Source organism: Xanthobacter sp. NM-59 (genome assembly GCF_021401125.1).
GTDB lineage: Bacteria > Pseudomonadota > Alphaproteobacteria > Rhizobiales > Xanthobacteraceae > Xanthobacter.
The window spans coordinates 1-47,908 of record NZ_JACBFQ010000013.1 but is presented as its reverse complement, the minus strand read 5'-3'; the positions used below and the strand labels follow the sequence as shown (position 1 = coordinate 47,908).

The 47,908-nt window shown below is 64.3% G+C and carries 91 protein-coding genes (1 of these 91 cut by a window edge); 55 read left to right on the top strand and 36 right to left on the bottom strand.

Going from position 1 to position 47,908, the window contains the following annotated elements:
- The 7 genes in view from L0966_RS19490 to L0966_RS19460 are tightly spaced (at most 58 nt apart) and all read left to right on the top strand, a layout consistent with a single transcriptional unit that may run on beyond the window.
- Positions 1 to 65, top strand: the end of a protein-coding gene (locus tag L0966_RS19490) for a hypothetical protein (protein ID WP_234053709.1). It extends 106 nt beyond the left edge of the window; 65 of the gene's 171 nt are visible here — the last part of the coding sequence; its start codon lies off the left edge, out of view; its stop codon occupies positions 63 to 65.
- Positions 66 to 123: 58 nt separating this feature from the next.
- Positions 124 to 531: a hypothetical protein gene (locus tag L0966_RS19485; protein ID WP_234053708.1), complete on the top strand. Its 408-nt coding sequence runs from the start codon at positions 124 to 126 to the stop codon at positions 529 to 531.
- A gap of 20 nt (positions 532 to 551) precedes the next feature.
- Positions 552 to 1,055 carry a hypothetical protein gene (locus L0966_RS19480; RefSeq protein ID WP_234053707.1) on the top strand — a complete coding sequence of 168 codons (504 nt, stop codon included), beginning with the start codon at positions 552 to 554 and terminating at the stop codon, positions 1,053 to 1,055.
- Positions 1,056 to 1,078: 23 nt separating this feature from the next.
- Entirely contained in the window at positions 1,079 to 1,501 is a 423-nt protein-coding gene (locus L0966_RS19475; protein ID WP_234053706.1) for a hypothetical protein, read from the top strand.
- A 2-nt stretch (positions 1,502 to 1,503) separates the two neighbouring features.
- The gene (locus L0966_RS19470; RefSeq protein WP_234053705.1) at positions 1,504 to 2,148 is read left to right on the top strand and encodes a hypothetical protein; all 645 of its coding nucleotides are present in this window, start codon (positions 1,504 to 1,506) and stop codon (positions 2,146 to 2,148) included.
- A gap of 13 nt (positions 2,149 to 2,161) precedes the next feature.
- Positions 2,162 to 2,488, top strand: a complete 327-nt coding sequence (locus L0966_RS19465) for a hypothetical protein (protein WP_234053704.1) — start codon at positions 2,162 to 2,164, stop codon at positions 2,486 to 2,488.
- Entirely contained in the window at positions 2,485 to 2,979 is a 495-nt protein-coding gene (locus L0966_RS19460) for a thermonuclease family protein (protein ID WP_234053703.1), read from the top strand. Before L0966_RS19465 ends, L0966_RS19460 begins: the two co-directional genes overlap by 4 nt.
- Positions 2,980 to 3,044: 65 nt before the next feature.
- Here L0966_RS19460 and L0966_RS19455 read toward each other — a convergent pair whose 3' ends face one another.
- From L0966_RS19455 to L0966_RS19425, 7 genes are read right to left on the bottom strand one after another with little or no spacing between them, the layout of a single operon-like run.
- On the bottom strand, positions 3,045 to 4,007 hold the full coding sequence (locus L0966_RS19455; protein WP_234053702.1) for a 3'-5' exonuclease: 963 nt from the start codon (positions 4,005 to 4,007) through the stop codon (positions 3,045 to 3,047).
- Between the two features lie 17 nt (positions 4,008 to 4,024).
- The gene (locus L0966_RS19450; protein ID WP_234053701.1) at positions 4,025 to 4,432 is read right to left on the bottom strand and encodes a hypothetical protein; all 408 of its coding nucleotides are present in this window, start codon (positions 4,430 to 4,432) and stop codon (positions 4,025 to 4,027) included.
- Between the two features lie 16 nt (positions 4,433 to 4,448).
- Complete coding sequence (locus L0966_RS19445; RefSeq protein WP_234053700.1) at positions 4,449 to 4,661, bottom strand: hypothetical protein; 213 nt, start codon at positions 4,659 to 4,661, stop codon at positions 4,449 to 4,451.
- 11 nt (positions 4,662 to 4,672) lie between these two features.
- Positions 4,673 to 4,948, bottom strand: a complete 276-nt coding sequence (locus L0966_RS19440; protein ID WP_234053699.1) for a hypothetical protein — start codon at positions 4,946 to 4,948, stop codon at positions 4,673 to 4,675.
- Entirely contained in the window at positions 4,938 to 5,417 is a 480-nt protein-coding gene (locus L0966_RS22590) for a helix-turn-helix transcriptional regulator (protein ID WP_234053698.1), read from the bottom strand. The genes L0966_RS19440 and L0966_RS22590 overlap by 11 nt, the downstream gene beginning before the upstream one ends.
- Positions 5,414 to 5,671, bottom strand: coding sequence for a ribbon-helix-helix domain-containing protein (locus L0966_RS19430; RefSeq protein ID WP_234053697.1), 258 nt, complete (start codon positions 5,669 to 5,671; stop codon positions 5,414 to 5,416). Before L0966_RS19430 ends, L0966_RS22590 begins: the two co-directional genes overlap by 4 nt.
- A gap of 6 nt (positions 5,672 to 5,677) precedes the next feature.
- Complete coding sequence (locus tag L0966_RS19425) at positions 5,678 to 5,821, bottom strand: hypothetical protein (RefSeq protein WP_234053696.1); 144 nt, start codon at positions 5,819 to 5,821, stop codon at positions 5,678 to 5,680.
- A gap of 244 nt (positions 5,822 to 6,065) precedes the next feature.
- On the opposite strand from L0966_RS19425, the gene L0966_RS19420 reads away from it, so the two are divergent.
- The 9 genes from L0966_RS19420 (at position 6,066) to L0966_RS19380 (ending at position 13,456) form a co-directional block, all read left to right on the top strand.
- Positions 6,066 to 6,332, top strand: coding sequence for a helix-turn-helix transcriptional regulator (locus L0966_RS19420; protein ID WP_370640937.1), 267 nt, complete (start codon positions 6,066 to 6,068; stop codon positions 6,330 to 6,332).
- Positions 6,333 to 6,731: 399 nt separating this feature from the next.
- A complete protein-coding gene (locus L0966_RS19415) occupies positions 6,732 to 8,969 on the top strand; it encodes a DotA/TraY family protein (protein ID WP_234053694.1) in 2,238 nt (745 codons plus the stop codon).
- Positions 8,970 to 9,069: 100 nt separating this feature from the next.
- The gene (locus L0966_RS19410) at positions 9,070 to 9,669 is read left to right on the top strand and encodes a hypothetical protein (RefSeq protein ID WP_234053693.1); all 600 of its coding nucleotides are present in this window, start codon (positions 9,070 to 9,072) and stop codon (positions 9,667 to 9,669) included.
- Positions 9,670 to 9,767: 98 nt separating this feature from the next.
- Positions 9,768 to 10,205 carry an antitoxin Xre-like helix-turn-helix domain-containing protein gene (locus L0966_RS19405; RefSeq protein ID WP_234053692.1) on the top strand — a complete coding sequence of 146 codons (438 nt, stop codon included), beginning with the start codon at positions 9,768 to 9,770 and terminating at the stop codon, positions 10,203 to 10,205.
- A gap of 86 nt (positions 10,206 to 10,291) precedes the next feature.
- Positions 10,292 to 10,897, top strand: coding sequence for an RES family NAD+ phosphorylase (locus L0966_RS19400; RefSeq protein WP_234053691.1), 606 nt, complete (start codon positions 10,292 to 10,294; stop codon positions 10,895 to 10,897).
- 310 nt (positions 10,898 to 11,207) lie between these two features.
- Complete coding sequence (locus L0966_RS19395) at positions 11,208 to 12,182, top strand: M23 family metallopeptidase (RefSeq protein WP_234053690.1); 975 nt, start codon at positions 11,208 to 11,210, stop codon at positions 12,180 to 12,182.
- Positions 12,182 to 12,496 (top strand): hypothetical protein, encoded by a 315-nt coding sequence (locus L0966_RS19390; RefSeq protein WP_234053689.1) that lies wholly within the window; start codon positions 12,182 to 12,184, stop codon positions 12,494 to 12,496. The genes L0966_RS19395 and L0966_RS19390 overlap by 1 nt, the downstream gene beginning before the upstream one ends.
- Before the next feature lie 13 nt (positions 12,497 to 12,509).
- Positions 12,510 to 12,884 carry a MucR family transcriptional regulator gene (locus L0966_RS19385; protein WP_234053688.1) on the top strand — a complete coding sequence of 125 codons (375 nt, stop codon included), beginning with the start codon at positions 12,510 to 12,512 and terminating at the stop codon, positions 12,882 to 12,884.
- Positions 12,885 to 12,895: 11 nt separating this feature from the next.
- The gene (locus L0966_RS19380; protein ID WP_234053687.1) at positions 12,896 to 13,456 is read left to right on the top strand and encodes a hypothetical protein; all 561 of its coding nucleotides are present in this window, start codon (positions 12,896 to 12,898) and stop codon (positions 13,454 to 13,456) included.
- Positions 13,457 to 13,492: 36 nt separating this feature from the next.
- On the opposite strand, the gene L0966_RS19375 is transcribed toward L0966_RS19380, so the two are convergent.
- Positions 13,493 to 13,861 (bottom strand): hypothetical protein, encoded by a 369-nt coding sequence (locus L0966_RS19375; RefSeq protein ID WP_234053686.1) that lies wholly within the window; start codon positions 13,859 to 13,861, stop codon positions 13,493 to 13,495.
- 115 nt (positions 13,862 to 13,976) lie between these two features.
- Between L0966_RS19375 and L0966_RS19370 the strand changes: the two genes are divergently transcribed.
- On the top strand, positions 13,977 to 15,623 hold the full coding sequence (locus L0966_RS19370) for a hypothetical protein (RefSeq protein WP_234053685.1): 1,647 nt from the start codon (positions 13,977 to 13,979) through the stop codon (positions 15,621 to 15,623).
- Between the two features lie 78 nt (positions 15,624 to 15,701).
- Here the strand turns inward: L0966_RS19370 and L0966_RS19365 are convergent, their stop codons facing one another.
- Positions 15,702 to 15,926, bottom strand: coding sequence for a hypothetical protein (locus L0966_RS19365; protein ID WP_234053684.1), 225 nt, complete (start codon positions 15,924 to 15,926; stop codon positions 15,702 to 15,704).
- A 26-nt stretch (positions 15,927 to 15,952) separates the two neighbouring features.
- Entirely contained in the window at positions 15,953 to 16,525 is a 573-nt protein-coding gene (locus tag L0966_RS19360) for a hypothetical protein (RefSeq protein ID WP_234053683.1), read from the bottom strand.
- A 117-nt stretch (positions 16,526 to 16,642) separates the two neighbouring features.
- On the opposite strand from L0966_RS19360, the gene L0966_RS19355 reads away from it, so the two are divergent.
- Complete coding sequence (locus L0966_RS19355; RefSeq protein WP_234053682.1) at positions 16,643 to 16,879, top strand: hypothetical protein; 237 nt, start codon at positions 16,643 to 16,645, stop codon at positions 16,877 to 16,879.
- A 240-nt stretch (positions 16,880 to 17,119) separates the two neighbouring features.
- Here the strand turns inward: L0966_RS19355 and L0966_RS19350 are convergent, their stop codons facing one another.
- The 9 genes from L0966_RS19350 to L0966_RS19310 form a co-directional block, all read right to left on the bottom strand.
- Complete coding sequence (locus L0966_RS19350) at positions 17,120 to 18,913, bottom strand: protelomerase family protein (protein WP_234053681.1); 1,794 nt, start codon at positions 18,911 to 18,913, stop codon at positions 17,120 to 17,122.
- Positions 18,914 to 19,036: 123 nt separating this feature from the next.
- Complete coding sequence (locus L0966_RS19345; protein ID WP_234053680.1) at positions 19,037 to 19,342, bottom strand: GIY-YIG nuclease family protein; 306 nt, start codon at positions 19,340 to 19,342, stop codon at positions 19,037 to 19,039.
- Positions 19,343 to 19,453: 111 nt separating this feature from the next.
- Positions 19,454 to 19,843: a DUF551 domain-containing protein gene (locus tag L0966_RS19340; RefSeq protein WP_234053679.1), complete on the bottom strand. Its 390-nt coding sequence runs from the start codon at positions 19,841 to 19,843 to the stop codon at positions 19,454 to 19,456.
- Positions 19,844 to 19,854: 11 nt separating this feature from the next.
- Entirely contained in the window at positions 19,855 to 20,373 is a 519-nt protein-coding gene (locus L0966_RS19335; RefSeq protein ID WP_234053678.1) for a hypothetical protein, read from the bottom strand.
- Positions 20,374 to 20,384: 11 nt separating this feature from the next.
- Positions 20,385 to 20,627 carry a hypothetical protein gene (locus tag L0966_RS19330; protein ID WP_234053677.1) on the bottom strand — a complete coding sequence of 81 codons (243 nt, stop codon included), beginning with the start codon at positions 20,625 to 20,627 and terminating at the stop codon, positions 20,385 to 20,387.
- A 9-nt stretch (positions 20,628 to 20,636) separates the two neighbouring features.
- A complete protein-coding gene (locus tag L0966_RS19325) occupies positions 20,637 to 20,924 on the bottom strand; it encodes a hypothetical protein (protein WP_234053676.1) in 288 nt (95 codons plus the stop codon).
- 27 nt (positions 20,925 to 20,951) lie between these two features.
- Positions 20,952 to 21,161, bottom strand: a complete 210-nt coding sequence (locus tag L0966_RS19320; protein ID WP_234053675.1) for a hypothetical protein — start codon at positions 21,159 to 21,161, stop codon at positions 20,952 to 20,954.
- Positions 21,162 to 21,193: 32 nt separating this feature from the next.
- Positions 21,194 to 21,451, bottom strand: coding sequence for a hypothetical protein (locus L0966_RS19315; RefSeq protein ID WP_234053674.1), 258 nt, complete (start codon positions 21,449 to 21,451; stop codon positions 21,194 to 21,196).
- A gap of 11 nt (positions 21,452 to 21,462) precedes the next feature.
- Positions 21,463 to 21,867: a hypothetical protein gene (locus L0966_RS19310; protein WP_234053673.1), complete on the bottom strand. Its 405-nt coding sequence runs from the start codon at positions 21,865 to 21,867 to the stop codon at positions 21,463 to 21,465.
- A 288-nt stretch (positions 21,868 to 22,155) separates the two neighbouring features.
- Between L0966_RS19310 and L0966_RS19305 the strand changes: the two genes are divergently transcribed.
- Positions 22,156 to 22,362 carry a YlcI/YnfO family protein gene (locus tag L0966_RS19305; protein WP_234053672.1) on the top strand — a complete coding sequence of 69 codons (207 nt, stop codon included), beginning with the start codon at positions 22,156 to 22,158 and terminating at the stop codon, positions 22,360 to 22,362.
- A gap of 322 nt (positions 22,363 to 22,684) precedes the next feature.
- Here the strand turns inward: L0966_RS19305 and L0966_RS19300 are convergent, their stop codons facing one another.
- The 6 genes from L0966_RS19300 to L0966_RS19275 form a co-directional block, all read right to left on the bottom strand.
- Entirely contained in the window at positions 22,685 to 23,089 is a 405-nt protein-coding gene (locus L0966_RS19300) for an ASCH domain-containing protein (RefSeq protein ID WP_234053671.1), read from the bottom strand.
- A gap of 9 nt (positions 23,090 to 23,098) precedes the next feature.
- Positions 23,099 to 23,344, bottom strand: a complete 246-nt coding sequence (locus tag L0966_RS19295; protein WP_234053670.1) for a hypothetical protein — start codon at positions 23,342 to 23,344, stop codon at positions 23,099 to 23,101.
- Positions 23,345 to 23,428: 84 nt separating this feature from the next.
- On the bottom strand, positions 23,429 to 23,758 hold the full coding sequence (locus L0966_RS19290) for a hypothetical protein (protein WP_234053669.1): 330 nt from the start codon (positions 23,756 to 23,758) through the stop codon (positions 23,429 to 23,431).
- A gap of 21 nt (positions 23,759 to 23,779) precedes the next feature.
- Complete coding sequence (locus L0966_RS19285) at positions 23,780 to 23,989, bottom strand: hypothetical protein (protein ID WP_234053668.1); 210 nt, start codon at positions 23,987 to 23,989, stop codon at positions 23,780 to 23,782.
- Positions 23,990 to 24,000: 11 nt separating this feature from the next.
- Positions 24,001 to 24,219 (bottom strand): hypothetical protein, encoded by a 219-nt coding sequence (locus tag L0966_RS19280; RefSeq protein ID WP_234053667.1) that lies wholly within the window; start codon positions 24,217 to 24,219, stop codon positions 24,001 to 24,003.
- A gap of 12 nt (positions 24,220 to 24,231) precedes the next feature.
- Positions 24,232 to 24,462: a hypothetical protein gene (locus L0966_RS19275; RefSeq protein ID WP_234053666.1), complete on the bottom strand. Its 231-nt coding sequence runs from the start codon at positions 24,460 to 24,462 to the stop codon at positions 24,232 to 24,234.
- Between the two features lie 136 nt (positions 24,463 to 24,598).
- On the opposite strand from L0966_RS19275, the gene L0966_RS19270 reads away from it, so the two are divergent.
- Positions 24,599 to 24,793, top strand: a complete 195-nt coding sequence (locus L0966_RS19270; protein ID WP_234053665.1) for a YlcI/YnfO family protein — start codon at positions 24,599 to 24,601, stop codon at positions 24,791 to 24,793.
- A gap of 63 nt (positions 24,794 to 24,856) precedes the next feature.
- On the opposite strand, the gene L0966_RS19265 is transcribed toward L0966_RS19270, so the two are convergent.
- The 6 genes from L0966_RS19265 to L0966_RS19240 all read right to left on the bottom strand — a co-directional run bounded on the left by L0966_RS19265 (position 24,857) and on the right by L0966_RS19240 (position 27,288).
- Positions 24,857 to 25,174 carry a hypothetical protein gene (locus L0966_RS19265; protein ID WP_234053664.1) on the bottom strand — a complete coding sequence of 106 codons (318 nt, stop codon included), beginning with the start codon at positions 25,172 to 25,174 and terminating at the stop codon, positions 24,857 to 24,859.
- Positions 25,159 to 25,383 (bottom strand): hypothetical protein, encoded by a 225-nt coding sequence (locus L0966_RS19260; protein ID WP_234053663.1) that lies wholly within the window; start codon positions 25,381 to 25,383, stop codon positions 25,159 to 25,161. The genes L0966_RS19265 and L0966_RS19260 overlap by 16 nt, the downstream gene beginning before the upstream one ends.
- A 393-nt stretch (positions 25,384 to 25,776) precedes the next feature.
- Positions 25,777 to 26,043: a hypothetical protein gene (locus L0966_RS19255; protein WP_234053662.1), complete on the bottom strand. Its 267-nt coding sequence runs from the start codon at positions 26,041 to 26,043 to the stop codon at positions 25,777 to 25,779.
- 335 nt (positions 26,044 to 26,378) lie between these two features.
- Positions 26,379 to 26,528, bottom strand: coding sequence for a hypothetical protein (locus L0966_RS19250; protein WP_234053661.1), 150 nt, complete (start codon positions 26,526 to 26,528; stop codon positions 26,379 to 26,381).
- Between the two features lie 51 nt (positions 26,529 to 26,579).
- Entirely contained in the window at positions 26,580 to 26,993 is a 414-nt protein-coding gene (locus L0966_RS19245; protein ID WP_234053660.1) for a hypothetical protein, read from the bottom strand.
- Positions 26,994 to 27,003: 10 nt separating this feature from the next.
- On the bottom strand, positions 27,004 to 27,288 hold the full coding sequence (locus L0966_RS19240) for a hypothetical protein (RefSeq protein WP_234053659.1): 285 nt from the start codon (positions 27,286 to 27,288) through the stop codon (positions 27,004 to 27,006).
- Positions 27,289 to 27,430: 142 nt separating this feature from the next.
- Between L0966_RS19240 and L0966_RS19235 the strand changes: the two genes are divergently transcribed.
- From L0966_RS19235 to L0966_RS19160, 16 genes are all read left to right on the top strand, one after another.
- A complete protein-coding gene (locus L0966_RS19235; RefSeq protein WP_234053658.1) occupies positions 27,431 to 28,051 on the top strand; it encodes a recombinase family protein in 621 nt (206 codons plus the stop codon).
- A gap of 23 nt (positions 28,052 to 28,074) precedes the next feature.
- A complete protein-coding gene (locus L0966_RS19230; protein ID WP_234053657.1) occupies positions 28,075 to 28,302 on the top strand; it encodes a hypothetical protein in 228 nt (75 codons plus the stop codon).
- A gap of 12 nt (positions 28,303 to 28,314) precedes the next feature.
- Entirely contained in the window at positions 28,315 to 28,584 is a 270-nt protein-coding gene (locus L0966_RS19225; protein WP_234053656.1) for a hypothetical protein, read from the top strand.
- Between the two features lie 172 nt (positions 28,585 to 28,756).
- The gene (locus tag L0966_RS19220; RefSeq protein WP_234053655.1) at positions 28,757 to 29,227 is read left to right on the top strand and encodes a hypothetical protein; all 471 of its coding nucleotides are present in this window, start codon (positions 28,757 to 28,759) and stop codon (positions 29,225 to 29,227) included.
- Positions 29,228 to 29,237: 10 nt separating this feature from the next.
- Positions 29,238 to 29,441, top strand: coding sequence for a hypothetical protein (locus tag L0966_RS19215; protein WP_234053654.1), 204 nt, complete (start codon positions 29,238 to 29,240; stop codon positions 29,439 to 29,441).
- A 9-nt stretch (positions 29,442 to 29,450) separates the two neighbouring features.
- On the top strand, positions 29,451 to 30,410 hold the full coding sequence (locus tag L0966_RS19210) for a hypothetical protein (protein WP_234053653.1): 960 nt from the start codon (positions 29,451 to 29,453) through the stop codon (positions 30,408 to 30,410).
- Between the two features lie 315 nt (positions 30,411 to 30,725).
- The gene (locus L0966_RS19205) at positions 30,726 to 30,995 is read left to right on the top strand and encodes a hypothetical protein (protein ID WP_234053652.1); all 270 of its coding nucleotides are present in this window, start codon (positions 30,726 to 30,728) and stop codon (positions 30,993 to 30,995) included.
- Between the two features lie 35 nt (positions 30,996 to 31,030).
- Positions 31,031 to 31,390 carry a hypothetical protein gene (locus L0966_RS19200; RefSeq protein WP_234053651.1) on the top strand — a complete coding sequence of 120 codons (360 nt, stop codon included), beginning with the start codon at positions 31,031 to 31,033 and terminating at the stop codon, positions 31,388 to 31,390.
- Positions 31,391 to 31,436: 46 nt separating this feature from the next.
- The gene (locus L0966_RS19195) at positions 31,437 to 31,607 is read left to right on the top strand and encodes a hypothetical protein (protein WP_234053650.1); all 171 of its coding nucleotides are present in this window, start codon (positions 31,437 to 31,439) and stop codon (positions 31,605 to 31,607) included.
- 44 nt (positions 31,608 to 31,651) lie between these two features.
- A complete protein-coding gene (locus L0966_RS19190; protein ID WP_234053649.1) occupies positions 31,652 to 32,821 on the top strand; it encodes an abortive infection family protein in 1,170 nt (389 codons plus the stop codon).
- A 10-nt stretch (positions 32,822 to 32,831) separates the two neighbouring features.
- Positions 32,832 to 33,104, top strand: a complete 273-nt coding sequence (locus tag L0966_RS19185; protein ID WP_234053648.1) for a hypothetical protein — start codon at positions 32,832 to 32,834, stop codon at positions 33,102 to 33,104.
- 12 nt (positions 33,105 to 33,116) lie between these two features.
- Positions 33,117 to 34,010, top strand: coding sequence for a Fic family protein (locus L0966_RS19180; RefSeq protein WP_234053647.1), 894 nt, complete (start codon positions 33,117 to 33,119; stop codon positions 34,008 to 34,010).
- A gap of 10 nt (positions 34,011 to 34,020) precedes the next feature.
- Positions 34,021 to 34,326 (top strand): hypothetical protein, encoded by a 306-nt coding sequence (locus L0966_RS19175; RefSeq protein WP_234053646.1) that lies wholly within the window; start codon positions 34,021 to 34,023, stop codon positions 34,324 to 34,326.
- 12 nt (positions 34,327 to 34,338) lie between these two features.
- On the top strand, positions 34,339 to 34,629 hold the full coding sequence (locus L0966_RS19170) for a hypothetical protein (RefSeq protein ID WP_234053645.1): 291 nt from the start codon (positions 34,339 to 34,341) through the stop codon (positions 34,627 to 34,629).
- 11 nt (positions 34,630 to 34,640) lie between these two features.
- Positions 34,641 to 35,096, top strand: coding sequence for a hypothetical protein (locus L0966_RS19165; RefSeq protein ID WP_234053644.1), 456 nt, complete (start codon positions 34,641 to 34,643; stop codon positions 35,094 to 35,096).
- A gap of 53 nt (positions 35,097 to 35,149) precedes the next feature.
- On the top strand, positions 35,150 to 35,713 hold the full coding sequence (locus L0966_RS19160) for an HD domain-containing protein (protein WP_234053643.1): 564 nt from the start codon (positions 35,150 to 35,152) through the stop codon (positions 35,711 to 35,713).
- Positions 35,714 to 35,829: 116 nt separating this feature from the next.
- On the opposite strand, the gene L0966_RS19155 is transcribed toward L0966_RS19160, so the two are convergent.
- Positions 35,830 to 36,015: a toxin-antitoxin system HicB family antitoxin gene (locus L0966_RS19155; protein WP_234053642.1), complete on the bottom strand. Its 186-nt coding sequence runs from the start codon at positions 36,013 to 36,015 to the stop codon at positions 35,830 to 35,832.
- Between the two features lie 119 nt (positions 36,016 to 36,134).
- Between L0966_RS19155 and L0966_RS19150 the strand changes: the two genes are divergently transcribed.
- From L0966_RS19150 to L0966_RS19060, 19 genes are all read left to right on the top strand, one after another.
- Positions 36,135 to 36,407, top strand: coding sequence for a hypothetical protein (locus L0966_RS19150; protein ID WP_234053641.1), 273 nt, complete (start codon positions 36,135 to 36,137; stop codon positions 36,405 to 36,407).
- Between the two features lie 99 nt (positions 36,408 to 36,506).
- A complete protein-coding gene (locus L0966_RS19145) occupies positions 36,507 to 37,250 on the top strand; it encodes a hypothetical protein (RefSeq protein ID WP_234053640.1) in 744 nt (247 codons plus the stop codon).
- 75 nt (positions 37,251 to 37,325) lie between these two features.
- The gene (locus L0966_RS19140) at positions 37,326 to 37,577 is read left to right on the top strand and encodes a hypothetical protein (protein WP_234053639.1); all 252 of its coding nucleotides are present in this window, start codon (positions 37,326 to 37,328) and stop codon (positions 37,575 to 37,577) included.
- Between the two features lie 57 nt (positions 37,578 to 37,634).
- Positions 37,635 to 38,021: a hypothetical protein gene (locus L0966_RS19135; RefSeq protein ID WP_234053638.1), complete on the top strand. Its 387-nt coding sequence runs from the start codon at positions 37,635 to 37,637 to the stop codon at positions 38,019 to 38,021.
- An 18-nt stretch (positions 38,022 to 38,039) separates the two neighbouring features.
- On the top strand, positions 38,040 to 38,252 hold the full coding sequence (locus tag L0966_RS19130; RefSeq protein ID WP_234053637.1) for a hypothetical protein: 213 nt from the start codon (positions 38,040 to 38,042) through the stop codon (positions 38,250 to 38,252).
- Between the two features lie 137 nt (positions 38,253 to 38,389).
- Complete coding sequence (locus L0966_RS19125) at positions 38,390 to 38,965, top strand: hypothetical protein (protein WP_234053636.1); 576 nt, start codon at positions 38,390 to 38,392, stop codon at positions 38,963 to 38,965.
- A 124-nt stretch (positions 38,966 to 39,089) separates the two neighbouring features.
- Positions 39,090 to 39,284 carry a hypothetical protein gene (locus tag L0966_RS19120; protein ID WP_234053635.1) on the top strand — a complete coding sequence of 65 codons (195 nt, stop codon included), beginning with the start codon at positions 39,090 to 39,092 and terminating at the stop codon, positions 39,282 to 39,284.
- A 12-nt stretch (positions 39,285 to 39,296) separates the two neighbouring features.
- Positions 39,297 to 40,184, top strand: a complete 888-nt coding sequence (locus tag L0966_RS19115) for a Fic family protein (RefSeq protein WP_234053634.1) — start codon at positions 39,297 to 39,299, stop codon at positions 40,182 to 40,184.
- Positions 40,185 to 40,194: 10 nt separating this feature from the next.
- Complete coding sequence (locus L0966_RS19110) at positions 40,195 to 40,428, top strand: hypothetical protein (RefSeq protein ID WP_234053633.1); 234 nt, start codon at positions 40,195 to 40,197, stop codon at positions 40,426 to 40,428.
- 206 nt (positions 40,429 to 40,634) lie between these two features.
- Entirely contained in the window at positions 40,635 to 41,504 is an 870-nt protein-coding gene (locus L0966_RS19105) for a Fic family protein (protein ID WP_234053632.1), read from the top strand.
- Positions 41,505 to 41,535: 31 nt separating this feature from the next.
- The gene (locus L0966_RS19100) at positions 41,536 to 42,072 is read left to right on the top strand and encodes a hypothetical protein (protein ID WP_234053631.1); all 537 of its coding nucleotides are present in this window, start codon (positions 41,536 to 41,538) and stop codon (positions 42,070 to 42,072) included.
- 11 nt (positions 42,073 to 42,083) lie between these two features.
- On the top strand, positions 42,084 to 42,521 hold the full coding sequence (locus L0966_RS19095; RefSeq protein WP_234053630.1) for a hypothetical protein: 438 nt from the start codon (positions 42,084 to 42,086) through the stop codon (positions 42,519 to 42,521).
- 10 nt (positions 42,522 to 42,531) lie between these two features.
- On the top strand, positions 42,532 to 42,807 hold the full coding sequence (locus tag L0966_RS19090; protein ID WP_234053629.1) for a hypothetical protein: 276 nt from the start codon (positions 42,532 to 42,534) through the stop codon (positions 42,805 to 42,807).
- A complete protein-coding gene (locus L0966_RS19085) occupies positions 42,804 to 43,484 on the top strand; it encodes a hypothetical protein (protein ID WP_234053628.1) in 681 nt (226 codons plus the stop codon). The genes L0966_RS19090 and L0966_RS19085 overlap by 4 nt, the downstream gene beginning before the upstream one ends.
- Before the next feature lie 10 nt (positions 43,485 to 43,494).
- A complete protein-coding gene (locus L0966_RS19080) occupies positions 43,495 to 43,764 on the top strand; it encodes a hypothetical protein (protein ID WP_234053627.1) in 270 nt (89 codons plus the stop codon).
- A gap of 36 nt (positions 43,765 to 43,800) precedes the next feature.
- A complete protein-coding gene (locus L0966_RS19075) occupies positions 43,801 to 44,265 on the top strand; it encodes a hypothetical protein (protein ID WP_234053626.1) in 465 nt (154 codons plus the stop codon).
- Positions 44,266 to 44,277: 12 nt separating this feature from the next.
- Complete coding sequence (locus L0966_RS19070; RefSeq protein ID WP_234053625.1) at positions 44,278 to 44,553, top strand: hypothetical protein; 276 nt, start codon at positions 44,278 to 44,280, stop codon at positions 44,551 to 44,553.
- A gap of 388 nt (positions 44,554 to 44,941) precedes the next feature.
- Positions 44,942 to 45,157: a type II toxin-antitoxin system PrlF family antitoxin gene (locus L0966_RS19065; protein WP_234053624.1), complete on the top strand. Its 216-nt coding sequence runs from the start codon at positions 44,942 to 44,944 to the stop codon at positions 45,155 to 45,157.
- Between the two features lie 10 nt (positions 45,158 to 45,167).
- Complete coding sequence (locus L0966_RS19060) at positions 45,168 to 45,500, top strand: type II toxin-antitoxin system PemK/MazF family toxin (protein ID WP_234053623.1); 333 nt, start codon at positions 45,168 to 45,170, stop codon at positions 45,498 to 45,500.
- Positions 45,501 to 45,648: 148 nt separating this feature from the next.
- On the opposite strand, the gene L0966_RS19055 is transcribed toward L0966_RS19060, so the two are convergent.
- The 4 genes from L0966_RS19055 to L0966_RS19040 form a co-directional block, all read right to left on the bottom strand.
- Positions 45,649 to 45,909 (bottom strand): hypothetical protein, encoded by a 261-nt coding sequence (locus tag L0966_RS19055; RefSeq protein ID WP_234053622.1) that lies wholly within the window; start codon positions 45,907 to 45,909, stop codon positions 45,649 to 45,651.
- 53 nt (positions 45,910 to 45,962) lie between these two features.
- The gene (locus tag L0966_RS19050; RefSeq protein WP_234053621.1) at positions 45,963 to 46,466 is read right to left on the bottom strand and encodes a hypothetical protein; all 504 of its coding nucleotides are present in this window, start codon (positions 46,464 to 46,466) and stop codon (positions 45,963 to 45,965) included.
- A gap of 126 nt (positions 46,467 to 46,592) precedes the next feature.
- On the bottom strand, positions 46,593 to 47,327 hold the full coding sequence (locus L0966_RS19045; RefSeq protein ID WP_234053620.1) for a nodulation protein NolB: 735 nt from the start codon (positions 47,325 to 47,327) through the stop codon (positions 46,593 to 46,595).
- A gap of 259 nt (positions 47,328 to 47,586) precedes the next feature.
- A partial coding sequence (locus tag L0966_RS19040) for a hypothetical protein (protein ID WP_234053619.1) occupies positions 47,587 to 47,908 on the bottom strand: 322 nt, incomplete at its 5' end.

Below are 47,908 nucleotides of genomic sequence, written 5' to 3'. Positions count from 1 at the left end.
TGATGGCCTCGGTCCTGACCATCCTGGCGGCGTTCGCCGCGGCGGCCGACAAAACGGCAGCCTGAAGCAAGAGGGCGGCGGAGCAGATCCGCCACCCTCGCGAACCAAACGCAGGAGGACGCAATGAGCGACGATGAAATTCTGATTTGCGAGGGGCGTTTCCAGGTGTGGGATCGCGGTGACCGTATTGCCGAGGTCTCGACGGTGGGCGGGGTGGAGGTCACCACTGCGGAATTCGCCGAGGCGGTGCGAAGGCAGGATGCGATCTTCGATCGCGAGCACATTCCGCTGCAAGTGGGCAAGGCGGTCCCCTGCAACCCAATCGTCGCCATTGTGCAAGCGGTGCCGGCTCATACGAGCGACGGATATTCCGACAGCGATCTTGGCTCCGCCTTTCCAGGGATGCTGCAACTACGGGGTGGCGCGCTACTTGATGGCCGCGATGAACACCCTGTGGCCGACATGGAACAGCTCGCCGCGCTGCTAAGGAAGGTGACTTGGCCGACTCTGTCCGAGCGGGAACTCAACTGAACGCGAAACTAAGGGTGGCCATGATGAGCGGTGAGCTGAACCTGAAGGTGCTTAATTCCCAGGATGGCGAGCTCGTGCTCGCTTTCGCCGAAGGCCACATCGACTGCCAGGAGATCGCGGAAGAAGACATCCTGGATGCGATCAGGCGCGAGTGCCCCTGGCATGAGGATGAGGACGAGCAGCTGGAATTCTCCACCCTGCGCGTCCGGCACTTCCACGTGACTGAAGTGCCGCCGGAGGGAGAGGCGACCGAGGACCCCGAAACGCTGTGGCTCTGCGGCGCCTCGGCGCCGGGAGCGCGGCCGGTGACGGGTGTCACCTCCTTGCGCATTCCCGGGCTGGACACCTCCAGGACCGTTCCGTGCGCGCACATTGCGGACTGGTACGACGCGAGCTGGCAGGCGAACCCGTCGATCGGCGCCAACCTGCTACGCCACGGCTACCGCCAGTGGGCGGAAGGGCGGCCGACGGTGGAGGTGGCCGGTGTGGAGGCAAACACGCTCTACGACGCTCCGCGGTGGTGAGAGCAGGCCAGGGGAGCTTTGCCATGGCGATCGACGGCCGACGGCTGGAGCGGGACGTGCTGGACGCCCTCACGAAGAACAGCGTCCTGGTGACCTACGTGCTGCGCAACACCCTCGTCATGCCCTGTTATGGCTACGGCTGGATTCAGCATCTGGAGACGCACCAGGTCCTCGCCGCCTGCCGGCGCCTCGAGGCGCGGGGGCATGTGGAGGAGGCCCCGACCCACTATGCGACCTATAAGGCCTGGCAGATCACGCCGGCCGGCCGTGACATACATCAGCGCAAGGTGCAGGCGATCAGAGTGGTCGGCGACATCCTGGAGGACCCCGATCGGCCGGGCTGGTGGACCTATCGGTCGATTGGCGCCGACGGCACGACCGTGGGCGGTTTTCCCACGCCGGAAGCAGCCCGGCGGGCGGCGCGGCGCTCCGCGGAGGGCTGCTGATAATGGGCAGCATCCGGCTGAACACCTTCCTGGAGGCGCTGAAGGCCGCAGAGCCGGCCGGACCGCTCGTGAATCCCTATCGCGGCTGGGTGAAAGGCATCGATGCGGATCCCGAAGCACCGGCTGCGCGGGCCCGCCACCTCCAGGCCTATCTCGGTGAGCGCTTGTCCGATGCTGCCCTGATCCTCGTGGCAGAAGCCCCAGGCTACCAGGGCGCCAGGTTCTCCGGCATTGCGATGACGTGCGAGCGGACCCTGCTTGGCCACAAGCCGCAGGTGCCGGCAAGTGCGGTCATGCAGATGCGCGCCGTCCGCACCAGCGATCCGGCGGCCGCCAGGAACGATCCGGAGCGTTTGTCCGGGTTCGGGGAGCCCACGGCGACGATGGTGTGGGGTGAGGTGTCCGCCCACCTGGATCTGCTGGAGGCGCTCCTGGACCTGTTCCCCGGCCGACCCGTGGTTGCCGTCGGCGAGACGGCGAAACGCAACCTGGCTCGTCTCGGGATTGAGGCGGCCGGCGTGCGGCATCCCGCCAACGGCGGTTGCAGCGCTTTTGGGCGGGGCCTGGCGGCCAATTTCGATCAGCTGGGCTTCTTCAACGTGCCCTCCGACATCCGCGACGCGGTCACCGCCAACATCAGAACCTGAGGAGATCCTGCGCATGGCGCGCCAGTTCGTGATCACGCACCCGGAGTGGGGCGTTTACCTGGGTAATTGCCTCGGGCTGGGCTTCTGGACGCTAGTCGACTCCGCCGGCCAGCCGGCGGCCGTGCTGTTCGGGAGCGAGGCTCAGGCGGAGGCCCACATCCGCTCGTGGGACCAGAACAACGATCCGGCCGACTACACTCTCCACGCAGTGGAGGCGGCAGGGCAATGGGCCTCAGCCGCCGAGCTGCGCGCCGCGGGCCTTGGCGACATGCTGGGCGACATGGAGGAGAACGCGCTCCTGTGCGCAGCCGGCACGGCCGCGGGCGGAAGCGCGCTTTGAAGCGGACATTTCTGTGCGCCGGCTGGGTCGCGCTCGCACTTCTGGGCCTGGTGCCCGCATCGCTGGCGCAGGAGATCGCCGGGCGGGCCTCCGTGATTGACGCGGACACGCTCGACATTCACGGGCAGCGTGTCCGCCTTCTGGGGATCGATGCGCCTGAAAGCCAGCAGCTCTGCAGGAACCGGGCGACTGGCAGCCAAGTCCGCTGCGGCGGTGCGGCGGCCTTCTACCTGGCGGACCTCATCGGATCCGCCACGGTGACCTGTGAGGGCACCAACCGGGACCGCTACGGGCGCATGCTCGCTCACTGCCGCGTGCGCGGCGAGGACATTGGCAAAGCGCTTGTCCGCGCTGGATGGGCGCGGGCCTATGTGCAGTTCAGTCAGGAATATGTGACGCAAGAGGAGGAGGCCCGCGCCGCCGGCGTCGGTGTGTGGGCGACGGATTTTCAGGCGCCATGGGTTTGGCGGAGGCTGCGGGCGGGGCGTTGAAATACGATCTCTTGTGAGTGGCTATTCGGGGAGATCCCGCGCAGATCTCCGAATGCGATTTTTCTTCACTCCTCTCTATAAGCACCGCCGGCGCCCATTCTTTCCAACGGTGGCCAGAATTGGGATTCGGCCTCGATCCGGTCCGAAAACCGGTTGTAGGCCGTTAGCCTGGCAACAGGCAGGGCAAGGTCTTCGCGCCGGTAGATCTCCGACCGGAGGAAGCTCATCTCAGCCTCGAACGTATCTTCTGCCACATCAATGACCCACGCCCGGCGGCCGCCGTTGGCGCCGTCCGCCCAGCGGTATCCGCGGGCTTTCAACGTGTCCTTCAGCTCATACGGCGAGTTGGTGGCCCAGATCCTGGCGCCTGGCGCGCGCGCGGCCGCCAGCAGGTTCGACATGGCCGTGGTGCCGGACTTCGGCAGAGGCCGCGCCAGCAGCTCGATCGTCGCCCGGCAGTCGTCGCCGGCGCGGTGCGCATCGTGGAAGAAGCCGTAGGCGGCCAGCAGCTGGCCCAGCTTTGCGCTGCCGAACCCCTCCGCCTTCCATGGAACCTGCGTGAGGGAGCATGCCCAGGGCTTCTCCTTGAACACGGGGTAGGCCCGCTCCACCACCTTGCGGTCGAAGTCGGCGTTGTGCGCGACGATCAGATCCGCTCCCGCCACGAAGGCGGCGACTTCCTCTGGATCGATCGCCTGGCCGGCGACTGTCGCCGCATCGATCCCGGTGAGCTCAGTCACCTCGGGCGGAATCGGCCGGGAGGGTTCCCGCAGCCGCTCGAAGCCGTCCTGGATCGCATGGATCGTCCCGTCCCGGCTGTAGCTGAAGGAGATCATCGCCAGCTCGATGATCTCGTCCTCGACGGCAAGGCCTGTTGTCTCCGTGTCTAGCATCAAGCCCCGCCACGTCTTCGTGCCGGCCGGGATCGGCGCAAACCCGGCCCGGGGGCGAAGGCGGCGCAGCACGCGATAGTCGCCGGAGGACTCCAGCGTCGCGGCCATGGCCTCGAGATCGGCCGCCACATCCATTTGCTCGGGTCCCGCCGTCACACGATCGCCATCACGCTGCCCGCCGGTGTGCGGAACAGCGAGAGGGCGAGGCGGAGCCGTGCCAGGTGCTCACCATCGATCTCCACGCGATCCGGATCATATGTGTCCAGGAAGCCCAGAGGGTCAGGGGGCAGGCGGGGGTTGGTGCGTTGCACCGACACCTCGATGGCGCCGGCCGCCGTCTCGACCAGGCACAACCGCCGGAGCGCGGCCATGGCGTCGCACCGGCGCCGGACTGCGGTGTCGCCCGCGAACCGACTGCGCTCGCCCAGAACGGCCAGGAAGCCTTCAAGGAGCGGAAGCGATACCCGGGCCACGAAGCCCTTGAGCGGACCGGCGTCCGGTCCGCAGGCTAGCCGCATCCGCACGATGCGGCTGCTCTCTATGCTGTCGGTCATCTGCATCTTCTCCAAGTGGCCTTCAGGTGAATAATGCGCGCGTTGCGCCCAGTGCAGGAAGCGCGAGAGCCGACAGGACGGCGATCTCCCCAGCCCAGGCGGGGGCAAAAAACCCGCCGAGGGCGGCTCCCGCTACGCCGGCCAACGTGACGAAAGCGGCATAGCCCGTCAGCAGCAGAGCCGTCAGCAGCGCTTTCGACGCGCTGCGGAGGGGCAGGACCAGGATGTTGTCCATGGTGACACCACTTAGTGCTCGGCGGGCGGCTGCAGCCAGAGCACCGCGACAAGACCGCAGGAGGCGATCACTGCAAAGCCAGCCAACGCACAGGATAGAAGGCCAGCCCACGATAGGGTGGGGGAGGTGAGGATATCGCCGCCGCCGGCCGCCAGGACCGCCGCAACGGCGAGCCCGGTCCCGTGTGTCAGGAGAAGACTCACCAGCACGCTGATGATGAACAGGATGATGAGCATCATGAGCCCTGAGCCAGCCGAGGTGCCACCGGAAGACATGTCAGTGCGCATTGGCCGCTTCCTTTCCGGGTTCAACCTGCGTGGACGTCTCGCTGCTGTGGCCGCGGGGCTGCTGGAGGGCGAGAAACGTAGCGACGGGAACAGCGAAGATCGTCGCCAGGACGTCGGCGGTGACGAGCGAGATGCGGTTCGCACCGGACTCGTATTTTTGGATCTGCTGAAAGGTAACGCCGAGCCGGGCGCCCAGCCTCTGCTGGGAGATGCCGGCGCGGGTCCGCTCCGCTCGGAGGCGGGCACCGATCGCTGCGCCCGCCGGGCGGGTATCCAGGTCAAGCGTGAAGGACTCGTCGAGGAGCGTGGTGAGGATCTCGCCGGCCGCCGCCGGCGCGATTGCATAGGTGCCGTCGCCCACCGGAGCGCCCACGTCCAGGTCCACAGCCCACTGGCGGGCCCGAGAGCTGACCGGGCGGAAGATCCAGTTGTCGGAACCGGGGGTGTATTCCCAGTCGGTTTTGCTCATTTTTCGCTCCGCGCGGCTTGCTCGGCTTGCGCCGCAAGTCGCTGATAGTGCTTGAGGATGTTGACCCGCAGGTAAGACGACAGGTTCTGGTGGAGATCCGGCCGCATATCGTCGATGTCCGCCACGAGGGCGCTGATGCTGATGCCCCGTGCTCCTGCGATTTCGGTCAGCGCGTTCCAGAACGCGTCTTCGAGGGAAACCGAGGTCTTCCGACCCCGGATCACGACCCAGCGGCGGGAAGGGCGCACCGGCATGGCCCGTCACGCCCGGGTGTGCAGCGCACGTAGCAGCTTACGCTGCTTCACCTTCTGCTGGGCCTGGGCGGCCAGCGTGGACAGGGCCGCCAGCGCGATACTCAGCGCGACGGTCCCCAGGGCGGTGGTCAGGAGATGGATGGTGGTCATGGGAGCTCACTCGTGTGATCCAAAAGTGCGATGTTGCACATTTACTCCCAGCGGGCAGGCGTGTCAACAAAAAGTGCAACTATGATATAAAACGTCAATTCGGCACATTTCCGCGACGCGGCCGAGTTCGCGTGTTAGTGCACACAATCAGGGTGGCCAGGGGGGGCTGGAAAGCGCTTGCGCCAACGTTGCCCGGGGAGCGTATTGGCGCTATCTTGAAGCAAACCTGCAATGTGGGAGTTTTATGTCAATGCCGATAACCGGCGACCAGTGCCGGGCTGCGAGAGCCCTCGTCGAAATGGCCCAGGAAGACCTGATGGAGCGCGCGAAGCTGTCGCGGAACACCATTCTGCATTTTGAGAAGGGGCGACGGATCCCGAACCCAGCAAACCTTGATGCGATCCGCCGTGTCCTTGAAGAGGCCGGCGTGGAGTTCATACCGCAGGACGAGAAGGGGCCGGGGGTGCGGCTGCGGTGCCCCGTAAATGAGCGCACCCCGGACGCAATTTGACGTCCGACTAGGCCAAACTCTATCGCACGGTCAGCGAGATATTACTGCTGATGCGCTTGTTTCGGGTGTGCCATGTCAGAGCTAGGCATGGCCGTCCGTATTTTTGGTCCGGACGATGAGCTCGGTTGACAGCCGTCAACCGAGCTCATCGTCCCACTTGAATTCCTGTGGCGTGTCCACCACACGAATGTGCGGCATTGCCGTAGTATTGTTTAGAGGCGGAACCGGCCTGAAGGCGGTGAGTGCAGCATGGGCACGATGTGCGCATTCAATCCAGTTCCTGGATAAAATAGCAATAATCCGGCCATAACCGCTCGATTCTCCGTCGAGTTGCTCGACAAAATATCGCATCACTCCATATGATCGCTGCACGCTCGATAATCGCTCGATGAGGCGCTCGTGTCTGCGACATTCTCGGAAATCTTTAAGCCGGTCGACAGTGACTACGGCTTGATCTCGCTGCGCCGGGTCATCGGCTGCACTGTGGACGCTGTGTGGAAGGGCACGACCTGCGCCGACGCTGGTATGGTCGCCACAGCTGCCGGCGTCTTCAACGTCGCCACTAGCATCGTGGCGGCGCTCGCCCTGACCTACACGCTCTATGTGACGATTTGGGAGATGGCGGACGCCGAATACGATCGGGCGAAGAAGTTCACATTCGTGCGTATCGGCATTGGTGCGGGGATGCTCCTGCCGATCAAAAGCGGGTTTAGCTTCGCCCAGATCATCGTCCTCTATATCCTGGTCTGGGGCTCGGGTGGGGCCGATTATCTGTGGGCCAAGGTTGCGCCGAAGATGGCGGGCAACGGCTACGCCGACATCGCAACCCTGCCCGAGGATGACTACAAGATCCGCGCCGCGATCGCTGGCGCGATCCGCGCGCGGACCCAGGGCTATGTTTGCGCTGACCGGCTGAACGAAGTCGCCGTCGCCTACAGGGTCGAAATGGCCCCCGCCATCGTCAGTAAGACCCTTGGCGGGAAAAGCATGCCCTCCGCCGGCGGCGACATCCAGTCGCCGACACAGCAGACCTTCGTGGACAATTCGGGCTTCTTCAATGGCTCGACTAGCCTATGCGGCAATGTCCGTTACCTGGCGCCGCAGGCGGTGACCCTGCCTGAAAAGGACACGCCCACCAAGACCGCCGATGTTCCGACAATGACGTTGATGGACGCCATTGCCACCAGCGCGGTCACAAGTGGCTACACCGCAGCCTGGAGCATCATCGACGCCTACGCGAAGAACCTTGCAGACATGGTCAAAAACCCAGGATACACGGACGAACAGATCAAGGATTATATCGCCACCGCAACCTGGGCGGCGCAGGCGGCGCTGCGGAACGCGTTGAATGGCGCGCTCACGAGCCGCTCCGGTGACATCAAGACGGCGGCCGATAAGTACCTTGAGGACACTACGAATGCGGGCTGGGTGTTCGCAATCTCGTGGCAGCGCGCGAACGTTGCCATGGCGCAGCGCTTCCAGAGCCTCGTGAACAGCGTGACGTTTACGCCGAAGGCGCCCGACAATCTTGCCGCGGTCATCGATCCAGCGTCCATCGCAAGCCTGCTCTCGACGCCGCGGATCGCCGACGCCAGCACCGGGCAGATCTACGCGCTCTATCAGCACGACATGGGTCGTTTGAATAGTTTCGACGCGGTCTTCACGGATATGGCCTCGCCGTCGCCAACCCTGGCGGCCGAACAGGTCGGGACGCCGCCCACGAATTTGGGCGTCTCGTCGACCATGCGCTGGGTCTACGATAAACTGAAGGTGACTGGCACCGAGGGTACGACGCAATGGAGCGATCCCCTGCTGAACATGACCCAAATCGGCGTTGGCGTGGCCGATATGGGCCTCGCGGCGATGGGGGTGGCGGCAGGGGCATCTCTCGTCGGCAATTCCGTCCTGGGGAACATTCCGTTCATCGGCGGGATCGCGCAGATGACCTCGGCGGGCGCGAGCTCGCTCGGCATGATCTTCGCCGGCCTAGGCTTCTGGCTGGGTGGCGTGTTGCCGCTTTTGCCCATCCTCTACTTCTTCGGGGCGGTGCTGAGCTGGATCATCAATGGCCTCGAGGCGCTCATCGCTGTGCCGCTATGGCTGCTGAGCTTTTTCTATCCTGCGAAGGAACCCTCCTTGGTCGGCGCAAGCCGGCAGGGGTGGCTGCTGCTGTTCGGCCTGCTTGTACGGCCCATGCTCATCATCATGGGCCTGGTGGTGTCTCTACTTGCCATGTACGCGGCGTTCGCGATCCTGAACGCCCTGTTCTCCTCGGTTTTCGCCCTGATGATTCCGCTGGACGGCGGCGCGGTGACATCGGCCGTGGTCACGGCGGGAGCGGTCTTCCTGTACGTGATGGCGGCCACCATGGTGGTGACCAACTCCTGCGCGCTCATGACCGAGCTGGGCGACGCCGCGCTGCGTTGGATCGAGGTGGGTGTGCACTCCATCTGGGGCTCGCAGTTCGGCCAGCAAGTGTCCGCTCAGGCTGGCGTCGGCGGCGGCCTCGGCAGCGGCATGCAGAACCTCGGCAAGGGTGTGGCCGGTGGACTCGGGAAGGTCACGGGCAATTTGCGGATGCCGAAATTCAACCGGAAGGGTGGAGGCGGTTCGGGAGGGGGCAATCCGGGCGGGTAGGCCTCCACATGAACCCAAGATCATGTGCAAAAATGAAAAAATCATGTATTGACAATGCGTTAGCTGCATGGCATTCTTGAGTCAATCGAGGGGGCGTGTCATGAGCAAGATGCAGAAAGTTCTGGAGCGGTTCGACACGAAGGAACTGGCCCGTCATGGTGATCCGGCCTGCTATCGCCGTCGGGCCGCCGGGTTCCTTGCCCTCTATGACCAGCTGCGGGGTGGCGAGGCTTTCACCACGAGCTTCGCCGGCCTGTGGCTCGACGCCCTGAGCCGCGTTGACGGCAATCTGCTCTGGGATCAGCGGGATGCTGCGGCTCATGCCATGGTCGTGGCGATGAAGGCAGAACTGCCTTGCTACCCCCTGGTGGCGGCTCAGTTCGCGAAGGATATGGAGCGGCTGTACAGCCGCGAAGAGCGGACCCGCGGCTATCTGGGGGATCTCCAGGCTGCCGCCCGCTTTGAGATGGCGCGTCTGCGGATCGAGATGGGGTGGATGCTGCCGGGGCTGCATCCGGAGTGGCGCCATGCCAAGCGGATGTACGACTTCTCGCGCGAGAAGCTGCAGGCGCTGTGGGATGAGGCTCACCCGCAGCCGAAGGTGAAAATGGTGGAGAAGCACATCCACCACACCAACACCGTCTACCAGCCGGCGCCGATGGTGGTGCCGGGGCCCAATGGGAAGTTCGGGGGGTTCTGAGCGAGCCTTCCGGCCCCATGGGGCCGGCCGGAGCCCGGAAGGGAACATTGTTGACGCGGCACCTTGAGACGCTCATGATCGCATCACGGGGTGCGATCATGAGCAGCGTGATGTCATTGCAGCGTCAGCCGGCCGCTTCCGGCCATCTTCAGACCTTCGCCAATGAGGACGATCGTCGTCGCCTGACGGGCGCCGCTGTCAAGGCGGTGCTGCGCTTGGTGGCGTCCTGGGAAGCCAGCAACGCGGAGGGGGCGGCCCTGCTCGGTGTGTCCGAGAGTACCTGGGACCGCATGAAGGCCGGCAAGTGGGAGGGCGTGCTCAGCCAGGACCAGCTGACCCGGGCGTCCGCCTTGATCGGGGTCTTCAAGGGCCTGCATTTGCTGTTCGCCGACGACATGGCGGATCGCTGGCCGCGGCTTGCAAACCGCGGGCCGATCTTCGACCATCTCACTCCTGTGGGGGCGATGATCGATGGCGGAATTCCCCGCATGCTGGAGGTTCGGCAGTATATCGATGCACTGCGCGGCGGGCTCTGAGGCTGATGACGGCTTTGTATCTGGTGCGGGAAGCCTTCCCTAAAACCATTCGGCTAGTCGCGAGCGCCAGGCTCCGTGAAGCGGTCATGCTGCCGCTTGTCGATGACCAGGACGAACTGGCCCAGTTAGCCGAGATCGAGGGTGCGACCAGCGGGCGCCTCGTCGCGCAGGCGCGGGGCCGCGACCGGCTGCCGTCGGATGAGCTGGTTCATGGCGTCCCTCATGCGCACTTCATCAATGCGAGCTTTGCCTATGCCAAGCCTCGCGAGCCGATGCGCTTCAATCCGGCGGATCGGGGCGCCTGGTACGCTGCGTTGGTGGTGGAGACGTGCATCGCTGAGGTCGGGCACCACCTGACCAAGGCTCTGGCGGATGCCGGCGACTTCCATGCCGTTGTAGAATACGGCGAGATGATTGCCAGTATGTCAGGCACGTTCGTCGACCTGCGTCAGGAGCCGCTGCATCCATGCCTGAGCCCGGATCCAGGCATCGGCTATCCCGCCGGTAACCTCGTCGCTGAAATGGCGCGGGCCGCTGGTCACAACGGGATCATCTATCCGTCTGTGCGCCATGCCGGCGGAACCTGCGTCGTCGCGCTCTGGCCAAACGTCGTCCAATCCGTCGTCCAGGGTGCCATGCTCCGGCTGACCTGGTCTGGCTCGCCGGCATTTCAGGTCGAGATGCGGATCTAGTTGGGATGCTCCAAGCACGAAGAGACCGGCACCATGGCGGATAAGCTCTTCAATGCAGGCTGCGTTCGCGATCCTGAACGCCGACTTTGAGCACACCTTCTTGACTGAGAGGTAGTGAATACGGGTGAAAGGCGTAGGGCTCACAATGAGCCCTTGCCTAAACTCGCGAGGCAGCGTGTTTGAGAAGATTGCCGCAAAATCCGAAAATGTCTAAATGTGCGAGTGTGACGCCAGATTATCGGCAAATTATCGACAAGAAGTGAAAAATCCCCCTTTGAACCCGCCTTTCAGTTGGGTAAATTCGCTCCTCATGATGATCACGCTCCTCCACCGGCATTCGGCCAGTGCCGCGCTCATCGCCGTGGTGCTGGGCGGTGTAAGCCCGGCCCTCGCGGCCACATGTCTGACGCATCGCACGAACGCGCTCGCCGGCGAGAAGATCGTCAGCCCCTATGGCGTCGACCGCACCGGGCGCGCATCGAAAGGGTGGCACCAGGGTATCGACATCGTGAATTCGGTCGGCAAGGGCGATCCGATCCTCTCGGGATCGGCTGGCGCTGTGAACTTTCGCCGGTCACACGGAGATGCTGCCGGCAATTATGCCACCGTCGACGCTGGCGATATGCGCTTCATCTACATGCACATGGAAACGATCATGGATCGCCTAGCGGGCAAAACCGTCAACGCCGGCGATCAGATCGGCACCATGGGCTGCTCTGGTCTGGCCCCCGGCTGCCCGGTTCATCTGCATCTCGGTGCTATGATGCGCGGCGACGCGCTCCAGGCCAGCGGCGCGGCGGGACGAGTCTGGCGTGTGGGGTCCGGTAAGAGCGCCTCGCCGCTGAGCGCTGACCAGATCAAAGCAGCGCTGCCGACCGCCTGGTACTACGTCAATCCGGAGCCCTTTCTTTCGCACCAGATCCCGCTGGATGGCTCCGGCGGCGCGAAAGCCGCTTACGGACCGCAAATGGGGGGATGGCGCTCGGTGAGCCTGCCGCGCACGTGTTCGCCAGACCAGACCTCCTTCGAAAACCCGCGTGTGGCCTCGACTACGGGCACCGGGGCCGCAGCGAATGCGATCGCCGGCGTCGCCGCGGACCGCGGAGGCAATGAGGGCGCCGCAGCGGCAATCGCCGGCCAGGATGGCCGTGGCGTGTTGGTGGATCTCGCGAAGCTGGAGGCAGCGGAACTGCATCAGGGCACTTCCATCGCAGCGCTGCGTGACCAAGCCTACGCCGACGTCGCCCTGGCCCACCTGCTGCTGAAGGAATTGGAGCGCGAGTAATGCGGATCTCGGGTGTATGCAGGGCGTTTCTGCTGAGCGCGGCGCTGGGAACCGCGCCGGCGCAGGTTAGTCTGGCCGAAGAGGCGGCGCAGCCGCCGGTCTCGGAACCTGGAGCGAGGCCCGGGCAACCGGGTTTTTCGTGGCGAGAGCTGCCGCCGGCCATCGGCTATGTGATGCCGGCTGTCGAAAGCGACCCGCGCGACGTGCGCATCGAGCAGCTCAGCCGGCGCGTGCTCGATCTCGAGGAGCAGATGGAGATCCTCCAAAGGATCGTCGGCGGGAAGCAGGACAAACTCCGTGCAAATGGGCGGTAAGGGGGACGGGCTGGTGTCTGATCAGTTGGTCGAGCTCGCAGCAAAGGTCGTAAGTGCGTATGTGGGTCGCAATTGCGTGCAGAGAGAGGACCTGCCGGACATGCTCCGGACCGTGCACAACGCGTTGAGCGATCTGCGGATGGGTGCCCCCCTTGCTCCCGCAGTGCCGATCGAGAAATCAATCGCCGATGACTACATCGTCTGCCTGGAAACGGGAGGCAAGTACAAGGCTCTGACCAAGCACTTGCGCCGCCTTGGGCTGACACCGGATGCTTATCGGCGCAAGTGGGATCTTCCCGCCGACTATCCTATGACCTGCCGGAACTACTCGCAGGCTCGTGCCCGCCTCGCGCGCGAGGGCGCCGCGCGGCGGGCACGAGAGATGTAGGGGAAGTGGGCATGGAACTGGGCACCCTGCTCATCAACGCGTCCACGTCCTTCACCATGGGCGTGAAGGTGGTCCTGATTCTCGCCGGCCTGTGGGGAATCTACATCGTCGGCCGCGGCCTGGCCGACTTCTATGTTCTGGCAGCCGGAGACAATCGTTGGAGCAATCGGCCGCCGACATTCGGTTCCGGCGCCATCCGACTGGTGCTGGGGGGGGGCATGATCGTCTTCCCCGGCTTGTTGTGGGTGGCCGCGAACACGTTCGTGGATGGTGGGGGCGGAACAGCGGATCTCTTCAGCTACTCGATGGCGGCCGACGACGCCTATTGCGATAAGGTTCGCATGGCCGTGACCTACCTCTTCGCCCTGATAGGGGTGATCGCTTGGTTCCGCGGCGGTCTGATCATCCATGAGGCCGCATCGGGCGGAGGCATGATGCAGCACCACGGCTCGCCATGGATGTACTTCGCCGGCGGCACCATGACCTTCTTTATCACGGACGTTGCGCAGATCTTGTCGAACACCCTGGGCATGGAAATCGGCCTCGAGAACGTGTGCAGGGTGATCGGCTGACCACGACGTGCGTGTGATTGCGCGCGGCAATACGGATTAGGCGCTGAGCACCTCGGTGAGCTCCTCCAGAACGGCGGGATCACGCAGCGCCTCTGCGATAGTCACGCGCGTCTCGGCCAGCTCATCAGCACTCTTCACCACGAAGAGCAGGTAGTCGTTCATCAGGTACAGAAAGTGGTCGGGGCGCACCGGATTGTCGCCCCACGACACCGAGACATCGAACCCATCATTGTCCACGCTGTACTCGTGCCCTTGGATGACGGTGGAGCCATCGTGTGTACGATAGAGCTCCAGCACCCTGCGAATACGAGCGTCCACCCGAAGCGCCTGCAGGTGAGGGTTCGATAGGATCGCCGCCACATCCTGCTTGAGCTGTTCTGCTCCTGCCTCGAAATCCGCGTTCATTAGTTCCTCCTTCGCACCGCGAAGCAACATGGGTAGCAAGGCATTCTACTCGATCGCCGACAATCCGCCAGGATGTGCTAAGAATCATGCCCGTCGACGACAATCGAGGCATAAAATGGCGGATTTCAGCACGAGCCGACTGCGCATCGGTGGGGCGATGTCCCCGCGCACGATGGAGGAGTTCAGGGCTGTCCTCGAAGGGGGCTGCGAGGACGTGGGGGCGGCGTTGGACGAGGCGGTCACTGCAGGGGGGGACCTCACCGTGACGCCCGCGGGAGGCGCGGAGCGTATCGTGGAGTTCTGCCGCCGGCATGCGCTGGCCTACAAGCTCAGCGGCGCGGACAGCTGCCTCGAGAGCTGGCGCCCCGGCATGATGGGGCCGGACGTTTTCGCCGCGGCGTCCGGTGTCGCCACCGCGCTCGCCGCCGATCTGGACGAAGCTGCCCGGCACGGGTCGGATGGTGTGCAGCACCTTCTCATGCGTCTGCAACGGGCCAATGAGCCTCTGCCCGCTCTGTCGATCTTCGATCCTGAGGCCGAGCTGATCACCATTCGCCAGGCTGTCGTCGACTTTCAGAGCAGGCTCGGCCGCGGCCGGCCGTCGCCGGCGGATATCCGTCGGCTCCTCGCTGTAATCGGAGTGCCGGGAGCGGCGGGCAACTTCTCCGATGCTGGCCTAGTGCCGGAGTCCGAGGTCCCTGCATCCGGTGATCTGAGCACGGACGCTTTCATCGCAGCTGCGCGGACGCAGGGCAGGGCACTGGAGGCCCTTCTTGAGCTGCTGGTAAGGATTGTGACCGCCATTCGCGATGAGCTCGCGCGTGATCCGGCGCCGCCGGCGCCCGAAGGCGTCCGCGCATCCGCGCATCCGGGTGCTGGACCCGTGTGCGCGGAAGAGTGCAGCGAACTGCCAGAAATGGACCTGGCAAGTCAGGTTCGAGAGCCGCAGCAGGGAGGGGTGGCGGCCGGCGGTGGTGATGCGGAGGAGATCCGCGAGGAGTACGATGGGGGCATCGCCGTCGACAATGCCGATAGCCGTTGGACTTCCGACAGGCCAGACAACGGCGAGGAGCTTTGGGCGGAGGCCCCGGTCCTCGCCGCGCTGGACGTCGAGGTGCCTGCGTCCAGCGCGGATCGGGTGGAGTCTCGTCCTTCAGCAGGCACCGCGGCGGAAACGGTCGCGCGCCTCGCGGGATGGACGCCGGCAACGGTGGACGGCGTCCGTGTCTGGTGGAACCGGAAAATCTCCGCAAGCCCGGAGTCTGCTGTCCGTTCGGAAGAGGTTCATCGCTCGCCGGAGGAGGTTTGCGCCGGCGAGGGCTTGGATCTCCATCTGGCGCCCCTCGCGCGCAATTCCGAGGACTGCGTTTTCATCACGACCTGCCATGGCGACGCGCTCACAGCCGCCGGTCCGCTGCCTGCGGATGTGTATAGGCTGGTGGAGGCCTTCGCCGGCGACTCCTGCTTCGTGGCGACCCGGGAGGACACGACAGGACTGCTCGTGGAGGAGGGGTTTGTGGCCCAGGATCTGCCTGGTGATTTGGCGGCGGCCGTCCGTGAAATCGCGGCCAGGTACCCCGAAGCCGACGTGTGGTTGACCGCAGGATCGCATGTGGAGCACGAGTCGCGCACCGCGCTGCGCGCCTTCATTCCGGCTGGAGAGGTGCAGAAGGAGCGGGTGGAGCGGCTCGTGGACGAAGTCCAGGACATCACCGGCACGGTTCCGGTTCCGGTGCCTTCGGCGGTCGCACTGGCGCTGTAAGGTCGAGCTGCTCGTGCTGGCAAAAAAGGGCCGCTGGATGGCTCCGGCGGCCCTTTTTGTAAGACCGGTGCGCTGACCTCAGAAAAGCGTCAGCTGCGCCGAAGCGGGTGGAACTGCCAGGATTGGCTTCACGGTGGCTGCCGGCACGGCGTCGCTCGAGGGCGTGTCCAGCACGCCCATGCACAGTGACAGCGAACCCTGGGCGACGGGACAGCCTTTGGCGTCGACCACCATGTAGTAGGCAGCCGCGCCAGCGATCACGACAGGCTCGATCGTGAAGGAACCGTGTTTCCCGGCCAACATGGGAACCCTCCTGTTTAACCTAACAGTTACCGGTTGCGCTCGGTCTGCGGACGGATCGTCAGGATCAAGTCGTCAGATGACGTTCCGGCACCGGAGAAGCGAGTGACGTTACCGCGATACTCGGGGGCGGGGACGGGCTGCCCGGATTGGGAGAAGACCAGGCCGGTATCCGTGATGCGGATGAAGCGCGAGGTGTCTCCGTGCTGGTTCGTACGCTCCCAGATCCCGCCGATCTCGATCTCGTCCCCTCGCGGCGACTTGCCGAACACGACATAGGTGGGCAGGGAATTGCCATTGCGCCGCCCGGTATCGCTGCGGCCGGTGCTGGCATAGTCCTGCGGAAAGTCCGACTCCGGGAAACGCTCGTACGCCGGCGCCTCGGGCGCGGCGGCGCGGGCGTTGCGCCGAGCGGTGAAGTCGATGCTGATGAAGGACGTCGAGACATTTCCCACGGCGAGGTCCCGACTATCGTCTTCGAACTGGACGAAATTGACCTTAATCTGCTGCGGTTGCGACACCTGCACCATCTCGGCTGCTCCTCGCTTCTTGACCAGACGCTTCTGTTCCAACAATTGGCTCAGAGCTACGATAAAATACATTTTGAGCCGATCATGGCAAGCGAATCGCCACTAAATGAACAATAAAGGCATTGCGTTTGACGCTGGGTTATCGCGGGGGGTAGTGTTCTGCGGCCAATGTCGGCCATGGAGGAGCACATGATGCTGATGGTAGCGCAACAGGGGGCGATCACTGAACCGGTGATGCGCAAGATCGTGCGCGCGGTGGGACACATGAAGACGGTCTTCGCGGACCAGGGCGGAGCGGGGGCCGTGGAGTATGGCGGACTGCTCGTTGCCGGCATCATCGCAACGGTGGCGATCAACACCGGCATGAAGACGCAAATCACCAGCATCTTCAGCACGCTGACGACCAAGGTCGCCGCGATCAAGTGATGTTTATGATGTCCGGCTCCAGCGTGAGCGTGGGGACGGGCCTCGCCACAGAACCATTGGGGGGCGACCCCGGCATTGGCAATGGCCTGTCGGGGCCGCCAACCGCCAGCTGACGCAACCGGCGCAACCGGATTGGCCGGGAGGCCATAAACCGGGCGATCAAGAGGCTGCCAGTGGCGAGGCCCGCCGCGAGAAAGATCGCCACTCAACTGAGTGCTCCGCTCGGTCCTGGCGGGGTGGTTACTGTCGCGGCTGACTCTCCAGCAAGGCCCGGAAGGCCGGCAGCGAGGATGCGTGAATGTGCGGCACCGTCTGACCATTTGCCGTCCGCATCAGGAACCAGCTCACGGGCCGGCCGCCGACGTCGACGCTGGCCTGTTTGACGCCGAGTTTCTTCTGCGCCTCAATGGTAGCCCAAATGGCCGTGATGGCTGGGTGATGCCCGCGAATCCCCAAGGTGCGAGCGAGCGCGGTGCGCGTGAGATCGTCTGGCCCGGGACGAGGTAGTTCGCTGGTGTCGGCGCGCTTACGGAGCGCTACGCCTTCGACCGACTCCACCTCGTCTGCCTCGAAGGCGTCTTGGGCATCCGAGATCTGCGGTAGCTTGCCGATTTCAGTGAGGCGCGCGGCAATCCGCTCACGATTCTTGGTGCGACGTAGCCGGACAGACGGCGGCGGAAGCACGTCGTCCTCCCCATCGATCAGATAATAGTCCATGTACGCGTGAGCGGTCTCAAGCCCCTTACCGCCCTCGTTGGCGTGGCCGAGGATCTTGCAGATGTAGCTAGGTAGCGACACGCTCTGGGAGCAGAAGACTCGATAGGCGACCTGGACATAGAGGGAGCGGAAACGATACGGAGCTACGGGCTCTTCCGGCGGCCAGAGGTCTGCGTACAGCAACGTGACCCTGTCGCGGAGTGAAATTCGCAGGGCGCGGCTGAACTCCTCAGCGGTCATCTCACTCCACCGAATCGTCTCGTAGTTGACGTTGCCGTCCGTCGTGGCTACGGACAGTCGGGACTCGGCATTGGGGTGGACGCGCAGGCGTTCCCATGCCTCGATAATCTGTCTAGCAGGTGCCAGGACTGGGATCGGATAGGCCTCGCCGAAACGTGTCCCTTCTTTCCCTCGCGTCTTGGCCTGTCCTGCAAACAATACCTGCCACTTTTCGTATGCGCCCAGCTGCCCGCCAGGAAGTGGATGTCGCTCGAATACACCCGAGACAAAGATTTCCACGGGTCGACGTCCGGTCAGAACCACGAGGCCAATGCCGATGTCCAGGGGATCATTTGAGGCAAGTAGTGTGGTGGCGCGTTGGATGATTTTTCGCCAGTGGCGGATCCCGATCAAGGCCCTATGCTCGGAGAGGATCGCCGCATTTCTCGCTGAGGTCACAGAATTCGTCAGGTCCGTCGGGGCGACGACGAGGCGCAGCAGGTCGCAGTCATCGCCATGAGTCTTGCGGATGTCGTCGCGATATTTGGTGACGTATGTCAGGCGCGTGGTGTCCGTAAGGTGGGAGTATTTGTTCAATTCCCGAGCCCACAGATCGACGACTTGCTCCTCGCTCTCGGCCGCGGACACCTTGGCCGTGAATGTTGCGATTGCGTTCTGCAGCTTCGGCCTGCGACCGGCCGCATTTAGCTCGGCTCGGGACACCTTGGCCGCAGCTGGCGTAGAGTCTTTGGCCGGACCTGGCGCCCCTTCCAGGGCGCGGCCCGCAAGCTTCTCATGGTCGGCTGCGGGCGGCGAGGGCGCGGCATTTGCTCCGCGGGCGGGGACTTCGACCTCGTCGCCTTTCTTCCTGAGCTGCTTGGTGTCCAAGGCAGCGAGGGCGGGATGGTCATCGCCGAGGATCTCGCGCGCAGCTACACGATAGCGGTAGGCATATTGCTTTAGGGTTGCCCCCTCGAACGTAGCCGCAAGCGCGTTCGCCACCACCTGAACCTCGGCCGCTTTCTGGTCGGCATGTGCCTCGGCCAGACGCGAACGAAAATCATTAATGTCTTCGGTTATCGTGGGTCGCCGACCCATTCGCGCCTCCCGTCATGCAGAGCTCATAAAATATACGAAAAAGGCGGTCGTGCGTCAAAGTTATTCGAATAAAATATACGCACCCGGCGTAGCCGCCGGCTGCCCTGGCGCGGTGCTGGGCTTCTAATTGGAGGAGGTGCGCAGCCAGTTCACTGGAACATGGCCAGTGGTGGCTATAGCTTCTTTCACGCGCCTGCTGGCGCGCTTGAGCCGATACTCGACGCGCATCGCTTCCTCTTTGCTGGACATGCCGATCGCCCTCAGGAGCCGGCGCACCCCGCCGTGACTGCGCACATACCGGGCGCCGCGAGCCGTGCCATGATCGTGCATGCGCCGCTCCACGTCGTTGGAGACGCCGCAGTAGATGGAGCCGTCGCCGCACTCGATGAGGTATGTGCACCATTGGCGGGTGGTGTCCGGAACTGGCATCTTCACGCTCCTCTTCGGTGTCGCTCTACGACGGGGGTCTGTTCGGTCATGTCCTCGTCGTTGCGGCTTGATCGCAGCGTTTGTCGTCACTGCTCGGTCATGCTTCGTCCCTCAATTGGAATAAGCCGGGGTGTGGCTCGGCGGAGTAGGGGCCGGGGTCCAGTGGGTGGGGTTGGGCTCAACCATCAGTCGCTTCGTCACGGTCTTGAAGGACGAGATCCATCCATTCTCGACGGGATCGAAAGCAGCAACATGCAGCCGCCTGCCGTTCCACACGAGCATGAATGTCCCATCCTTCGGCGCAGTCGCTATCGGCCGCCAGTCATCGTTGCGCTCGGCCGCTTCGACTACGGCCCAGGCGGCATCCGCATCCGTGCGGGCTGACTGGCGGGAGGCGGCATCTAAATTCTCGTCGCTGTCCGCATCGATGGCGATCTGCTCCAGGTCCTCGGCGCGGCTCCGCGCAAGAGGCAGAAGTTGCGCAATATAATTGTCGGTCATGGTCTCGCCCCTCACGCTTCGTCGTCGTTCTCATCGTCGGGGGTGATTGCCACGAGGCCGAGGGCGGCATGTGTGCCGTTGAAGCTGGGGCGTGGGACGCAGAGGATGGCCTCGTTGCCTGTCGGGTAGTGATCGAGGCAATAGGCTGCGGCGACCAGGCGATCATCCGGCACCACGGAGATGCTGTAGCTGCCGCCGCTGGCCTCGGCGGCGTCCGCGGCGCGTCTATTCCTCGTTTCCACGATCTCCTTGGCTTCCAGCATCTCGGCGAGGCTGACGCCCTCCAGGCCGCCCATGGACACGTCGAGGCCCAAGGTGACGGCGGCCCAAGAATTGATCGCGGCCACGATTTCGTGCGCGCGATCTTCCCGCATCTGATCGACGGATGGGGAATCCCGCAGGGCCTCAATAGCAGTCGTGGCCAATTCCGACCAAATATCAGCAATCGGCCGTGCGATGAGTTCCCGACGTTTCGCCCTCATCGCCTTCGCGACTTGCTCGATCATATGGTCTGCACTGGTATTGGGCATGGTCTCGTCCCTCAGTTAAAATTAGAGTCGGTGCCGGCGGCGGGGATGTTGCCGTTGGCGACCAGGAGCGCGATCATCTCCTCGCGCGTCACGGGCCAGCCCCTGGCGCGCTTTTCCTCATCGTGGGCCACGAGATAGAGCGCGTCCGTGTATTCGCAGACGCTCATCTTCAGCCAGCCGTCCGTCCACTCCGTGAGCGGAACGTTCTGAGGATGGTGGGCCGGAAGATCCGGCCGGGCGAGCTTGACGGTCATGTGTGTCCCTCAATTGGACGTGGCGAGCGTCTGGTGCCCAGCGGCGGTGACCAAGCCGAACTCGTCGATCATGCCTGCGCGATAAAGCGGCCATGCGCCGCTCAGCAACATCTTCCGGTCGGGTTGATCGGGATCGCGGACGGGCCGGCCGTCGAGGCTATCGACGTAAAGGTCACGCCGATCATAAGTAAGCTCCACAATCACCCGACCCGAGGCGATGAGGCGAAGGGCCTCCAGCGGCCCTTTCTTCGACATCGCGGCTTTGCAGCGCTCGACCTCTTCATGCGTGAATGTCATGGTCTTGTCCCTCTGTTGGAAGTCAGGTCAGGGCGCGATGGGCGCTGCGATTTCGTCGCGCTGATAGCCGTGATGCTCGATCAGGGAGTCAGCCATCGCCTCGAAGGCCATTTCCTTGATCGCGGCCTGGTTCTCGGCATCGGCTTCGCAATAGGCATCGGCCAGGATCTGTCCGGCCTCACCGAGCAGCTGGAAGAAGCGGCTGCGCATGGTGTATTTTTCGGCGAAAGTATTCATCGTTCATCCCTCAGTTGGAAGGGTGGCCGGCTTCACATGAAGCCGAGCCACTCCCCGGCATCGTTGCGGCCGAGGCTCAGCCGATCGTTGAATTCGCGCTGGGCGCCGGTCATCCCGTCGTGCTCGTCGTCCGGCCCATAGCGCATCTCATCTTCGTACAGGGCCACTTGAGCCTCGACTTCGGCCTCCCGCAGGCAAGCCGACATATAGGCGGCGATCTCCGCGTCGCCGGTGCCCGAGCTGATCATCTTGCGGATGGCCGCGACCTGCGATTTCATGAGCGTGAACACGGCTTCGTCCCTCAATTGGAAGGTTGGGGACTGGTGGCCGGGGCGCCGTCGCGGGCGGCGGTCAGGAACGGCGAGACCTCCTCCAAGACGGCCGCGTATGTGCCCTCCTCGATCATCTCGTCGTCGGCATAGACGCGGGCCATCTCAACGTAGATGGTGGCTGTCTCCGCGCTCGGCGCGTCGGCGAAAAGGGACTTTGCCTCGTCCAGCGTCTCGACGCAGGCGCCGACGTGATCGCAGCTTTCGCTGCGGAGCGTCCACGCCGTCTGCCAGCCATCATCCTCGAAGTCCGGGGTGTCGATGGCGCCCGACTCCACCTGCTCGATGGCCTCGTGCAGGCTGTCGGCGTCCACGGTGATGACGATCGACCGAACAGCGGTGAAGTCCTGCGATACACGGATGCGATAGGCGGTCATTGTTCTCGTCCCTCAGTTGGAATTGGAGTCGGAGGCGGGGGCAAACGCATCGCGAGCTTCTCGGCGCCAATGCAGGTTGTGCCCCAGCGATCATCCCATGCGTGCAGGAAATCGTGCCCGTATCGACCATAGGATCTGACGACCACAAACATCTCGGTGTCCTCAAGAGTGGAGCGGTGTCCCGCCGCCTTGAGTGATAAATAGATGATATCATTTATGTCGTCAATACATGATATCAGAAAAATGCCATCATTGACGCCTTATTTGATATCATATAAGGCAATCGGCATGGGGCGACGCAGAACCAATTATGAGCAGACGCCGGCGCGCCTGGCCGAAGGCACGCTGGAGCGCGTGGACGCGCTGCTGGGCGAGGGCGAGTCCCGCGCGGACTTCCTGCGGGCCGCAGTGGAGCGCGAGATCCGCGTGCGCTCCCGCGCCCGGGTGCGGGATGCCAGGGCGTCGGACCCGGATGGGGAGCCGGGCGGAGGCTGAACGCGCTTGCCGCGTGGCCCACTATCCAGATTATCCAGGTTTCATCTGAAGCGCCTTCAGACGCCCTCGCCCTGGCCGGTCATCCCTCCCTCAGGGGCATGGCTCTCGGCCCTCAGTGCCAAACCGGGTGACGCGGGACGCGCTGCTGCGCCTTGACGAATGGCGGGCCGCCCAGCGACCCATCCCGACGCGTCCGGAGGCGATCCGCCAGTTGTTCGACAAGGGGCTGAGAGGCGAGTCAGGTCGAAGCGGAGGCTGAGCGCCTATCGTCTTCAGAGGACGATGCCGCCGCGCTCTGCGTGACCCTCGTGCATTCGATGGACTAAGGCCGGTCCTCCCACCGGATCAGCACCAGGTCCTCATGCAGCACCCGGCCGTGCACCATCGCCCACCAGCGGCCAAAGACCTCCACCGGAGGGAGATCGGAGCGGCCGAAACCATCAGCGCGGGCGAAGGCCGCCAGTTCGTCGCTTCCGAGCGGCAGCACGATGCCATTCACTTCCACATGGTCCAGCTTGCCTGACCTAGTGTCGATAATAAGCCGGTCTACGCCGATGCAGACGGGATCGGGAATGATCTTTCGACACGCCTTGGTCCGCATGCCCTGAAAGAGCTGCACTCTTTCTTCCGGGCGAGCATGTCGGCGGCGCGGAAGGCGTATGGTCTGGCGCTTGATGCGCTCCTGGATGTCGACCACGAAGGTTGGCTTGAAGCCATAGGCAACCATCGGCGTCCCTCAATTGGAACATGCGCTGCAGAGGTCGGGCTCGATCCAATGGCAGGCGAATCCCGTCCTCCCGATGCAGCCCGAGCAGTCGTCGTCCGTGCAGCCGCAGGCCCGGCACGCGCGCTGGCGCATCGGATTTGGCCGGCGCGCCGGGTGGGGGCCGCTGAACAGTCCGAGAGGGGCGCCGATCTCCCGCTCCCAGCGGCGCGTTTCGATCCAGTACATCAGCTCCACGGCGGAGGTCTGTTCGGTCATGTGTTTGTCCCTCAGTTGGAAATGGCCCGTGAATTGATGGCGGCCACGATTTCAAACGCACGGTCTTCGGTCATTCTTCTTCCCTCAGTTGGAATGGGCGACTTTCTCGCCGGGCTTGTTGATGGGAGCGGTGCTCATGAAGCGCTCCGCCTCCCTCCAGCCGCAGGCGGCGAGATAGGCCATTCCGTGCGCCTCGAGGTACTCGCGCTCCGTATAGCCGCCGAAGCTCGGACGATCCGCACACGTCGCGTGGATGGAGGCTGTCTTGCTGCCGCTCCTGCCCCGTGCGACGACCTGGGCCATGAGGACGGGCTCGCCATCCTGTATGATGCGGTTGCAGCCGCGGCAGCGGTGATGATGCGCCCGCCGGGAGGCCGAGTAGGTCATGGTCCAGTAGGGCGCAGGCATCTTCATGGTCGGTCCCTCAGTTGGAATTCACAGGCACGAGGCGTAATCGGCCCACACACTGTAGGCGGTGCGCATCAGCTCGACGTCGCCCATGGCGGACAGCTCGTCGGCGGTCTCTGCGCACTCCTCGAACGTGGGCGTGTTCGCGATAAGGAACGAGCGCTCCTCCGCGGTCATCGGGGACTGCTGGCCGGTGATCTCGGCGATGCGTTCATCGGTGAAGTGGGAGATCTGCATGGTCTCGTCCCTCAGTTGGAAGCGGGCTCGGAGGCGGGAGCACCCCCCACATCCCGGCGCCGGCCGGCGCCGACCCAGCCGGGCAAGCTCTCCATGCTGTGCGAATGGCGGAGCGCCCAAAAGGACGTCTTGCCCATGAACTGCCGATGCTCCTGCTGGTCGTGATCGACATGCCAGCGGGCAGTTTCGGCGCCGTGCTCGTTGCGGATGATGATGGTGGTGGGCGTCATCTGTCTTGTCCCTCAGTTGGAATTGGAGCCGGAGGCGGGGGCAACCGACCAAGTGAAGAGGGTGCCACACGCGCCAGACATGAGAAGACATGCCGCTCGGGATTTTGCGACGTTTGCCGCCTCCAGCGTGCCGAAACGCATCGAGAGCTTCTCGGCGCCAATGCAAGTTGTGCCCCAGCGATCGTCCCATGCGTGCAGGAAATCGCGCCCGTATCGACCATAGGATCTGACGACCACAAACATCTCGGTTTCCTCAAGAGTGGAGCGGTGTCCCGCCGCCTTGAGTGATAAATAGATGATATCATTTATGTCGTCAATACATGATATCAGAAAAATGCCATCATTGACGCCTTATTTGATATCATATAAGGCAATCGGCATGGGGCGACGCAGAACCAATTATGAGCAGACGCCGGCGCGCCTGGCCGAAGGCACGCTGGAGCGCGTGGACGCGCTGCTGGGCGAGGGCGAGTCCCGCGCGGACTTCCTGCGGGCCGCAGTGGAGCGGGAGATCCGTGCACGCGTCCGGGCCAGGGGCGCCAGGGAGAAGTCCGAGGGCGAAGCCGGCGGATAGCGGAATGCCACGCTCTACGGCTTTGGCGGGCCTGCGGCGCACCACCGGAAATGCGATCATCCCTCAAATGGAATTGTAGGGGCTGGCGCCGGGCACGGCGTCGATGTGAGCGAGTTTCCCCGTGCCTTCCGGACCATCAGCGTAGGCCGTCACCGAAATCCCGACCCTCGCCAGTTCGCGGTTCAAAGCGATGCGCTCGCTGGTTAGAATCCGACCGATCAGAAGGCGGCTGCCGGTCAGATCGCGTCCGCCTACGCATGTGAGGCGCGCCAGTTCGGATGGACTGACCGCGTTGGGCAGGCCGTGCTCGTCGGCGAACGCACGAAGCGCGGCGGCGAGCTGGCTATAGGCGGCGGGTCGTTGGCTCAAAGCCGACTGCATGATCTTGCTCCCTCGTTTGGATCGTCGCTGACGACGGTCACGACGACGCCAAACCGGGTGCCGTCCATCTCGAAGGCCCAGGACGCCTGGGCACCGGGAAGCATGGTGTGCATGGCCTTCACGCGATTCGCCATCTCCACCACTTTGATCCCGATGGTCATGGCGTCGTCCGTGCCGAGGTCATCGGGCGTGAAATCAGTGTCGGGCATGGTCTCATCCATCAGTTGAAGCGCTGGTCGTGAGGCCGACAGGGCGTAGCCGCGGCGCGGGGCCAAAGAGTTCTGCGTGCCGGTCCCGGATGTGCTGGCTGACAGGTTCGGGGGCTCGGGCAAACTCGCCGAGCGGGAGCCAGATGGCTTCGCTGGTCCCCTTGTCCCAAAGCCACGCCCATCCCTCTTCGCCCCGGTCGGGTCCATCGCAAGCGAGCTGGACCAAGCCGATTTCGTGGCCCTCCCGCTCAATGAGCAGGTCGATCCAGCACCAGCCGGCTCGCTCCCGGATGACGCCCGCGCGCCCATCCCGGTGCCGGGCCTGCACTCCGCTCCAGCCGTGTGAACTGCTCATCGTGTCGCTCCAAGTCGGCGCCCATGCCGCCGAGTGCTTCAGACGTAGTTGTTGCGGATCAGGAAGCTGATGGCCTGCCCGAAGCCAGTGGGGCCGGGAAATTCCCGCGTCTTGCCGGTTGGCACGCCCTTGGCGTTCCTGACGTTGATGTAGGGGATGATCAGGCCATCCCGGCAAAGCTCGCCCACCAGGGGTTCGGCCGCCGCCTCTCGCATTTCGAGGCGTGAGAGGTAACGATCTTCGGCCTTCAGGCGCCGTAGATCACGGGCTTCGAATTGCATTTCGATGCGCTGATCGTGGTTCATGGCCGCTGTCACTCCTTCAATTGGAATCCGGCGGCGACAGAGCGCGGGCACTGTCGATCAGGTCGTGCAGGACTTCGACGGCGTAGCGCCCGCCTTCATCGGTCCAGCTTTGCAGGTGCTGGGGAGCCTCCGAGCAGGGCTCTCCATCCTTGGGAGTGCCAGCAACACGCTGGACGAAGGCGTCCTGACGCGTGGCTGCGGTCTGAGTCGCGAGGATCGCCTCGGCGGCTTACTCGAAGCCCGTGATGAAGTGCGCCACCACCGCAGGAGCAAGACCGCTGGCGTCGACGCGGATGTGTTTGCGCAGGATGGCGACGAGGGCGACCACGTCGGCTTCAGTGCTCATCGTCGCTCTCCATGATGCTGTTCCAACCGTCCTGCCAGGCCCAGAACGAGGTTTCATCCTCGTTGAGGTCGTAGGGATTGGCGGTTTCGTCGAGGCCGGCGAGCGCCGCGTCGGCGTGTGGGTCGCGAGGATCGGTCATCGCGTGCTCCTTGCGGTAGTTGAAAGTGACTGCGGTGTTGGGTTGGGCCGCTCAGGCGGCCCGCTCCAGCTTGTCGGACAGGGGGCCGAGGACTTCGGTCCAAATCGCCTCGCAAAGGCTATTGTCGCTGTAGTCGGACACCACGTCGTAGCCGTCGTTCCCATAGATCAGTCTGAACCAGCCGACTTTGCGGCCATCGTCGCTGCGGAGCATGATCGTGTCTTCGTCGGTCGTGAACAGCGCGGCCAGAATTGCAGATCTATCCTTCGACCGCTTCACCACCCAATCTTCTCCATCGTTGACGGACACTGCATACCCGCGCTGGAGCGCTGCGGTGACAAGAGCGGTGCACATGCGGCGCTCGGCCATGATGCGACGGGCGACAGCGGGGCTGTAGTTCCGATGGTCAGGATTCTTGGCGTTAGCGATGGCTTCGTCGAAGCCAGTTGGCGTCTTGGAGGACATTGTGAGCTCCTCAATCGTCATAGGTGGGCAGGTCCGCGAGGATCGCGGCGTCGCAGTCGAACAGGATGTATTCGCAGCCAAGTTCGCGTGCCTTCACGCAGCATGCCCAGACATCGTTCGGAATTTCGTCATCCGGCTCCTCGTGGGCATAGATGAAAAAGCCATAGGGCATCCGGCCGCCTGCGACAGGCCATTCACCGATCGCCGCAAGATCGAGGCGATCGCGAGTTTCATGGCTCAGATGCGCAATCGAGAGATCAAGAAACTGTCGGATTTGGCTGTTTGGCATTTTCATGTTCCGGCCTGCCTTAGAGTTCCAGAAACCTATTCCAACAAATATTGGCGGTCAATGGGTGTTCCAAAAAATTATTCCAAAAATATTTTTGAGCGTGGCTGTTCTCGTGCTATGAAAGGTTATGAGAAAGAAGCCGTCGGCCATGTATGGCTACGCCCGGGTTTCAACGGACGATCAGCGCTTGGATTTACAGCTAGACGCGCTGACGCGTTATGGCGTCGAGCGCGATCGCATATTTGCCGATGAGGCGGCGAGTGGTGCGAGCGTGGCTGGAAGGCCCGGCCTCAAGGCGGCCTTCAAAGCGCTCCGGCCTGGGGCCAAGCTGGTCGTGTGGAAAATTGATAGGCTTGGCCGCAATCTATCTGAATTGATCCAGACTGCGGATTTGGTGCGCCAGAAGGGCGCAGAATTAGTGTCGCTCACGGAAAGCATCGATACATCCAATGCCTTCGGAAAGGCGATGTACCACATGATCGGTGTGTTTGCTCAGCTTGAGAGAGACATGATCGTCGAGCGGACCAAAGCTGGGCTCGCGGCGGCCCGCGAGCGCGGGAAGTTGCCGGGTCGGCGCTCGCCGATGACGGCTGAGGTGCGCGCGGCGGTGGTGGAGCATATGCGGAATGGGCTGTCCTTCGCGCAGATCGCGCCGCTGGTCGGGGTGAGCAAATCGACGCTCTACAATTTCGGCGATGATCTCAGGGCTGAGCTGGCCGCCCTGGAGGCCGAGGACCTGCAGGGCGGAGAAGGAGAGGGCAATGGCTGAGCTGATGAGGAGCGCGAGGGGCGATGCGGGAGAGGCGAGCGGGGATCACCAGCGCGATGTCCGGCTGCTACCACTGCGGCGGCGCGGACGCGCGCTGGCACGGCAAGAACGCCCTGGCGCTGGCGGCGCGTCATCACGACAGCACCGGGCATACCACCTGGTGCGAGCAGGTCATGTCCGTCCGGTACGGGCCGGCTCTGGGCGACGACACGCAGCCGGCTGCTGAGCCGGTTCAACCAGTTTCCAACTGAGGAGCGAGGGCGATGACGGAAGGGCGCGATCTGATGGGAGAGCGGTTCAAGACGTATTCCGTCGCCGATTTCGTCGGGCAGTGCAGGATGCAGGCCCGCGACAATCTCGACCCGGAATATTCGGCCTTCATGTCGGCGCTGGCGTCGAAGATGGAGCAGTTGGAGAAGGCGACGCGCGGCGCGGGCCATGCGCTGCGCAGCTACCAGCATGGCAACGCCTCGACCGAACTCGCGGAGGCGGTCGCCAATGAATGCGAAATCGTGCTCGCGGTTTCCAAATAGGGAGCGCGACGATGGACGAGGCCGAGCAGTTTATCCGTGGGGTCCTGAGGACCCACTTTGGGCAAGAGGTGGAGGACGCCGCCCTCCACGTCGCCGCCGGGAAGCTCCGGGCGGCCGTAGCCGTGCCCGCCCGCCGGCGGCGGGGGAAGCCCGCCCAGATGAAAGGGCGGGCATGAACGGAATCAGAGATCCGCTCGCGCGGCGTCGCACGGCCACGGGCTATGCGGCCCTGGTCGGCATTCTGGCGCTGTGCGAGTTGACGGCGGAGCGCGTCCTTTCGCCGGCATGGGGCGGGCCCGTGGCCCGCCTGGCCGGCGAGGCGCTGCCGGTCTTCGGGCTTCTGGGCGCGCTCGCGCTGTTGCTCTCGCGGGTGGCCGCTGCCGGCCCGCTGCGTGTTCTTCGCCAGGTGCGCCGGGGGATGGGCTGGCTGCCCGACTATGGGCATCATCCCGGCACGGGCCTGCTCATCGCCCTCATCGGCGCTGGCGCTGTGGCTGGAGCGCGCGGCGGTGGCTGGGAGGGGGCGATCGCCGGCGCGGGCGCGATGCTGGTGCTCCTGGGGGCGATCTACGCCTGGGGCGCCTATGACCGTGCGGAGGGCCAGGATCGGCGCCGCCAAGCGGGCCAAGAGCACTCCAACTGAGGAGCGAGAGATGACGACGAAGGTTCTGTGCCCCGACGAGATCGAGCACGCGCGCTGGATGCGCGATGTGCTGGACCATTGGGCGGATGAGGAGGACGCGCGGGCGTGCTCCTGTCCCGATGCGGACATCCAGGTGCATCGCGAGCGAGAAGGCGCCTATCGCGACGGCGCTGCCCGCCTTCGGAAGATGTTGGACGCTGCAGCGTCCAACTAGGGAGGAAATATGGCTATTAACCTATCGAACTCAGTTGAACGATGGAAGGAGCCGCCTTGGCGGCATTTGCGTTCTTTGACCCTAACCACCGCAATGGGTGCGACAGTCGATGTTGAGATTGGAACACCCGGCGATGGGCGGGTGGTCGTGAAAGCATCCGTCACGAACGCAGCTGGTGTCTTGCATCGTGGAATTCTCGATCCAGTCCTTCCCATTGTCCGTGACCCGGAGCCGCAGAACCGTTCAGCCGTAGTGGACGCTGCCGTGAATGCCGGCGCGACGCACTTTGGTGCCTTAGGAGCGGTCCGGCTCGCATTTCGTGTCGACGCTGTGGAAGCGCTCGCGGCGGCGCGAATGGAAGCCAACCAGAAGGCCAAGGAAATACGGGAGGAGCACGAGGCGGCTCGCCGCGAATATCTTCGTTCGAAATGCGAAGTACGCCGAGTTCTCTGCTGGTCGACAGCGTATGCCGAATTTCATTTGACAGAGGCGGCAATGACGCCGAGTGGGCCTCTGGGAATGCCCGGTGGTGTCCATATAAAGATTGACCCCTGGTGCCCGTCGCTCGAGACGGTGCAGTCGCGCGGCGGGCGGACTGACGGCTCATTTCCGGGCCACAACAATATCATCTATAACATTTCAGATGGTGATTGGGACCTGTTGCTCAAAGAGACGAAGGATAGGGCGGAGGCCAGCCGTGAGAAAGAACTCGGGGAGGTCAAGTCGCTCCGAGAGATCGAAGTGCCGGCGGCGGCCGTGGAAGCCTATACCCGATGGGGAGGGAATTCGGAGCGCGCTTGGGAGGCCGAAGACGAAGCGGCAGCTGCGCTGATCAGTCTCTACGCCCCTGCTATCGAGATGCAGGGGTTGGGCGTCGGAGGTGGCTTGGACGGGCCCCGCGTCGAGTTTAACGGAGACGTGGGGGACGATGAGGAGGAGGTTTTCGGCGTAGATCGGCCTGGAATGTGATCCTGGCGGCGGAACGCGGAACAAGAGGCGCTCGCTGCCGATCGTGTGCGGGAGATCTAGCCGATGAGCGCAAGGGGCGACCATCCCGCGGCTTAACCTGGAGATGAAGGGGGCCGCCACCCTCGATGGGGCCGGTCCGTCCAATGGGCTGGAAGGGCCGTCCAACTGAGGAGCGACGACATGGAGTTGGCTTACACCCCGGAGATCGTCGCCGCGGCCCTGCGGGTGGCGCGGATCTTCGACCCGTGCGAACGTTCCGGCTGAGGACGATGGGGGCCGCGGCCGCGACAGATCATTCCAACTGAGGAGCGAGACATGAGGCAGGGCGGTGATCGCAAGGGCACGGTGGTGGCGAAGAATCCGCAGCGTGGAATGGTGGCCCTGGATACCGAAGATGATGGCTATACCATCATCGAGCTGCTCGTGGATTGGGATCTGGAGATGGGGGACGTTCTGACCTGGCAGAACGGTTACGGCCTCGGATTGGAAACCTATGTCAATGTGACCAAGGGGACGCGCGCCCAGGTCTACGTCCAAAATCACGGCGTGTCGCGGGAGGCCGTGAGGCAGCAGCTCTTGTTCTGATCGTGTGAACGTCGGCTTCCAACTGAGGAGTGGTCATGAGCGAGATGGATGAGGCAGAGGTTCCATACGAGCATCTGCATGGCCGGGCCGGCGGTTTCTCCAAGGGCGGATTTCATCTTGCCAGGGACGGGCACTTGACGCTGTCGGTTGGGTGGGAGGGTGCCAAGCCGGCGTTTCGCATTGAGCGCCTGATCCTGGACCCGATAGGCCCCACGCTCTTCCTGGTCGGTAGCGACTGGGCGGGGCCGGTGGGCCTGGAGGCGGTGAACGTCCCCTGCGAGGTCCATCATTATGCGAAGGGACGCACCGCGACCATTAAGGAAACCGTCGGCGGCGTCACCACCAGCTACCAGGTCAGCTTCGGTAAAGTCGCTGGCTCATTGGACGAGTGCTAGGCGATGTCGCGCCGGCTACGTTTAATTTCCAACTGAGGAGGAGATCATGGGGAACATGAGCTGGGTCATGCCGATGCTGGCGGCGGCGCTGGTCGCCCTGGGCGGTCGCGGGGCGCTGCTGCTCTGGTCGAGCCCCGAGGGCGCGTTCCTGCGCAGCCTATACCGGGAGAGGGCATTCGCCGCGGCGCTCTACAGGGCGCATGCGCGGTCCAACTGAGGAGTGGTGGTGAGCGCGCCGCCCGCCAAAACCTGTGAGGCTTGATGTCGACGATCGCTGCGATGGTGAAGGAACTTCGCGAGGCCCTCGCCAGTGCGATCGCTGAAGCGAAGGCATATGATGTGCCCGCTTTATGCGTCCGCCTTCGTCTTGCTGACGGAGGTGAAGACGAGGCTTTCGGCAGCAAGTACAAATATGCGCACAAGCGCCTTATGGCGCTTTCTCCAGGGGAACTCGCGGCGGCAGCGCGTCTATACGCCGATGAGCACGAGCACTTTTTTGTTTCTGAGCAGCTGGCAAAGCTTGATGAAGTAAGTGGACCAGAAATCACGTCCCTCACGAGAAGGCGGATTTTAGCCATCTTTCAGGATGTGCCGGTGGCATTAGATATTGATGAAATTGAATTGCTTCGAAGACTCTGGCCCATCAACTCCATGCCAGCGCCATCCTCGCGAGAAGATCGAACGATGGAGGAGTACCTCACGCGCCAAGCGTTCCAGTGTGACCGGATTGAACCGGCGCATCTCGAAGCAATTGGTCTGTTAAAGTGTTCCCGTGCTCTTTTTTGCAGGTTTCTCGAAGCTGTCACGTCTCCTGAGGCGCGGACAGGATCTCCTCAAGCCGAGACCGCAGGCAGGATCGATGAGCTTCTACGACATGATGGCTTTACCCTTCTTCAGGCTGGGCGGATCTCTGGATGCCCCATTTACCGGGTTCTTCCGCTTCCTGTAGGCACTCCGGCCGATGAGAGCATATCAGCCGCGCTAGCCGCATTCGATCCAACCCAAGTCCATGCGCGATGGACGGCCGCAATGGCAAGGCGAGGCACTGAACCGGCCGGCGCCATCACTCTCGCGCGAACGCTTCTTGAGGACGTGTGCAAATGGATTCTCGACCAAGCCGGTAGCACATGGCAAGAGACCGATGACCTTCCCGTGCTCTATCGCAAATTGTCGAAGGTGCTCAAACTAGCCCCCGACGATCATACAGAGCAGATTTTCAAGCAGATCCTCGGGAGCTGCCAATCTGTCGTGGAGTCGCTAGGCGCTCTGCGCAACAAGCTGAGTGATGCTCACAGCCCGGGACCTAAGCGGGCTCGTCCCCAGCCTCGTCACGCAGAGCTGGCGGTCAATCTCGCCGGTGCCATGGCGACCTTTTTAGTGGCAACTTGGGAGGCGCGGCAGGCAGAAAGCGAAGCCTCGGCCTCCAACTGAGGAGCAGATCATGGTGACGGAGGAGCGCGATCTAACGGGTGAGCGGTTCAAGGCCTATTCTGTCGCCGATTTCGTCGGGCAGTGCAGGATGCAGGCCCGCGACAACCTGGATCCGGAATATTCGGCCTTCATGTCGGCGCTGGCGGCCAAGCTGGAGCAGTTGGAGAAGGCGACGCGCGGGGCCGGTCATGCGCTGCGCAGCTACCAATATGGCAACGCCTCGACCGAGCTCGCGGAGGCCTGCGCCACGGAATGCGAGGCCGCGCTCGCGGTTTCCAACTGAGGAGCAAGGACGATGATCAGGCTGCCGCTGAGGAGCGGGACCGAAGCGGAGCAAGGCGTGGCGCGACTAGCTGGCGCGGTCGAGGACAAGAAGCGTGTGTTGGACGCCTTGAAGGGCAATCTGCGCCACGGCGGCTTGGACAATCTCGATCAGGCCCAGCGCATCGACATCACCTACACGTCGAACGCCCTGGAGGGGAACACGCTCACCGCCGGTGAAACCGCGCTGGTGATTGAGAAGGGTATCACCGTCAGCGGGAAGCCGCTGAAGGATCATCTCGAGGCCGTGGATCACGCCCGCGCGCTGGAATGGGTCGTCGAGATCGGCTCTCAGCGTGCTGAGCCTCTCCGGGAGGCAGATATCCGGAACCTTCATCAGTTGGTGGTTGCCCAGTCCAAGCCTGACATTGCGGGCCGCTATGCTGACGTGGCGCGGTATGTGAACACGGACGCCGGTGTGCACCACTTTCCGTCTCCGATGGAGGTGCCCGCGCTGATGCACGCATTCGCGACATGGCTCCAGCACGCCGGGAACACGCCGTCCGTCGCCTTCGAGGCGCACCGGCGGCTGGTCGGCATCCACCCGTTCAATGACGGGAATGGCCGCACCGCCCGGCTGCTGATGAACCTGGTGCTGGTCCGGGGAGGCTATGCGCCGATCGCGGTGCGGCCTGAGGACCGGCCGGCCTATATCGGTGCGCTTGAAGCCGGGCAAGCAGGCCAGGGGTTTGCCGGCTTCGACGGGCTGATGTTCCAGCGTCTCGACGAGACTCTGGACCGCTACATCACCGCGGCGAGGGAAGCCGGGGCAACGCCCACCCTTCCGGCGCGCGCGTGCGAAGAGGACGAGCCGGAGGACGATGGCGGCGGCTTTGCGCCTCCGTCATCGTTCGGGCCGTCCATTTAAGGAGGGGACGATGCACGGGGGCGGGGATCGGGCGGCGTGGCGCCGGGCGGCCAGCGGCCCCCTGCGTGTCCTGCGCCAGATGCGCCGGGGGATGGGCTGGCTGCCCGATTATGGGCGTCACCCCGGCACGGGCCTGCTGGTCGCCCTCACCGGCGCCGGCGCCCTGGCCGGCGCGCGGGGCGGCTGGGAGGGGGCGCTGGCGGGCGCGGCCCTGGTCCTGCTGCCCATGGGCGCTCTCTACGCTTGGGGCGCCTGTGATCGCGCCCATGGGCAGGACCGGAGAGACCGAAAGGGTGTCGAGGCGGATTCCAACTGAGGAGCGGGACGGATGGCGCGGAAGACGATCGCCGAAACAGCGCGGGAGGTCCTCGCGGAAGAGGGGCTTTGCGCGGTCTCCTGGGGCGACGGGATCCTCGGCGCCATCGCAACGCGGGCGGGCATGGCGTCGGGCCATCCGCTCGCGGTCATGGAAAGAGTCCTGGCAGCGCTCGGCCGCGCGCCGGATCTCTTCGAACCGGGACGGCTACAGGGGCACGACAGAAGCGGGCGGCTGCGCACCGTGCGAACGTTCCGGCTGAGGACGATGGGGGCCGCGGCCGCGACAGATCATTCCACCTGAGGAGGGAGACGATGGAGAAGAACGGAGATCAGGGCCGGCATCTCTCAGAAGATGACGAGCGCATGATCGACATGATGTTCGAGGAGCCGCCGTCGGCGAGCTGGGGAGAACCCACAATGGACCAGCTTGACGCCCGGCTGCGCGAGGCACTGGACGCCAGCGGCGTAGAGCCCGCCGACCAGTCGTCCATCCTGCATTCGCTGGATGCGGAAGCATCGATCGAACGGACCATCTATCGTTTGCCTGACGGAGCTTTCCGCGACGACGGATCCCTGCTCTCGTGCATCATGTACTGGGACGAGTGCGGCGCTTATGTCGGCCAAGAGCAGATGAACGTGATTGATGACGCGCCGCCGGTGTTCTTCTTCAAAGCAACCGGAAACCAGGCAGGGGAATATGGGTTGACGCGGGAGGAAATGGAGGGGGCAAGGGAGTGGACACCCTGCCTGACCGGGCGTGGGAGGTGATTGACGCCGTGCATGCGCGCCTTCCGCGCGATGCGACCGACGAGGAGCGGGACATGAGCGTTGCAGGTGCTGGTGCGGTGACGCGTGCGCGTTCCCTGGCGGAGCAGCTGCATGCCGGGCAGGTGGACAAGGCGGGCGCCCCCTATGTGGGCCACCTGGAGCGCGTGGCAGGTCTCCTCGCGGCCTGGTGGCCGGAGCCGGCCGAGGCCGAGCTCGAGGCGGCCTGGCTGCACGACGCCCTGGAGGACACCGGCGCCACGGCGGAGAGCCTGCTGGCGGCCGGGGTGTCGCCGGCGGCGGTGGAGATGGTCTGCGCCGTGACGCGGCCGGCGGGCACGGCCTACCTGGCCTGGATCGGCGACCTGGCGCGCACGGCACCGCTGGGGGCGCTGCGGGTCAAGCTGGCGGACAATGCGGACAATTCCGATCCAGCCCGTGTCGCGCGCCTTCCGGACGGCGCGCGACGGGTGGCGGAGCGCTACGCGCCGGCCCGCGCCCTGCTGCTCGAGGGCTACATGCGGCGGCGCTTCGAGGGGCAGCCCGGCGGCGCGATGGAGCGGATGCGCGTCATGCTCGACACGCCGCCGTCTGAGGTTTCCAATTCGGGCCGGACTTGACCTGGCTGCGCCTCGTCGCCCTCGCAACGGCCGTGGCAGGTGTGACCGTGGCCTCCGCGAGCGCACTGGGCGGCCGGGCCCGGCGATAGGCGCTCCTGATCACGCTTGTCGCGTGGCTATTTCGCGGTTCGGGCCCGTCTGCGCATGTAGTCGTCGAGCAGGGTCTCGATGAGGTTGGTGACGGTGCGGCGCTCGGCGGCCGCCACGGCCTCCGCCCGCGCCTTCAGGTCCGGGTCGATGCGCAGGTTCAAGGTGGCGGTCTTCCGCCGCTTGTCGCTCTTCCCGCTCGCCTTCTCGGTCATAATGTAACGCCACCGGCTTGACAACAATGCCCCGCATCGTATCGTCGGCGGCGATACGATGCAATGGGGCGTCGGGCGTTCGGAATAGCGCCGGCTGCCGAAACCGAGAGGGGAAGAGAATGATCCTGGTCCCGATGACCAATGACGAATTCGATGTGATCCTGGCGGCCTTGGCAAGGGCGGCGTCCGCCGAAAGCGATACGCGTATGGTCTCCCTCGGCAATGCCCTCGAAGGCCGCGCGCGGCGCGGGGACGAACTGCGCGACGCGGTGGCCTTCGTCGATTGGGTGAAAAGCGCGCCGGAGGCGGAGAGGGTCGCTGTCGGCACCGACCATTGGGACCGGCTGGAAGTCGCAGCCCGCCGTGCCGTTCACCTGAGCGACGCATCGTGAAGTTCAACCTGGTCTCGCTGATGCGAGCCGGGGCGGAAGCCCTCGTTGAAGGCGGCGATAAGGGCGGCCAGTCCGAAAGAGACGAATGACGGCCCTGTTATGGAGTGGACGATGTCGCGATCATGGACAAGGCCGAGCGAGAAGGAGCATGCCGCGCTCGTCGAGGGCTATTCCCGGTTGGAAGAGGGGCAGGTCAATGAATGCGGCCGGCGCAAGCCGAGCTGCATCCTGCGGCAGAACGATCTTGAGGCCCTCATCTATGTCCCGCGCTGGTGGCGTCTTGATGTCGATGATCCGTTCCGGCAGCGGACCGGGTATCTGCACGTGCTGAGGGACGGCATGTCCGTCCTGCGGTGTGATGCCGAAGCGCTACAGAGGGCCCCGGAGGCGCTACCCGACGCGGACGCGTTTGTCGAATATTGCGACGGCTGGTCATCTCTCGAAAGTCGCATGGCAAATGTTCTCTGCGCGGGTCTCCGCGCGGGTGAGCTGAAATGGATGTCCCCACCTTGGGATTATGGTTCCGTGGTTCATCTCCATTCCATCGTCCGTGCTCCAGGCGCGCGCCCCATTGCATGGAAGGGGCTCCTGGATGACTTCGTCCGGAAGCTCGCGGGCGACGCCACCTCCATGCAGATCCTGAAGGCATTCCCCCTTGAGTATGAGGGCGATGCGAACCGCATCAAAGCCGAGGCGGCGCGCTTCGAGCGTCGACGCTCGGCGTTGATGCGCCTCTATGAGCGCATGGGCTTCCGGGCGTGCCCTGAAGCCTGGAGCGGGGCGGATGAGGATGTCGGGTGGATGTGGCGCGCCTCGGGGCGGATGCCAGCTCTGGTTCGATAATGTAACGCCGGTGGCTTGACGTGACTGGCTTGTGCTGTATCGTCATTGGCGATACGTTTCAGGGGCAGGATGACGATGACGGCCGCCGACGAATTCTACAAAAACGCGATTGCCCTTCGTGGCCGGATCGTTGCCGGTCGGAGCAATGAGCGGCCGGTGCAGGCATGGGCCGCCGTGGCCCGCGAATGCGCCAAGGCGAGCGATGCGATGCGCCGGGAACTCGGCAACCGGGTTCACGGTCGCGCGCAGCAGGCATGGTTCAATAACCTCGACAAGCTCTGGTGGGCGGCCAAGGCTCAGGTCGAGACCCTGGCGAGGGTCGGATGAGGTCATGGTCGCCGCGAGGGGAACGGGAGCAATAGGATGAAATCGAATGAGCCCGGGATGCTTGCCGGCATCCCGGATATCGACAGGTTCGCTGATCAAGTTCGCTCCGCGGGCCAACATCTCATCGGCTTCGCCGGGCCGGAGAACTATCATGACACATTTCTCGGCGGCCTTAACGAGCCGGCGCCCGGCGCCGCGGCGGAAGTGTCCTTCGGCGGGGGCGACGAGCAGTTCGTGATGAACATCCGGCGGCTCGAGGCCGCCGCGCCCGAAGGTGGCGGGCCGGCTTCCTGGGGCGATCCCGGCATGGACGGGCTGGAGGCCCGGCTGCGGGCGGTGCTGGCGGCGAGCGGCGTCGCGCCGGCGGACCAGTCGTCCGTCCTGCATGCCCTGGCGTCCGGCGCAGATCGCGCGGCCGTCGCCGGTGATGCGGGTTCCAGCTGAGGAGCGTGAAAATTGACGATGAAAATGGGACAAATCCGGTGGCGCGCGGTGGTGCATTATCGCACGGACGCGGGAGTGCTGGATGTGGAACACTTCCTGGAGGAGCTGGGCGACATCCATGACCGGGTCGAGGCCGGCCCCCATTGGGATACGATCGAGCGCATCGAAATCTTGAGGCATGGCGTGGGAACCCTACCCGGCCTGACCGTCGAGGCGGCGGAGAAGTTGTAGGGGCTTTCCAACTGAGGAGCGGATCAGAACGTATCCTCGATCCGGTCGTTCCATGGACAATCCCGAACCCGCGATCCACGATAAGGCGGCCGCGAAAGGTGCGCGGAAGAGCCGGGAGAACGATGATGGTGGTCAGGATGCCGAAGAATAAGGACGACGTGCGGGAAGCCTGCGGCGCCGGCGACCAGCGTGATGAGCTTCCGATTGTCGCTGGCTCATCACCAGCTCAGCAGATCGACGCCAGGGCGACCTCGAATGCGCCGGCTGCTGCTCGCATTCGCGGCGATGTCATAACCGCGATCTTGAACAACTTGCGCGCTCAGATAGAGTCGATAGAGGCATCTTACACCCCTGTCTTCAGTATAAAAACTCCAAGTTCTGTAATGGATAATTTCAGATTTACATGCAGGGTAATGACGGAGCTGGAGAATTTGAGGGGTGGCAACACTCTTGATATTACAATGGGCATTGACGAGGTTTACTATTCTCCAGAAGAAGACGAAAATTGGTATCCAACGTGCGGATATGTATCGGAATTTGAGCGGGCGGAGATGTCATATAAAAACATGATTGGAAATCTTGAAGAACACCTTCTGGCTCTCAAAGATGTGGGGATAGAAGTGGTGACCGGTTTCATCTCCGCAGATCCGCCAGAGATGGACGGCCCCGATGAGGAGGTTGAGGTGCGATGGTCGCCCTCGCCGTCATTCTGACCTCTGCTGTTTAAGGCCGGTTCCCGGCGCCGTTGGCACCGTGCGGAATGCAGGGCGTGGTGGGAGGAGCACTAGGATCAGCAAAAGATCCAGTCCTCCATCCGTTCCAACTGAGGAGCGAGAGATGTTGCAGTTTGAAATCTGGGGTCTCGATAACACGCGATCGGATTGGGACTGCGGCGAACCGCGTTTCCGGGAGAGTTTCGGGGATCTTGTCGCTGCTCGCGCCGCATTGTCCGATTGGCAGTCCGGCGGACGCGCGGCTTGGGTCGTGGATGTGGTCACTGGCAAGCGCGTCCCCAACGACGGCTCCAACTAAGGAGCGAGGACGATGATCAGGCTACCGCCGAGGAGCGGGACCGAAGCGGAGGTGGCACGACGGGCTGACGCGCTCGAGGAAAAGAAGCGCGTGCTGGACGCCTTGAAGGGCGCTCTGCGCCACGGCGGCTTGGACAATCTCGATCACGCCCAGCGCATCGACATCACCTACACTTCGAACGCCCTGGAGGGGAACACGCTTACCGCCGGTGAAACCGCGCTGGTGATCGAGAAGGGCATCACCGTCAGCGGGAAGCCGCTGAAGGATCATCTCGAGGCCGTGGATCACGCCCGCGCCTTGGAATGGGTGGTTGAGATTGGCTCTCAGCGTGCGGAGCCGCTCCGTGAGGCCGATATCCGGAACCTTCATCAACTGGTGGTCGCCCAGTCGAAGCCCGAGATCGCGGGCCGCTACGCCGATGCCGCGCGCTATGTGAACACGGACGCTGGTGTGTACCACTTTCCGTCTCCGATGGAGGTACCCGCCCTGATGCACGCATTCGCAACTTGGCTCCAGCACGCCGGGAACACGCCGCCGGCGGCCTTCGAGGCGCATCGGCGGCTGGTCGGCATCCATCCGTTCAATGACGGGAATGGCCGCACGGCCCGGCTGCTGATGAACCTGGTGCTGGTCCGGGGAGGCTATCCGCCTATCGCGGTGCGGCCCGAGGACCGGCCGGCCTATATCGGTGCCCTGGAAGCCGGGCAAGCGGGCCGGGGATTTGCCGACTTCGACGGGCTGATGTTCCAGCGTCTCGAGGAGACGCTGGAACGCTACATCACGGCGGCGCGGGAAGCCGGGGCAACGCCGGCTCTTCCGGCCCGCGCGTGCGAAGATGACGAGCCGGAGAACGACGGCGGCGGTTTCGCTCCCCCGTCGTCGTTCGGGCCTTCCATGTGAGGAGCGGATCGTGAGCTACGAGCTGGGATATGCGACGGCCAGGGCGGAAGCTCGGGACTGGCCGGCGCCAAGGATCCGGAACTGTCTCCGCCGCCGCTGGGAGCGGCTGGAGACGCTGTGCCGCTATGAGGCGGGGCGGCGGGATTGGCTGGAGGATGAGGCGGGCAAGGTGGACGCGCTGACGGATCTCCTGGCTGCCGCCAGCGCCGAGATCCCCGCCGTCGCGGCAAGCGGTTCCAACTGAGGAGTGCAAAGATGGCGATCGCACTTCGCTCGAAGAGGTTAAGGCGGAGATGACGAAGCGCGGTGCTCCGCGCCTCCGCGCCATACTCGACGAGACGCAGGGTGTGATCGTAGCGCTTGAAGGTTCGCATCGGATCGCGGCTGCCCTGGATCTCGGGCTTGTGCCCACCATGTAGCTTGTCGATGAAGACGAGAAGTAGGTCAAAGATGGTGATCAAGATGTCGCGCCAGAAGTCCGCTGATCTCTTCGAAGCTCTCGGCTTCAGTTGGGACAGGGAAGCAATTCCCAACATTCCGACGTTCTCGACGGATCGTGTGCTTTTCCGCTTTCGGCGGATGCTGCCCGAGTTTGTCTGGGATGCGGCTGTGCTTGAGGGCAACCCCTTCACATTCCCGGAAGTGAAGACGGTGCTCGACGGGATTACAGTTGGCGGCCGGAAGCTGTCGGACCAGGACCAGATCGTCAATTTGGCAGAGAGCGCCAAACGGCTGGTGGATATGGTGCGCACCGGCGCATTTCGTTTGAACAAGGCGACGTTTGTGGAGCTTCACGCTCTCGTTGCCCGGGACGAAGCTCTGGAGTGGGGCCATTTTCGTGGCGAGGGCCAGGAGCATCACTTCACGCCCGCAGTGGCTCTAGGGGAAGCCGGCAGGTTCCTTCCTCGTCCCACAGTGCCTGGGGCGCCGGAGTTGAATGCTGCATTCGCCTCGGGGGTGGAGGCCCTTCAGGCGGAGGTGGCGAACCCGTTTGAGCGAGGACTTGCCTTTTCGTTGTTCGGAGCACGCGAGCAGTTTTTCTTCGACGGCAATAAGAGAACATCCCGGCTCATGATGAACGGTGTTCTGATGACCGCAGGCATGGATGCGCTGAGTATACCGGCGGCGCGCGCTCAGGAGTTCAATGAAAAGATGGTGCGTTTCTATGTCGGAAGAAATGCCGACGAGATGATGACGTTCCTCGTCTCGTGCCACCCGAGCCAGGAACGCGTTCTAACCACCGAAATGGAGCGCGACGTTGGAGAGACGGTCGAGGATGCACCGCCGCCACGTCCGTGGGGCGGGCCGAGTCCAAGTTGAGCGGGAAAACGTCCATTTGAGGAGGGAGAGGATGATCAGGTTGCCGAAGCCGAAGGAGGAGGAAGGTGCTCCCGCCCCTCAACGACCGGAGATCGAGCGCGTCACCGCCGGCGACACATCGCGGCACCAGCCCACGATAGAGTACATCGTAACGATCAACGATGTAGACCCGGCCTACCTCGAAGAGGTCAAGGCGGAGATGAAGACGCGCGGCGCTCCGCTTCTCCGGGCAATCCTCGATGAGACGCAGGGCGTGATCGTAGCGCTTGAAGGTTCGCATCGGATCGCGGCTGCCCTGGATCTCGGGCTTGTGCCCACCATGCAGCTTGTCGATGAGGAGGACCAGCTTTCGTGCCAGGAACTCGGCTACGACGACTGCGGCTGGTTCGGTGGCGAGCCGGCGCGCGCCATCGAGATCAGGGATCGTATCGCCGCGCCGAATGGCACCTATGCGGGCTGCGTATTCCGCAAAGTCGATGCGGGCGCAATTACCTTGGCAGGCCCTGGCGACGAACTGGGCGGCAATGACCGGTCTTCAGGCTACATCTGCGGGCCGTCTCCCTTCTGAAGGAGGTTCCAATGGGCTATTCTGCAGAGCAGATCGGCGACATCGATGTCGGGCCGTTCTCATCCCGCACTAAAGATCGTGTTGCGCTTGTTCTCATTCAGCACGGGCGGGAGCCTGGTCATGACGAAAGGCAGGTCACCTTGATTGCTCCGTGTGGATGGCCTGCTGGGCGCCGTCGCACACTTGAGCTTATTTCTCGTGGGGTCGATGTCGTGGACATTCGCTTTGTGATCGTGCCCGAGGACTACGTTGGAGACGGGCGCGGCGCTGGCGACGGAGCACACTTGAAGCCGTGCCGTGAGATGCTCTGGTGGACCGCGGGCGATGAGAGGAGAGCCATCGGCTCGGGCGCATCTCTCGAGGAGTATGCGGGGCAGATTCTCGCGAGGTCCTATCCCAAGCCCGCCCGCCTGCGGTCGAGCTTTAGCAACGACGATCCTTCTAAGTAAGGAGCGAGATGTGGGCGAGATAGTGGAGATGCGTCCCGGCCAGACGTCGGAGACGATCCTGGAGTTCGTCCGGCGGAAGGAGGTGGCCACCACCCGCGAGGTCGCCTACCGGTTCGCGCTCGGCATGGTCCGGGCCGCGCACGAGCTTGCGGCTCTTCGCCGGTCGGGCGATCTGGTGTCCGCTCCCGCGAAGGACCGCGAGAGCCTCAACGGAGCCGTGCGCATGAACGAATGGCGCCTCGCGGCAAAGCCGCCCGCGCCTCTCCACTTAAGGAGCGGGGCATGATCAGGTTGCCGAAGGTGGCGAAGGGGCCGACGCTGATGCTTGACCAACGAGACCCGGTGGTGGTGGCGGATACCGGTCCTCTCCTGAGGCTGGCCGCGGCCCATCTTCTGGACGCGGTGCGGCTGACCAACCGGCAGATCGTCATCGTCGACATGGTCGAGATGGAAGCGTGCCACCGTCATCCGGACAAGCCCTATGCGCGGGAGATCCTGGACTGGATCGAGCGCTCCGGTGAGGCGGTGCGGCGGGTCGAGACGGTGGAGGGCATCGCCTACAGCGCGCTGCTCGGCCGCGAGCGGACGCCGGAGACCATGGTGAAGCTCAAGCGGCTCCAGCGCGACGGCGGCGAGCGCGCGGTCCGCGACTTCGTCGAGGAGCTGGCGCCGACCGATGTGCGCTCGGTGCTGGTGCTGCACGAGGACCTGCAGGTGCCGCGGCTCCTGCAGGCCTCCAAGGTGCCGCTGCAGCTGGTCACCACCAAGCTGTTCCTTCAGGAGCTGGCCCGGCAGGGCATGAACGTGGACGTGGAGGCGGCCGTCAGGGCGATCCGCGAGGTTCCCTTCACCCTGGCCGAGGCCCAGGAGACCAGGCTACGCCCCTACGACGAGCCGGACGACGACGGGGAATTTTCGCCCCCATCGGGCCCGGGTTCGACCGGGCCCGGGTCGTCCATGTAAGGAGCTAGACATGAGGTCTGGTGGCGAGCGCAAGGGCACGGTGGTGGCGAAGAATCCGCAACGTGGAATGGTGGCCCTGGATACGCCGGATGATGGCTATACCATCATCGAGCTGCTCACGGATTGGAATCTGGAGGTGGGGGACGTTCTGACCTGGCAGAACGGCTACGGCCTGGGGGCGGAAATCTACGTCAATGTGACCAGGGGCACGCGTGCCGAGGTCTATGTCCAAAACCACGGCGTGTCGCGGAACGCCGTGAGGCAGCAGCTCTTGTTTTGATCGTGTGGACGACGGTTCCCAACTGAGGAGCGCGCGATGATCGGGGATCTGGCGGCGTGGCGTCGGGCCGCCATGGGATATGCGGCGCTGATCGGCGTGCTCTCGCTGTGCGCGCTGGCAGCCGAGCGGGCCCCAGCGCCGGGGTGGGTCGCGCACCTGACGGGGCTCTTGGGCGGGGCGCTTCCGGTCTTCGGCCTGATGGGCGCGGTTGTCCTCTTGCTTTCGCCCGCCGGCGCCGGTGGCGCCCTGCGCATCCTGCGCCAGGTGAACCGGGGGATGGGCTGGCTGCCCGACTATGGGCGTCACCCCGGCACGGGCCTGCTGGTCGCCCTCACCGGCGCCGGCGCCCTGGCCGGCGCGCGGGGCGGCTGGGAGGGGGCGCTGGCGGGCGCGGCCCTGGTCCTGCTGCCCATGGGCGCTCTCTACGCTTGGGGCGCCTGTGATCGCGCCCATGGGCAGGACCGGAGAGACCGAAAGGGTGTCGAGGCGGATTCCAACTGAGGAGCGGGACGGATGGCGCGGAAGACGATCGCCGAAACAGCGCGGGAGGTCCTCGCGGAAGAGGGGCTTTGCGCGGTCTCCTGGGGCGACGGGATCCTCGGCGCCATCGCAACGCGGGCGGGCATGGCGTCGGGCCATCCGCTCAAGGCCATGGAGAAGGTCCTGGCGGCTCTCGGCCGGGCGCCGGACCTGTTCGAGCCGGGCCGACTGCGCGGCCACGACAGGAGCGGCCGGCCGCGCATCGTGCGGACGTTCCGGCTGAGGGTTGGGGCCGGCCATGGGGCGTGACCGACATGTGGCGAGCGCGCGCGCGATGCGTGAGCGCCAAGCACTTCTGGATGCCTTTTACATGGATCTGGGGCTATGCTGCGCGGGCTGTGACTGGTGGCGCAGCCTCAGGCAGCCATGCAGGCGAATGCACGCGGAGTGCGCCGGTCTCCGAGCAGGAGCGGACCGCCGTGCTGGGCATCGCGGCGTGCAGCCTCGATCTGGGGGCGGGGCATGTGCTGACCCAGCGTGATCATGTTTGCGGCGAGTTTCGGGACCAGTTCGACTGGTCGAGCCTGCCGCCCGCCTATCTCCGGCGGATTGGGCAGCCCAAGCGAGGGCCAGGCGGCGGTTGACGTTTGAAAGGATGATCCTTACAGTAAGGAGTATCCTTTCAAGCGGACTGAGCATGATCACGAGCAAGATCACATCCAAGGCCCAAACGACTATCCCTCAGGCTGTGCGGGCGGCTCTTCATCTGCGCGAGGGCGACGCGATCGCCTACCGCATCGAGGAGGGGCGCGTGGTCCTCACCAAGGCCGAGCCGGTGCCGGCGGACGATCCATTCGCCACGTTCGGCGAGTGGGACAGCGAAGCGGATCGCAAGGCCTATGCCCAGCTTTGAGAGGGGCGCGGTGGTCCGCGTTCCTTTCCCGTATACGGACAGGCACACCCGGCAGCACCGGCCGGCTCTCGTCGTCTCCGATGGCGCCGTGGGCGAGGACGGGGCGCTGCTCTGGGTGGTGATGATCACCAGCGCTGAGAACCGGCCATGGCCGGGAGATGTGCCGTTTGGGGAGGCATACCGGGGGGCCGGCCTGCCGGCGCCGTCCGTGATCCGTCCGTGCAAGATCGCCACCATCGAGGCCCGCCACGCCGAGGTGCTGGGTGCAGTGCGGCCGACCCTGCTGCGGAAGGTCGAGGCCGAGGTCCGCCGGCTGCTTGGACACGCCGGAGCAGGAACGTGACGCCGGCGGGCCGCATGCACGCGGCGGCGGTCGCATCCTCCGAGGCTTCCGGCGGCGGTCGCCCGGCAGGGCCGGCGGCCGACGTCTCACCGCAGGAGGCCGTGGCGAGGCTGGGAGGGCCCACCCCTGTTTCGGGGGGTGGTGACACCTATTTGCTTGTGATGTTTTTGATTTCGCGGATGAGGCTTTGGATGTCGGCTGCGCGGTTTTGGGCTTGTGTGAGCTGGGCTTGGGCGATGGGGATGATGCGGTTGTATACGCCTGCGGGGGGGTCGCATCGTCCCTTGTCCCAGTCGTCGATGGTTGATTTTCGGATACCGGTGTCGCGGCTGAGTGGGCCCATCCATGTTTCGCCATAGATGGCGCGGCCGATGCGGGAGATGAGGCGCGGGGCCGGATCGTCGGACATGTGGTTGCTTTCGAATTGGCAGGGGCGCCCGGGTGGGCGCCCCTTTTTTATGGTCAAGCGGCTCGGGGCGCACCACCGGTGGCGAGAGCGAAGGTGATGCGGGAGAGGGCGTAGATGAGTGCGGGGACGACGATGCCGAGACCGGCGGCGGCGTACATTGCGGGGCTGCCGGGGATCGCGGCAGCGGCGAAGGCGAGGGCGTTGAGGGCGGCGCTGATGGCGAGGGTTCCGACGATTGCGGGCGCGGCGTAGCGGGCGACGGATCGGCGGACGGCCTCGGTTGCGGCGCAGAGCTGGCTCATTTCGAGGGCGACGAAGCCGAGGTCGATGCCGGCGGCCATGGCCCAGCGTTCCCAGGAGCCGGCGCCGGTGACGAGTCCGATACCGTGGGCCAGGTGGGAGAGGGAGAGGGCGACGAGGATCATGGTGACGGCGCCGGTTGCGGCGGCCGCGCCGTGCTGGCGCTTGAGGCGGGCGGCTGTGGAGCGCGTGGGGGCGGCGGTCGTCTTGGCGGTGTTGCGGGCGCGGACTTTGAGGGTGGTGACGTTGGAGGCCATGGTCAGGAGTTCCTGTTCCGTTGGCGGGGCAGGACATCCTGCCCCCGGCATCTTCACATTAGATATATTACTCTCTTCGTGTCAAGTGTTAATTTTGAATTATATTCAATTCATGTCTAGAAGTTCTCATTTTACGGCTGCGATTTTTGTATTTTTGATGATTGTTTGTTTTTTTCCTTTCCATGTTTTGTGCTGTTTGACGGTTCCGGAGATTGTGAATCGGTCCCCGGGGCTGCAGGGTGTGGCGGTGAAGGCGACGAGTTGGTGTCCGTCGTCGGTTGCGAGGGTGACGGCACATGCGGTGGTGCGGCCCTTGCTGCGGAAGCGTGGCTTGAGGGGCGTGATGCTGGCGACGGTTGCGGTTGTGGCGATGCGGTCGCCGACGGCGCCGAGGTGTTGGGAGGGGCCGGCGTCTTGGTGTTCGGCGACGGCGCGCTCGAGGCTGGCGGCCTGGGCGGGTGAGAGGGAAGCGGTGCGCTCGATGGTGTTGAGGATGCGGTCGGCATAGGGGCTGGCGGTGCGGATGGCCCTGGCGGCCTCCAGGATGGGGCCGTGTGTGTCCTCGAGGGCTTGGAGGCTTCGGGCGCGCTCGGCGTCCTGGCGGGCGCGCTTTTCGGCGAGAGCGGCATTGAGGCGTGTGATCTCGTCGGGTGTGTAGAGGGCGACCTTTTCGGCGCGTCCTGAGATGCCCTCGCCGTCGCATGCGATGCAGACGGGATCGGGGGTCCATGAGGTGCGCCCTGAGCCACCGCAGAGCGGGCATGCGAGGTCGATGGCGCAATATGGCTTGCCCTTGTCGTCGAAGCGGACGGCTGTGGGCGGGCATTCGCCTTTCCGGGTGAGGTATGTGATTTCGGACATGGGAGCCTCCCTGGCGGGCCCGTGGGCGGTCGCCTGCGGCCATGGTGGTGGCGCAATGATGGGGTTGATGGCGCGCCGATCGTGGAGCCGGCGGCCTGTGTGAGGTTTTCCGCGAAGGCCTTGGCTTGGTTTTGTCAGAAAGCGTCGATCCAGTCCCAGAGGGGAGAGCGGAAGAAGGCTCGGAGTCGGTTCCAGATGGCGCGGACGAAGGGTGCGAGGATGGTGAGCATGAGGGTGTCTCCGGAGCGGTGATGGAGCTTCAGGGGGCAGATGTCTCGCCGGCGTTTTGGATGGCCTCGCGGGCGATGTCGGCGACGGAGCTGATCCAGATGTCCTGCTCTTCGCCGGTGTAGGGGGTCCATTTGGCTCCGGGGTCGGCCTGGTCGCACTCGGCGCCGGCGGGATCGAGCCAGCGGCCGGAGGCCTCGGAGCCCGTGAGGATGGCGCGCAGGGCCTCGAGGAGAGGCGCCCTGGTGTTGATGGCATTTGCTGCGCAGACGGCGTGGGCCTTGTCCTCAGGGGTGTTGCCGAGGGTGCGCAGGAGGATGGCGCCGTTTTCGTCGCAGAGGACGAAGGTGGCG

Coding starts and splice junctions, on each gene's coding strand:
- L0966_RS19275 (WP_234053666.1), bottom strand. CDS start 24,462: ATGTTTGTGGTCGTCAGATCCTATGGTCGATACGGGCGCGATTTCCTG.
- L0966_RS19180 (WP_234053647.1), top strand. CDS start 33,117: ATGATCAGGCTGCCGCTGAGGAGCGGGACCGAAGCGGAGCAAGGCGTG.
- L0966_RS19455 (WP_234053702.1), bottom strand. CDS start 4,007: ATGGATGTGGCGGCCGATCTCGAGGCCATGGCCGCGACGCTGGAGTCC.
- L0966_RS19360 (WP_234053683.1), bottom strand. CDS start 16,525: ATGTATTTTATCGTAGCTCTGAGCCAATTGTTGGAACAGAAGCGTCTG.
- L0966_RS19230 (WP_234053657.1), top strand. CDS start 28,075: ATGCGGGAGAGGCGAGCGGGGATCACCAGCGCGATGTCCGGCTGCTAC.
- L0966_RS19365 (WP_234053684.1), bottom strand. CDS start 15,926: ATGTTGGCCGGGAAACACGGTTCCTTCACGATCGAGCCTGTCGTGATC.
- L0966_RS19145 (WP_234053640.1), top strand. CDS start 36,507: ATGGAGTGGACGATGTCGCGATCATGGACAAGGCCGAGCGAGAAGGAG.
- L0966_RS19400 (WP_234053691.1), top strand. CDS start 10,292: ATGCTGCCGCTTGTCGATGACCAGGACGAACTGGCCCAGTTAGCCGAG.
- L0966_RS19165 (WP_234053644.1), top strand. CDS start 34,641: ATGGAGAAGAACGGAGATCAGGGCCGGCATCTCTCAGAAGATGACGAG.
- L0966_RS22590 (WP_234053698.1), bottom strand. CDS start 5,417: ATGAGCAAAACCGACTGGGAATACACCCCCGGTTCCGACAACTGGATC.
- L0966_RS19225 (WP_234053656.1), top strand. CDS start 28,315: ATGACGGAAGGGCGCGATCTGATGGGAGAGCGGTTCAAGACGTATTCC.
- L0966_RS19250 (WP_234053661.1), bottom strand. CDS start 26,528: ATGACCGATCCTCGCGACCCACACGCCGACGCGGCGCTCGCCGGCCTC.
- L0966_RS19270 (WP_234053665.1), top strand. CDS start 24,599: ATGGGGCGACGCAGAACCAATTATGAGCAGACGCCGGCGCGCCTGGCC.
- L0966_RS19075 (WP_234053626.1), top strand. CDS start 43,801: ATGATCGGGGATCTGGCGGCGTGGCGTCGGGCCGCCATGGGATATGCG.
- L0966_RS19280 (WP_234053667.1), bottom strand. CDS start 24,219: ATGACGCCCACCACCATCATCATCCGCAACGAGCACGGCGCCGAAACT.
- L0966_RS19100 (WP_234053631.1), top strand. CDS start 41,536: ATGATCAGGTTGCCGAAGCCGAAGGAGGAGGAAGGTGCTCCCGCCCCT.
- L0966_RS19140 (WP_234053639.1), top strand. CDS start 37,326: ATGACGGCCGCCGACGAATTCTACAAAAACGCGATTGCCCTTCGTGGC.
- L0966_RS19130 (WP_234053637.1), top strand. CDS start 38,040: ATGAAAATGGGACAAATCCGGTGGCGCGCGGTGGTGCATTATCGCACG.
- L0966_RS19320 (WP_234053675.1), bottom strand. CDS start 21,161: ATGAATACTTTCGCCGAAAAATACACCATGCGCAGCCGCTTCTTCCAG.
- L0966_RS19125 (WP_234053636.1), top strand. CDS start 38,390: ATGCCGAAGAATAAGGACGACGTGCGGGAAGCCTGCGGCGCCGGCGAC.
- L0966_RS19330 (WP_234053677.1), bottom strand. CDS start 20,627: ATGACCGTCAAGCTCGCCCGGCCGGATCTTCCGGCCCACCATCCTCAG.
- L0966_RS19185 (WP_234053648.1), top strand. CDS start 32,832: ATGGTGACGGAGGAGCGCGATCTAACGGGTGAGCGGTTCAAGGCCTAT.
- L0966_RS19300 (WP_234053671.1), bottom strand. CDS start 23,089: ATGGTTGCCTATGGCTTCAAGCCAACCTTCGTGGTCGACATCCAGGAG.
- L0966_RS19210 (WP_234053653.1), top strand. CDS start 29,451: ATGGCTATTAACCTATCGAACTCAGTTGAACGATGGAAGGAGCCGCCT.
- L0966_RS19170 (WP_234053645.1), top strand. CDS start 34,339: ATGGCGCGGAAGACGATCGCCGAAACAGCGCGGGAGGTCCTCGCGGAA.
- L0966_RS19195 (WP_234053650.1), top strand. CDS start 31,437: ATGGGGAACATGAGCTGGGTCATGCCGATGCTGGCGGCGGCGCTGGTC.
- L0966_RS19190 (WP_234053649.1), top strand. CDS start 31,652: ATGTCGACGATCGCTGCGATGGTGAAGGAACTTCGCGAGGCCCTCGCC.
- L0966_RS19175 (WP_234053646.1), top strand. CDS start 34,021: ATGCACGGGGGCGGGGATCGGGCGGCGTGGCGCCGGGCGGCCAGCGGC.
- L0966_RS19380 (WP_234053687.1), top strand. CDS start 12,896: ATGGAACTGGGCACCCTGCTCATCAACGCGTCCACGTCCTTCACCATG.
- L0966_RS19215 (WP_234053654.1), top strand. CDS start 29,238: ATGACGACGAAGGTTCTGTGCCCCGACGAGATCGAGCACGCGCGCTGG.
- L0966_RS19310 (WP_234053673.1), bottom strand. CDS start 21,867: ATGACCGCCTATCGCATCCGTGTATCGCAGGACTTCACCGCTGTTCGG.
- L0966_RS19115 (WP_234053634.1), top strand. CDS start 39,297: ATGATCAGGCTACCGCCGAGGAGCGGGACCGAAGCGGAGGTGGCACGA.
- L0966_RS19440 (WP_234053699.1), bottom strand. CDS start 4,948: ATGCGCACTGACATGTCTTCCGGTGGCACCTCGGCTGGCTCAGGGCTC.
- L0966_RS19260 (WP_234053663.1), bottom strand. CDS start 25,383: ATGCCCGACACTGATTTCACGCCCGATGACCTCGGCACGGACGACGCC.
- L0966_RS19045 (WP_234053620.1), bottom strand. CDS start 47,327: ATGTCCGAAATCACATACCTCACCCGGAAAGGCGAATGCCCGCCCACA.
- L0966_RS19420 (WP_370640937.1), top strand. CDS start 6,066: ATGTCAATGCCGATAACCGGCGACCAGTGCCGGGCTGCGAGAGCCCTC.
- L0966_RS19235 (WP_234053658.1), top strand. CDS start 27,431: ATGTATGGCTACGCCCGGGTTTCAACGGACGATCAGCGCTTGGATTTA.
- L0966_RS19485 (WP_234053708.1), top strand. CDS start 124: ATGAGCGACGATGAAATTCTGATTTGCGAGGGGCGTTTCCAGGTGTGG.
- L0966_RS19475 (WP_234053706.1), top strand. CDS start 1,079: ATGGCGATCGACGGCCGACGGCTGGAGCGGGACGTGCTGGACGCCCTC.
- L0966_RS19425 (WP_234053696.1), bottom strand. CDS start 5,821: ATGACCACCATCCATCTCCTGACCACCGCCCTGGGGACCGTCGCGCTG.
- L0966_RS19220 (WP_234053655.1), top strand. CDS start 28,757: ATGAACGGAATCAGAGATCCGCTCGCGCGGCGTCGCACGGCCACGGGC.
- L0966_RS19370 (WP_234053685.1), top strand. CDS start 13,977: ATGGCGGATTTCAGCACGAGCCGACTGCGCATCGGTGGGGCGATGTCC.
- L0966_RS19335 (WP_234053678.1), bottom strand. CDS start 20,373: ATGCCCAATACCAGTGCAGACCATATGATCGAGCAAGTCGCGAAGGCG.
- L0966_RS19105 (WP_234053632.1), top strand. CDS start 40,635: ATGGTGATCAAGATGTCGCGCCAGAAGTCCGCTGATCTCTTCGAAGCT.
- L0966_RS19410 (WP_234053693.1), top strand. CDS start 9,070: ATGAGCAAGATGCAGAAAGTTCTGGAGCGGTTCGACACGAAGGAACTG.
- L0966_RS19430 (WP_234053697.1), bottom strand. CDS start 5,671: ATGCCGGTGCGCCCTTCCCGCCGCTGGGTCGTGATCCGGGGTCGGAAG.
- L0966_RS19135 (WP_234053638.1), top strand. CDS start 37,635: ATGCTTGCCGGCATCCCGGATATCGACAGGTTCGCTGATCAAGTTCGC.
- L0966_RS19095 (WP_234053630.1), top strand. CDS start 42,084: ATGGGCTATTCTGCAGAGCAGATCGGCGACATCGATGTCGGGCCGTTC.
- L0966_RS19295 (WP_234053670.1), bottom strand. CDS start 23,344: ATGACCGAACAGACCTCCGCCGTGGAGCTGATGTACTGGATCGAAACG.
- L0966_RS19290 (WP_234053669.1), bottom strand. CDS start 23,758: ATGAAGATGCCTGCGCCCTACTGGACCATGACCTACTCGGCCTCCCGG.
- L0966_RS19155 (WP_234053642.1), bottom strand. CDS start 36,015: ATGACCGAGAAGGCGAGCGGGAAGAGCGACAAGCGGCGGAAGACCGCC.
- L0966_RS19450 (WP_234053701.1), bottom strand. CDS start 4,432: ATGCAGATGACCGACAGCATAGAGAGCAGCCGCATCGTGCGGATGCGG.
- L0966_RS19205 (WP_234053652.1), top strand. CDS start 30,726: ATGAGGCAGGGCGGTGATCGCAAGGGCACGGTGGTGGCGAAGAATCCG.
- L0966_RS19055 (WP_234053622.1), bottom strand. CDS start 45,909: ATGTCCGACGATCCGGCCCCGCGCCTCATCTCCCGCATCGGCCGCGCC.
- L0966_RS19465 (WP_234053704.1), top strand. CDS start 2,162: ATGGCGCGCCAGTTCGTGATCACGCACCCGGAGTGGGGCGTTTACCTG.
- L0966_RS19305 (WP_234053672.1), top strand. CDS start 22,156: ATGGGGCGACGCAGAACCAATTATGAGCAGACGCCGGCGCGCCTGGCC.
- L0966_RS19050 (WP_234053621.1), bottom strand. CDS start 46,466: ATGGCCTCCAACGTCACCACCCTCAAAGTCCGCGCCCGCAACACCGCC.
- L0966_RS19355 (WP_234053682.1), top strand. CDS start 16,643: ATGATGCTGATGGTAGCGCAACAGGGGGCGATCACTGAACCGGTGATG.
- L0966_RS19150 (WP_234053641.1), top strand. CDS start 36,135: ATGATCCTGGTCCCGATGACCAATGACGAATTCGATGTGATCCTGGCG.
- L0966_RS19340 (WP_234053679.1), bottom strand. CDS start 19,843: ATGACCGACAATTATATTGCGCAACTTCTGCCTCTTGCGCGGAGCCGC.
- L0966_RS19245 (WP_234053660.1), bottom strand. CDS start 26,993: ATGTCCTCCAAGACGCCAACTGGCTTCGACGAAGCCATCGCTAACGCC.
- L0966_RS19265 (WP_234053664.1), bottom strand. CDS start 25,174: ATGCAGTCGGCTTTGAGCCAACGACCCGCCGCCTATAGCCAGCTCGCC.
- L0966_RS19080 (WP_234053627.1), top strand. CDS start 43,495: ATGAGGTCTGGTGGCGAGCGCAAGGGCACGGTGGTGGCGAAGAATCCG.
- L0966_RS19070 (WP_234053625.1), top strand. CDS start 44,278: ATGGCGCGGAAGACGATCGCCGAAACAGCGCGGGAGGTCCTCGCGGAA.
- L0966_RS19240 (WP_234053659.1), bottom strand. CDS start 27,288: ATGAAAATGCCAAACAGCCAAATCCGACAGTTTCTTGATCTCTCGATT.
- L0966_RS19390 (WP_234053689.1), top strand. CDS start 12,182: ATGCGGATCTCGGGTGTATGCAGGGCGTTTCTGCTGAGCGCGGCGCTG.
- L0966_RS19085 (WP_234053628.1), top strand. CDS start 42,804: ATGATCAGGTTGCCGAAGGTGGCGAAGGGGCCGACGCTGATGCTTGAC.
- L0966_RS19405 (WP_234053692.1), top strand. CDS start 9,768: ATGAGCAGCGTGATGTCATTGCAGCGTCAGCCGGCCGCTTCCGGCCAT.
- L0966_RS19470 (WP_234053705.1), top strand. CDS start 1,504: ATGGGCAGCATCCGGCTGAACACCTTCCTGGAGGCGCTGAAGGCCGCA.
- L0966_RS19065 (WP_234053624.1), top strand. CDS start 44,942: ATGATCACGAGCAAGATCACATCCAAGGCCCAAACGACTATCCCTCAG.
- L0966_RS19285 (WP_234053668.1), bottom strand. CDS start 23,989: ATGCAGATCTCCCACTTCACCGATGAACGCATCGCCGAGATCACCGGC.
- L0966_RS19375 (WP_234053686.1), bottom strand. CDS start 13,861: ATGAACGCGGATTTCGAGGCAGGAGCAGAACAGCTCAAGCAGGATGTG.
- L0966_RS19120 (WP_234053635.1), top strand. CDS start 39,090: ATGTTGCAGTTTGAAATCTGGGGTCTCGATAACACGCGATCGGATTGG.
- L0966_RS19255 (WP_234053662.1), bottom strand. CDS start 26,043: ATGAACCACGATCAGCGCATCGAAATGCAATTCGAAGCCCGTGATCTA.
- L0966_RS19345 (WP_234053680.1), bottom strand. CDS start 19,342: ATGCCAGTTCCGGACACCACCCGCCAATGGTGCACATACCTCATCGAG.
- L0966_RS19350 (WP_234053681.1), bottom strand. CDS start 18,913: ATGGGTCGGCGACCCACGATAACCGAAGACATTAATGATTTTCGTTCG.
- L0966_RS19160 (WP_234053643.1), top strand. CDS start 35,150: ATGAGCGTTGCAGGTGCTGGTGCGGTGACGCGTGCGCGTTCCCTGGCG.
- L0966_RS19480 (WP_234053707.1), top strand. CDS start 552: ATGATGAGCGGTGAGCTGAACCTGAAGGTGCTTAATTCCCAGGATGGC.
- L0966_RS19445 (WP_234053700.1), bottom strand. CDS start 4,661: ATGGACAACATCCTGGTCCTGCCCCTCCGCAGCGCGTCGAAAGCGCTG.
- L0966_RS19395 (WP_234053690.1), top strand. CDS start 11,208: ATGATGATCACGCTCCTCCACCGGCATTCGGCCAGTGCCGCGCTCATC.
- L0966_RS19325 (WP_234053676.1), bottom strand. CDS start 20,924: ATGACATTCACGCATGAAGAGGTCGAGCGCTGCAAAGCCGCGATGTCG.
- L0966_RS19200 (WP_234053651.1), top strand. CDS start 31,031: ATGAGCGAGATGGATGAGGCAGAGGTTCCATACGAGCATCTGCATGGC.